The sequence below is a fragment of the Arthrobacter agilis genome (genome assembly GCF_006494655.1).
Lineage (GTDB): Bacteria > Actinomycetota > Actinomycetes > Actinomycetales > Micrococcaceae > Arthrobacter_D > Arthrobacter_D agilis.
Genome location: NZ_VHIM01000009.1, coordinates 112,795 through 166,094 on the forward strand (window position 1 = coordinate 112,795; position 53,300 = coordinate 166,094).

Consider the following 53,300-nt stretch of genomic DNA (forward strand, 5'->3'; position numbering starts at 1 on the left):
GAAGGCTCGGTGGCCGGTGTGAGACTGTTGGCAGGACGCCCCCTGTGGCAGGGTCCGGCCCAGTGGACACAATCCATCATTGTTCCACAATCGCGGCCCCAACCGCTAATGGGCGGGGCGCGTGAGCCTGCCGTCGACGACGTCGAATCCGGCTCCGCGGAGCGCCGCGAGATCCGCTTTCGTCAGCGCTGTCGCGTCGACGTCCGCGAGGAGATCCGGCCGCCGGTCTGCGGTGCGCCGGAACTGCTCCACCCGCCGCCACTGGGCGATCTTCGCGTGGTTTCCGCTGAGCAGGACCTCCGGGACGTCGCGGCCGCGCCAGGACGACGGCTTGGTGTAGACGGGGTATTCCAGGAGCCCGTCGGAGTGCGATTCCTCCACGAGGGACTCCGGGTTGCCGACCACGCCGGGAATGAGCCGGCCCACCGCCTCGACCATGGCCAGCACGGCGACCTCGCCGCCGTTCAGCACATAGTCGCCGAGCGAGACGGGCCGGACGTCGAAACCGTCCCGGGCCCACTCGATGGCACGCTCGTCGATGCCCTCGTACCGGCCGCAGGCGAAGACCAGGTGATCGAGGGACGCCATGTCGTGGGCCATGGCCTGATCGAACACCGCGCCGGCCGGCGACGGTACGACCAGAGTGGGGCGGTCGGGAGACGGCGCGTCCGCCAGCACGGCATCCAGCGCCTGTGCCCACGGCTCCGGCTTCATGACCATGCCCGCGCCACCACCGTAGGGTGTGTCATCCACGGTGCGGTGCCGGTCGGTGGTGAACGTGCGCAGATCGTGCACACGTACATCGAGGACGCCGTCCTGCCGCGCCTTGCCGATCAGTGACAGCTCGAGCGCGGCGAGGTACTCCGGGAAGATGGAGACGACGTCGATGCGCACTAGTCGCGCGCCTGGCCTTCGGCCGTGACGCGCGCGGTGTCGGGGGCGTCCCCGGGAGCGGCCTCGCCCGGGAGGTCCGGAGCGGCGTCGTCGCCGTCGTCCGGGGCCTGGTTGGAACCGGGCGTGTTGAGGTCGAAGAGTCCCGCCGGCGGGACGATGACGACGAAGCCCTCGTCGGGGTTCACCTCGGGAACGATGGAGCCGACGAAGGGTACGAACGCCTCGTGTCCGCCCGTGAGTTCGACGACCAGGAGGTCCTGCACCGCCATCGTGCGCAGGGCGGTCACCCTCCCGACGGGCGCACCGTCCACCCGGGCCTCGAGCCCCACGAGCTCGTGCTCGTACCAGGAGTCGTCGTCATCATCCTCGGTGCCGGTGGTGTCGATGAAGAGCTGGGCGCCGCGCAGCGTCTCCGCAGCGTTGCGGTCGGCCACCTGCTCGAACGCGACGATCAGGATGTCCTTGTTCCAGCGGGCCTTCGCGACGGTCAGCTCCGGCACCTTCGCGCCTTCGACCCGGAACGTCTCCCCTGCGTCGAAGCGGTCCTCGGGGGCGTCCGTGAAGAGCTGGACCGTGACCTCACCCTTGATGCCGTGGGGCTTCCCGATCCTGGCGACGAGTACATCCATGGTGGTGCTCCTGCTGTTGGGCCGATGCGGCGGTGGAAGAGGGTGGAACATGAGATCGGCCCCACCGCCAGGTCCTGGTGGTGGGGCCGATCTCGGCGTTCCTGCACTGCTCGGGGCGTCAGCCTCGGCGACGGTCGGTGTCGACGACGTCCACGCGGACCGGTTCGCCGTCCGCGAGGGCGGCGACCACCGTGCGCAGTGCACGGGCGGTGCGGCCCTGACGTCCGATCACGCGACCCAGGTCCTCCTGGTGCACGCGAACCTCCAGAGTCTCGCCGCGACGGTTGTTCTTCGCGGAGACCCGGACGTCGTCCGGGTTGTCGACGATACCGCGGACGAGGTGCTCCAGGGCGTCGGCGAGCAACTTACTCTGCCTCGGTGGCTTCCGTGGCGGTGTCGTCGGCCTTCTTCGCCTTCGGCGTGATGGCCTCGGGGACGATCACGGAACCCTTCTCGGGGGCGACGAAGGATTCCTTGGGCGCCTTGGTCCTCAGGGTGCCTTCCTGGCCCTTGAGTCCCTTGAACTTCTGCCAGTCACCCGTGATCTTGAGGAGCACGGAGACCTGCTCGGTCGGCTGGGCGCCGACGCCGAGCCAGTACTGGGCCCGATCGGAGTCGATCTCGATGAACGAGGGCTCCTCGGTGGGGTTGTACTTGCCGATCTCTTCGAGGGCACGGCCATCACGCTTGGAGCGTGCATCCATGACGACGACACGGTAGAACGGTGCGCGGATCTTGCCCATGCGCTTGAGGCGAATCTTTACGGCCACTTGTGTGGTCACTCCTTGTTAACGAAAAGGGGCGAACCCGTCATCCTGCTCCCGTGGGGCGGGCCATTCATGGGGGTTCAAAGGACACAATGCGCGCAGAGAGAGGGGCTGCACGGATCGAGTACGGCTCTATTGTGCCAGATGGCTCCGGCTTTAGGCGATTCCGTCGGCGCCCGGCCCCGTCGTGACCCTCAGCTGGTTCTTCCACGGGTCCTCGAAGCGCAGTTCCTCCCCCGTGTGCCGGCTCTCGATGCCTGCGACGGACAGACGGTCGGCGAGCGCCGCCACCTCGTCGGCGCCCGGCACGCGGATGAGGACCTCCCCGAGCCCGAGGGTGTCCCGGCGCGGGCCGGCCCCCCTGCTGTTCCAGACGTTCATCGCCATGTGGTGGTGGTACCCGCCCGCGGAGACGAAGAGTGCCTGGTCGTGCCACCCGGCGGTGCGCTCGAAGCCGAGCGCCTCCACGTAGAACCGGTGCGCGGTCCCGACGTCTCCGACCTGGAGATGGACGTGCCCGACGGCGGCACCCCTCGACTCGGCCTGCGTCATCGCGTCCTCGGTCAGGTGCTGCTCGAGGTAGTCCCTGGGCGGAAGGGGCAGGCTGTCCATGACCACGGTGCGTGCGCCGCCGTCGCCGGGGGTCCATGCCCAGCTCTCCCTCGGCCGGTCGACGTAGAGCTCGATCCCGTTGCCCTCCGGGTCGGTGAAGTAGAACGCCTCGCTGACGAGGTGGTCCGCGCTGCCGACGTAGGTACTCAGGGGGTGCTTGCCCGCCGAGGCGACGGCGGCGGCGAGGTCGGCGGGCTCCTCGAAGAGGAGCGCGGTGTGGAACAGGCCGGCCTGGCCGGGCGGCGGCAGCCGCAGGTGCCCTGCCGATTCGAGGCGGAGGACCGCGCTGCCGCGTCGACCCAGAACGACGGCGTCCGTACCGTCCTCGAGCACCGCGAGCCCGAGCGCGGTGCGGTAGTAGGTGGACATGGCGGCGAGATCGCCGACCCTGAGGGTCAGGGTGCCCATGGTCGTGTCGGTGGGCAGCAGGTCCTGCGTCTGCATGGGGAGCTCCTTGAAGTAGGTGTACTCCGTCCAACTACTTGAAGCTTCAAGTTATTCCGCGCAGCGTCCAGCCACGACCCCACCCCGCAGGACGACGGCGTGCGGGGCCGCCAGGGTGCCGACGTCGAGCCGTGGATCCTCTGCACAGACGACGGCGTCCGCGCTCGCGCCCTCCTCGATACCGGGGAAGCCGAGCCAGGTACGCGCTGACCAGCAGGCTGCGTCGAGTGCTGCCACCGGTCCGAGTCCCGCCGTCGCGAGAGCGGCGATCTCGTCCGGGAGCCTGCCGTGCGCTATCACGCTGCCGGCATCCGTTCCCGCGAAGACGGGGACGCCGGCGTCGAAGGCCCGGCGGACCATCGCGTGGCGCCCGCCCCACAGCGCGCGCATGTGCGCCGCGTAGTCGGGGTACTTCCCGGCAGCGCCGGCCGCGATGGCGGGGAAGGTGTCGATGTTGATCAGCGTGGGGACGATCGCGACACCCTGCTCGACGAAACGCGGGATGTGCCGCGGCAGCATGCCCGTCGCATGCTCGATGCAGTCGATCCCCGCGTCCAGCATGGCGTCCAGTGTGTCCGCCGCGAAGCAGTGGGCCGTGACGCGGGCGCCCTCGGCGTGGGCGGCGGCCACGGCGTCGCTGAGTGCGGCCGGCGGGAATGCCGGCATCAGGTCGCCGACGGAGCGGTCGATCCAGTCGCCCACGATCTTGACCCAGCCGTCACCGCGGCGGGCCTGCTCCGCCACCGCCGCGGCCAGACCCTCCGGCTCCACCTCGACGGCGTAGTCCCGGAAGTACCGACCGGTTCTGGCCACATGACGCCCGGCGCGTACGAGCCGCGGCAGGTCGTCCCGCTGCTGGATCCACCGGGTGTCGTTGACCACCCCGGCGTCACGGATGAGCAGCGTGCCCGCATCGCGGTCCTGCAGGGCCTGCTCCTCGGCGAGACTGTCCGGCACGAGGCCGCGCCGGTCCAGCCCCACGTGACAGTGCGCATCGACGAGCCCGGGCAGCACCCAGCCCTCGATCACCCGGCCGGGACTGCCTGCAGGCCTCGCGAAGGTGAACCGTCCGGCCTGGAGGTACACGTCACGCACGGTCAGCGTCGGCGAGAGCAGGACGGTTCCGGTGAGGTGGGTGTAGCCGCCGTCGTCGACACTCATGCTGTCCCGTCGCCGTCCGGGTTCATGCCACGGACTCCGCGGTGCCTGTCCGCAGGAAGGCGCGGATGAGCGCGTCCCCCTCCCGGGAATCGTGCGGGCGGTGCCCTCCGGGTGCCTGCCGATGGACCGCGCCCGTGCCGGCGAGGTAGTCGGCGACCTCCTCGTACAGCGGCTCCCAGCCGCCCGTCAGGACGAAGGTCGGGACACCGGGGACGATCGACAGCGGCGCCTCCCACGGTGGACTGTGCAGCCTCAGTCGCGCGGCGCTGCGCCTGGCTTCGGCGGTCGTCGGAGGCTGCGCGTCCGCCGAGAAGGCACGGCGCACGAATTCCTGGAGGAACTCGTCGTCCGACATCGTGGTCCGGTCGGCGAACAGTGGCGTCATGAGGGCGATGTGCGCGGCGGTCGCCGGGAGTTCCGCCGTCAGGGAGAAGCACGCGGGTTCCACCAGCGTCAGCGTGCGGACCAGGTCGGGCCGCTCCACCGCGAGCATCATTGCGGCGACCGCCCCCTGGGAGTGCGCGACGACGTGGCCGCCGCCGCCCAGCGCCTCGGCGACGATTGCCTGGTCGCGGGCGTGGTCCGTCGGCTCCGGTTCCCCGGTCGTGGAGAAGCCGTGCCGTCGGACGTAGAGGCAGGCCAACTCGAGTGACAGCCCGTGCTGCCGGGGCCACGCCGCCGCTCCGAAGGACCCTGCACCGTGGACGAACACCACGCGTTCCGCCGGCATCAGCGTGCGGCGCGCCTGCTAGGCGCGGATGAGGCGGTCATGGCCGTGCTACTTCCCGAGGAATTTCTCGAAGCCCTTGGGGAGATTCATCGCGGAAGGATCGAAGTCCTGCTGTCCGCCGCCGAAGGCAGCGCCCGTCGGGGCCGCTGCGCGGGCCGCGGCACGCCGCGTCTCCGCCTCCTGCGCCTCGAGCGCGGCCTTCGCCGGGTTACCCGAGCGGGGCTTCTTCTTGCCCTTGGCCGCCGCGGCCTTCGTCTTCCGCGGCCCGCCGAAGCCGCCCGGGCCGGCCATTCCGGGCATGCCCGGGATCCCGCCGCCGGACGCCATCTTCTTCATCATCTTCTGCGCCTGCGAGAACCGCTCGAGGAGCCCGTTCACCTCGGACACGTGGACGCCCGAACCTCGGGCGATCCGTGCCCGGCGTGAGCCGTTGATGATCTTCGGGGCCACGCGCTCGTGCTGCGTCATGGAGCGGACGATCGCCTCGATGCGATCGATCTCGCGCTCGTCGAAGTTCTCGAGCTGCTCGCGCATGTTGGCCGCGCCGGGCATCATCATGAGCATCTTCTTCATGGAGCCCATGTTGCGGATCTGCTGCATCTGCGCGAGGAAGTCGTCGAGGGTGAAGTCCTCCTGGTCGGCGAACTTCTTCGCCATCCGGGCCGCTTCGTCCTTGTCCCAGGACTTCTCGGCCTGCTCGATCAGGGTGAGGATGTCGCCCATGTCGAGGATCCGCGAGGCCATGCGGTCAGGGTGGAAGAGTTCGAAGTCGTTGAGCCCCTCGCCCGTGGAGGCGAACATGACGGGCTTGCCGGTGACCGAGGCGACCGAGAGGGCCGCGCCGCCGCGGGCGTCGCCGTCGAGCTTGGTCAGGACGACGCCCGTGAAGTTCACGCCCTCGTTGAAGGCGAGCGCGGTGTTGACGGCGTCCTGGCCGATCATGGCGTCGATGACGAAGAGGACCTCGTCCGGGCTGATGGCCTCGCGGATGTCGGCGGCCTGCTGCATGAGCTCGGCGTCGACGCCAAGGCGGCCGGCCGTGTCGACGATCACGACGTCGTGCAGGCGGGTGCGCGCCTCGGCGATGCCCTGCCGTGCCACGGCGACGGGATCGCCGGTGGCCGCCTCGAACTCGGAGCTGACGCCGGGATGCGGTGCGTAGACGGGAACGCCTGCGCGTTCACCGTTGACCTGGAGCTGGCGGACCGCGTTGGGTCGCTGCAGGTCGCAGGCCACCAGGAGCGGGCTGTGACCCTGGCCCTTGAGCCACTTCGAGAGCTTGCCGGCGAGCGTCGTCTTTCCGGCGCCCTGGAGGCCGGCGAGCATGATGACAGTCGGCGGGTTCTTCGCGAGCCGGATGCGCCGGGTCTCCCCGCCGAGGATCCCGACGAGTTCCTCGTTGACGATCTTGACGATCTGCTGGCCCGGGTTGAGGGCCTGCGAGACCTCCAGCCCGAGGGCGCGCTCCTTGATGGCGGAGGTGAAGGCGCGGACCACGGGAACGGCGACGTCGGCGTCGAGCAGGGCCCGTCTGATCTCGCGGACCGTGGCGTCGATATCCGCCTCGGTGAGGCGCCCCTTGCCACGGAGGTTCTTGAAGGTCGCAGTCAGCCGGTCGGAGAGTGAATTGAACACGTGCCGTGAACTACTTTCATCGGGGAGTAAGAAGGCTCAGCTCCCAAGGGTATCAACTGGGCATGGCGGACGAGCTACCGCACGACCGGCCGCTCCGGGCAAACGGGCAGGACACGCGCAGGGATACATGGCAAGGTGAAACCGTGGACACTCATTCGCTCGCAGAACACGACAGCATCCCCGCCGAGGCCGACGAGCGCGTACGGACGCTGCTCATCCTCGGGGCGTCCGGCGACCTCACCGGCCGCCTGCTGCTCCCAGGCCTCGCGCGGCTCATCCGACTCGGCCGGGCGGACGGGCTGCGCCTCGTCGGCGCGGGGTCGGACGAGTGGACCGACGAGCAGTGGCGCGCGCGCCTCGACGACTCCTTCGCCGTCGCGCTGGGCAAGGCGGACGACGCCGGGAAAGCTGCCCTGCAGCAGGTGCGGGATGCCAGCACCTACCATGTGCTCGACGTGACCAAGGACGGCCTGGCCGACCTGGTCCACACCCTCACGGGCCCGGTCGCCATCTACTTCGCGCTGCCCCCGGCCATCAGTCAGCGCGCCTGCAGCGCGCTCGGTCCGGACTCGCTGCCCAAGAACACGCGGCTGGTCATGGAGAAGCCCTTCGGCACCGATCAGGCCAGCGCGCACAGCCTCAACGAGAAGCTCGCGAAGCTGGTCCCCGAACAGAACATCCACCGGGTGGACCACTTCCTCGGCAAGGCGACCGTGTTCAACATCCTGGGACTGCGCTTCGCGAACCGCATCCTCGAGCCGGTGTGGAACAACCTGCACATCGAGAAGGTCGAGGTGATCTTCGACGAGGACCTCGCGCTGGAGAACAGAGCACGCTACTACGACGGCGCGGGAGCGCTCCGCGACATGATCCAGAGCCACCTGCTCCACGTCATGGCCCTGCTGGCCCTCAACGCGCCGTCGACCCTGCACGAGCGCGACCTGCGGGACCACATCGGCTCGGTGCTCCGTGCCAGCTCCGTGGATCTCGACGACCCGTCCAGCAGCCGACGCGCCCGCTACACCGCCGGGACGATCGGGGACCGGCAGATCCCCGACTACACGGCCGAGCCGGGCGTCGACACGTCGAAGAACACGGAGACGCTCGCGGAGGTCACCGTGTCCATCAACAACGAGCGCTGGTCGGGCGTGCCGTTCGTCCTGCGCTCGGGCAAGGCCCTGGGTATCAAGCGCAAGGAGGCGGTCATCACGTTCCGACCGGTGAGCCACCTTCCCGTGGGATTCAGCGGTCAGGACGCGCCGACGAAGCTCCGCATCGGCTTCGGCCCGGACACCCTCCAGCTCGAGCTCGATGTCAACGGACCCGGTGACATCTTCTCCCTCGACCGCGCCACCCTCAGCGCCAACCTCAACGAGACGGACCTCCTCCCCTACGGCGAAGTGCTCGACGGCGTCCTCGCGGGAGACCCGACGCTCTCGGTGCGCGGTGACACGGCGGAGGACTGCTGGCGCATCGTGGAGCCCGTCCTCACGGCGTGGTCAGCGGGCCGGGTGCCGCTGGAGGAGTACGAGGCCGGGTCCGCCGGGCCCGCCGACTGGCCCTCCTCGCACGGTCGGGCCTGACACCTCCGGCGAGGCGGGTGCCTGCCCGCTCGGATCGCCACGCGGACTACGCCCCGGCCGAGCGATGATGCGGCGGCGGACGGGATCGGCCGGCGCCAGGAAGGCGCCGGTCAACCCCGGACGGCAGGAAGCCCGGCCGGGTGTCCCGGCCGGGCTTCCTGTGTCCTACAGTGCTGCGTCCTGCGGTGCTGCAGTCCTGCGATGGAAAGAGGCTCCCCTACAGCGCGGCGTCCCCGCGCTCACCGGTCCGCACACGCACGGCTTCCTCGACCGGGATGACCCAGACCTTGCCGTCACCCGCCCTGCCCGTGTTGGCGGTGGAGACCAGCACGTCGACGATGTCGGTGACCCAGGCATCCGCGACGAGGACCTCGACGCGGGCCTTCTGCAGGAGGTCCACCGTGTACTCCGCGCCGCGGTAGACCTCGGTGTGGCCCCGCTGCCTTCCGTAGCCGCTGGCCTGGCTCACCGTGAGCCCCTGCACACCGTAGTTCTCGAGGGCCCCGCGGACGCCGTCGAGCTTGTCCGGCCGGACGATCGCTGTCACCAGTTTCATGAATGTACGCCCTCCGTGACGTTGTCCTGTGTGGTCTTCTGCTGCGCCGGCAGGGGTTCCGCCGGCTTCTGCTGCGTGAACATCTGCTCGGCGAAGGGGTGGAAGGACCCACCCACGCCCAGTCCGCCGAACTCGTAGGCGGTCTCCGCGTGCTCCGAGAGATCGACCCCGGACACCTCGCTGTCGCTGCTGATGCGGAACCCGATGGTCTTGTGGATGGCGAGGCCGATCACGGCTGTCATGACGGCGCTGAGCGCGATCGCGATGGCCGCGGCGACGATCTGCGCGACGAGCTGGTCGGCGCCGCCCCCGTAGAAGAGTCCGCCACCCTCGCCGTCGACCGGCAACATGATGAACCCGATGGCGAGCGTGCCGAGGATACCGGCGACGAGGTGGACGGCGACGACGTCGAGCGAATCATCGAAGCCCAGGCGGTACTTGAGGCCGACCGCGAGGGCGCAGACGGCACCGGCGACGAGCCCCAGGCCGATCGCCCCGACGGGGCTGACGTTGGCGCAGGCCGGTGTGATCGCGACGAGCCCGGCAACGATGCCCGACGCCGCGCCCAGCGAGGTGGGGCGGCCGTCGCGGATGCGCTCGGTCATGAGCCAGCCGACCATCGCGGCAGCAGGAGCGGCCATCGTGTTGACCCAGATGAGGCCGGCTTCCTCGGCCGAGCCGGCGGCGCCGCCGTTGAACCCGAACCAGCCGAACCAGAGCAGGGCGGCACCGAGCATGACGAAGGGGATGTTGTGCGGGCGCTGAGCCGGGTCCTTGCCGAAGCCCTGGCGCTTGCCGAGGATGATCGCGAGCACGAGTGCTGCGACGCCGGCGCTGATGTGGACCACCGTGCCGCCGGCGAAGTCGATCGCCTCACCCACGGCACCTCCGACGGCGCCGTCCGCGCTGAGGAGTCCCCCGCCCCAGACCATGAAGGCGAGCGGGCAGTACACGGCCGTCACCCAGATCGGGACGAAGATGGTCCACGCCCCGAACTTGGCGCGGTCGGCGATCGCACCGCTGATCAGGGCGACCGTGATGATGGCGAAGGTCGCTCCGTACCCGGCGCCGATGAGGTCCTCGGTACCGATGAGACCGGACATGCCGAAGGATGCGAAGGGGTTGCCGAAGACCTGGCCGATCCCCTCCCCGCCCGTCATCGAGTAGCCCCAGAGAACCCACACGATGCCCACGAGGCCGACGGCGATGAAGCTCATCATCATCATGTTCAGCGCGGACTTGGCACGGGTCATCCCGCCGTAGAAGAAGGCGAGGCCGGGGGTCATGAGAAGTACGAGGGCAGCTGAGATCATCACCCAGACGTGGCCTGCTGTCAGATCCATCAAACACGATCCTTCCAAAGGGGCGGGGACTTCCCGCTCCTCAAGAATGCTGTTCTCGTGTTTCCTTCCCGGGGGCTTCACATTGCGCGGACGTTACAACAGTCTCACCGAGGTAAAAGCTCCGTGACCGTGATGTTTCCGGCAGATTTCGGCGGGCCGGACGAATGGTTGCGAAATGGGCCGTGCGTCAGTTCAGGAGGGCGTCCACGAAGCCCTCGGCGTCGAACGGCGCGAGATCGTCCGCGCCCTCCCCCAGCCCGATCAGCTTCACGGGCACGCCCAGGCTCCGCTGGATCGCGACCACGATGCCGCCCTTCGCGGTGCCGTCGAGCTTCGTGAGGACGATCCCGGTGATGTTCACGACCTCCGCGAAGACGCGTGCCTGGGTGAGCCCGTTCTGGCCGGTCGTGGCGTCGAGGACCAGGAGCACCTCGTCGACGGTGCCCTGTTTCTCCACGACGCGCTTGACCTTGCCCAGCTCGTCCATGAGGCCCACCTTGTTCTGCAGCCGGCCGGCCGTGTCGATCAGGACCACGTCGACCTCCTGGTCGATCCCCGCCTTCACGGCCTCGAAGGCCACCGACGCGGGGTCGGCGCCGTCGACGTCGGACTTGACCGTGGGAACGCCCACCCGGGCTCCCCAGGTGGCGAGCTGCTCGGCGGCGGCGGCGCGGAACGTGTCCGCGGCACCGAGGATCACGTCCTTGTCATCGGCGACGAGCACCCGGGCGAGCTTGCCGACCGTCGTCGTCTTGCCGACGCCGTTGACGCCGACGACCATGACGATCGCGGGCCGGTCCGCGTGACGCGCGGTTGCCAGCGAGCGGTCCATCGACGCGTCGACGAGCTTGACCAGTTCCTCGCGCAGCATGTCCTTGACCTCGGCCGGGTTGCGGCTGCCCGCCACCTTCACCCGCTCGCGCAGCGCGTCGACGAGTTCCATGGTCGGTTCGGTGCCGAGATCGGCCATGAGGAGGGTCTCCTCGACCTCGTCCCAGACGTCCTCATCGATCCGGTCGCGTGACAGGAGGGCCAGCAGTCCCTTGCCCAGCGCGTTGTTCGACCGCACGAGCCGGGCACGGAGGCGCGCGAGGCGTCCCTGCACGGGGTCCACCGTGTCGAGGCTCGGGACGGCAGGGGTCTCCTCGAGGCCACTGAGGTCATCCGGGACCAGGACATCGGTGGTCACTCCGTCCGGGCTGTCCAGGACGTCGATGGACGTGGCGCCGTGGGCGCCACCCGACGGCTGGTCATCGGCGTCGCGGGACGAGGGATACAGTCCGGGCGGCGTCCTCCGGCCCCGCACCAGGAGCACGGCGAGGGAGCCGACGACGGCGAGCGCGAGGACGACGAAGATGACGGGCAGGAGGAGATCATTCACGGATCCACCTTCTCATACGGGCCGGGACCGAAGGATTGAGTGCCGCGGCGGGAGCGGTGGCACAATTCGAGAACCATGGCCGGCACTCCTCGCGCACGCAGACCCTTCCTTCCCGGCGTCCCACGCCTCCCGCGGCGCACCCCGCCCGGAGCCGATCCGGCGCCCGTCAGGGAACCCATCCCGCGGGAGATCAGGGTCCTCATCGCCGCGGCCTTCGTGATCGCCATCGGCTTCGGCCTGGTGGCTCCGATCCTGCCGCAGTTCGCGCAGAGCTTCGACGTCGGAGTGACCGCCTCGGCGGTGATCGTCAGCGCCTTCGCCTTCACCCGGCTGGTGTTCGCGCCCGCCGGCGGGCGGCTGGTCGAGCGGCTCGGGGAACGTCCGGTGTACATCGTGGGGCTCCTGATCGTCGCGCTGTCCACGGCCGCCTGCGCCTTCGCCGGGGACTACTGGCAGCTCCTCGTCTTCCGGGCGCTCGGCGGTATCGGCTCCACCATGTTCACGGTCTCGGCGATGGGCCTGATCGTGCGCCTTGCCCCTCCTGCCATCCGCGGCAGGGTGTCGGGGGCCTACGCCACCGCGTTCCTCCTCGGGAGCATCGGCGGGCCGATCGTCGGCGGCCTGCTGGCGCGGTTCGGCCTTCGGGTTCCCTTCCTCGTCTACGCCGTCGCCCTGCTGATCGCCTCGGCGGTGGTCTTCTTCCAGTTGAAGGACACCTCCCTCGCGGATCGCCGGGCCGCCCGCGCCAAGCCACCCCTGACGGTGCGGGAGGCGGTGAGGGATTCCGGGTACCGAGCGTCCCTCGCGTCGAGCTTCGCGAACGGGTGGTCCTCGTTCGGGGTCCGGATGGCGCTCGTCCCCCTCTTCGCCGACGTCGTGCTGGGCGCGGGGACCGAGATCGCGGGGATCTCGCTCGCGTTCTTCGCCGGCGGTACCGCGCTGGCCCTCACGGCGTCGGGCCGGCTCGCGGACTCGCTCGGCAGGCGGCCGCTCGTGATCACGGGGCTGATCGTCAACGGGGCTGCCATGGTGGCGCTCGGGTTCTCGGGGAACGTCGTCGTGTTCCTCGCTCTGTGCGTCGTGGCCGGGGTGGGGACCGGGCTGCTGAACCCGGCGCAGCAGGCAGCGGTGGCCGACGTGATCGGCAACGACCGCAGCGGAGGGAAGGTCCTCGCGACGTTCCAGATGAGCTCGGACTTCGGTGCCATCCTGGGTCCCGTCCTCGCGGGACTCATCATCGACCAGCTCCCCTTCGGCTCCTTCGCTCTCGCGTTCGCGGCGACGGGCGTGCTGACGGGCCTCGCGGCCCTCGTTTGGGCGACGTCCCGGGAGACCCTGCCCGCGCCGGCCGGCACCACCCGCTAGTCCTACACGCCGCTCGTCCTACGGGCCGCTGACGCTCTCCACATCCTCCGCGAGACGCTGGCTGATGACGGTCGAGACGCCGTCGCCCCGCATCGTCACGCCGTACAGGGCGTCCGCGACCTCCATGGTCCGCTTCTGGTGCGTGATGATGATGAGCTGGCTGGACTCGCGGAGCTCCCGGAAGATGGTGATGAGCCGGCCGAGATTCGTGTCGTCGAGGGCCGCCTCCACCTCGTCCATGACGTAGAACGGTGACGGGCGCGCCTTGAAGATCGCCACGAGCAGCGCCACGGCCGTGAGTGACCGCTCGCCGCCGGAGAGGAGCGAGAGCCGTTTGATCCGCTTGCCCGCGGGCCGTGCCTCGACCTCGATGCCGGTGGCGAGCATGTCCTCCGGGTCGGTCAGGACGAGGCGCCCCTCGCCCCCCGGGAAAAGGGTCGCGAAGACGCGTTCGAACTGCTCCGCGGTGTCGCGGTAGGCGGCGGTGAACACCTGCTCCACGCGTTCGTCCACCTCGCGGATGATGTCGAGGAGATCCTTCCTCGTGGCCTTCAGATCCGCCAGCTGCGTGCTGAGGAACTGGTGCCGCTCCTCCAGCGCCGCGAACTCCTCGAGGGCGAGCGGGTTGACCTTCCCCAGCGCTGCCAGATCGCGTTCGGCCCGCCTGAACCTCTTCTCCTGCTGCTCCCGCACGAACGGGACGCCCTGCGGTACCGGGTTGCCGTCGTCGTCGACCGGCGTACGGAGGGCCGCCCACCTGTCCTCGCTCACGGCGTCCTCCGGCACCGGCTGGTGCGGACCGAACTCCTCGACGAGGTGGTCCGGGGTGAGTCCGAGCTCCTCGACCGATCGGTTCTCCAGCGCCTCGATCGTCAGCCGCTGCTGTGTCCTGGCCAGCTCGTCCTGGTGCGCGGAGTCGGTGAGCCGGGCCACCTCCACCCCGAGCTCGGCGTTCCTGGCACGGACGGCCTGGAGCTCCGCGTCCTGCTGTTCCCGCAGGCGCTCGGCCTCGTCCCGGCGGGACGCCGCGAGCGCCACGGAACGCGCTGCCTGCGCACCCGCCCGTCGGGCCGCCTCGGCGACCGCGGCAGCCTTCGACGCCTGGACCTGACGGAGACGAGCCTTCTCAGCGGCCTGCTGCCGAGCCCGGCGCTCGGACTCGGCGGCTCTGTCGAGCGACGCCGCCCGATTGGCGAGGGCCGTCAGCTGCTCCTCGCGGCTCCGGAGCGCGAGCCGCGCCTCGAGTTCGGCCTGCCGTGCGGCGACGGCGTCGCGGTGGAGGGCGTCCCGCCGCTCCGTGGACGGGTCCGCCTCCACGGGTTGCTGCTGCAGGTCCTCGAGCCGCCGGGCCGCGTCCTGCAGCCGGAGCTCCTCGCCGGCGAGATGGGCCTCCGCGGCCTCCGCGAGTTTCGTGAGCCGCTCGGCATCTCCCGACGCCGAGCGGAGTTCGGCGTTGAGCCGCCCGAGCCGCTCGGCGACCGCCGCCATCCTCGCGTCCGATTCGTTCAGGCGCTCCAGTGCCTCGTCCACCCGCTGCTGCGCGGAGTCGCGGGCGGCTCTCGTCGAGGAGAGGACGAACCGGAGCCGTTCCGTCTCGGCCACGGCCACGGCGAGCCGCTCCTCGGTCTCCTCCGCGGCCGCCCGCAGTTCGAGGTAGCCGGCCGCGCTGGGGGTCCCGCCGCGGGCGACGACGCGGGACAGGACGTCCCCGTCCAGGGTGACGGCGATCTCGGCACGGCCGTCCTCGATGACGCTCCGGGCCCGCTCGAGGTCCGCGACGGCGACTGCGCCGTGGAGGAGGTGCGCGAGGACGGGCTGCACGGCGGAGGCCCCGGCCACCACATCGAGCAGCGGGGTCCCCTCCGCACGGACGGTACCGGTGGTCATCCGCCCCTGCGCTTCCGGCTCCCGGCTCCCGGCGGCGGTCCCGGGCGCGACGACGAGGGAGACCTGGCCGGCGTCGGCCTGTTTCATCGCCTCCAGGGCGAGCACCGCCGCGGAGAGACTCTCGACGGCGACGGCGTCGGCCGCGCCGGCGAGGACGGCGGCCACCGCCTTCTCGAAACCGGTGGCGACCTGCAGGATCTCGGCGAGCGGACGGGAGACGCCGTCGAGCCCTGCCGCGAGCAGTGCGCTCGAGCCGTCACGCCGCTGCAGGCCCTCCTGCTGGGCGTCGAGGCGGGCAGCCAGGGCGCCGCGCTCACGCTCGGCGGCCTGCTCCTGCCGCACCAGGGCCTCGAGATCGCCCGTGAACCCGGCGAGGATACCCGCGGCCTCCTCGTAGTCGGCGTCCAGGCCCTCCTCACCTTCCTCGTCGCCGGCCACCTGACCCTCGAGGACCGTGAACTCGCGCTGGGCGGCGCGCCGTCGGTCCTCCGCCTCGGTGATGGACACCCGCAGCCGCCCGAGCTCGGCGACCGCCGACTCGACGCGCGACCGCGCTGCCCCCACGGTTCCCGCGAGCCGCGCATCGCCCTCGCGGCGATCGGCCGCAATACGGAGCAGGCGGGCCAGCCGCGCATCCTCGGCGGCCGCGGCATCCTCGGCCTCCCGCCGGTGTGCCAGGGTCGATTCCAGTGCGGTTCCGAGCGTGAGAATCTCCTGCTCGAGCTCGGAGACCTCGGAGCGTACGCGTGCTGCCTGACGCTCCAGCTGGTCCGGATCACGCCCGCGATCGGGCTCGACGCCGCCCTGCCCGAGAAGATGACCCCGATCGTCCGCCCGGGCAGCGAGCGCTGTCAGTTTCTCGCGGACGCTCGACAGCGCATACCAGGTCTCGCGCGCCCGATTGAGGGCGGGTACGGCGGCGGCCGCCGCCTGCTCGAGCGCGGCCTGGCGCTCCCGCCCTGCCGTGAGGGCCCGTTCCACCTCGTCGCGCCGGGCCTGGAGCGCCGACTCGGCGGCGACGTCGCGCTCGAACCCGGCGCGCAGGGTCACCAGTTCGTCGGCCAGCAGCCGCGACCGGGCGTCGCGGACGGCGAACTGCACCTGTTGCGCGCGCCGGGCGACGTCCGCCTGCTTCCCGAGCGGCGTGAGCTGGCGGCGCAGTTCGCCCGTGAGATCGGAGAGCCGTGCCAGGTTGGCCTGCATGGCATCGAGCTTCCGGACCGTCTTCTCCCGACGCCGGCGGTGCTTCAGGATCCCCGCCGCCTCCTCGATGAAGCCCCGCCGATCCTCCGGGGTGGCGTGCAGCACCTTGTCCAGTTGCCCTTGGCCGACGATGACGTGCATCTCGCGTCCCAGCCCGGAATCCGACAGCAGCTCCTGGATGTCGAGCAGCCTGCAGTTCTTGCCGTTGATCGCGTACTCGGACCCGCCCGCGCGGAACAGTGTCCGCGAGATGGTGACCTCGGAGTACTCGATGGGGAGCGCGCCGTCCGCGTTGTCGATCGTGAGGGAGACGTGGGCCCGCCCGAGGGGCGGCCGGCCGGACGTCCCGGCGAAGATGACGTCCTCCATCTTGCCGCCGCGAAGGGTTTTGGCTCCCTGCTCCCCCATGACCCAGGCCAGGGCGTCGACGACGTTGGACTTCCCGGAGCCGTTGGGGCCGACGACGGCGGTGACGCCGGGCTCGAACTCGAAGGTGGTCGCCGAGGCGAAAGACTTGAACCCTCGCACGGTTAGACTCTTCAGATGCACGGTGTCAGGATCTCCAGGTCGTTTGGGACCTCCCTAATCTACTGGAACGTACCGACCGTCCGGCGTATTGGGCCCGCAAGACCGAGTATGAGGGCGAATCCAGGGTGACCCACCCCGGCATTACGAAGTAGGCTTACAAAAGTTTCAGCAGTATTCAGAGGCGTCCAGGCCGATCCATCCGTGGGTCCTTTCCGGCCATCCACCGGCGCTGACCAGTTGACGAGGCAGGAAATTTGACCGGTAACGCGACGTTTCGACATGACAACACGGCCTTGCTCGCCGTCACGAGTGTGGAGGCGCCGGTAGTCGTCAGTTCCGCAGAGTTCGACGAACGGCTGGCACCCAGCCTCAAGAGGCTCCGGCTCTCGAAGCGACTGCTCGAGCGCGTGGCCGGCGTCACCGAGCGGCGCTGGTGGTCGCCGGGATCCGACTTCGACGACGCGGCGATCGAGGCGGGCGCGAAGGCGATGGCCGAGGCCGGGATCGAGCCGGGCGACGTGGGCCTCCTGATCAACACCTCGGTGACGCGCCGGAATCTCGAACCGTCGGTGGCCGTGAAGATCCACCACTCGCTCGGTCTGCCGTCCTCCGCCATGAACTTCGATCTGGCGAACGCCTGCCTCGGATTCGTCAACGGCATGACACTGGCCGCCAACATGATCGACTCGGGCCAGATCAAGTACGCGCTGATCGTCGCGGGCGAGGACGCGCAGCGCACCCAGGAGGCGACCTTCAACCGCCTCAACCGTGAGGACTCCACGCGTGAGGACTTCCTCGCCGAGTTCGCGACCCTCACCCTCGGTTCGGGAGCCGCCGCAGCCGTCATCGGCCCCGCGGACCTGCACCCCGGTTCGCACCGCATCCTGGGCGGGGTGTCCCGTGCCGGGACACAGCACCATGAGCTGTGCATCGGCGGGATCGACGGGATGTACACCGACACCAAGGGGCTGCTCGACGGCGGTCTCGAACTCGTGGTCACCGCGTGGCACGAGGCCCAGACGGACGGATGGAACTGGGACGGCATGGATCGCTATGTCACCCACCAGGTCTCCAATTCCTACACGAACGCCATCATCAAGGCCGTGGATCTCGAGCGGGAGCGCGTGCCCATCACCTTCCCGCACTGGGGCAACGTGGGGCCGGCGTCGCTGCCGATGACCCTGGCGCAGGAGGCGCAGTCACTCAGCCCGGGTGACAGGGTGCTCTGCCTCGGCGTGGGCTCGGGACTGAACACCTCGATGATGGAGATTGCGTGGTAGCACTCCCCGGCGTCGATCCCTCGTGGTCGGCGTATCTCGATGTGCCCTCGACCAGTACCGCGGACGCCCCGGGAACCAGCCACCGCTGGCACTACCTCGACAATGGCGCCGGAGCGGACGGCACTCCCGTCAAGGGGACCCTCCTGTGCGTGCACGGCAATCCCACGTGGTCCTTCCTCTGGCGGACCTATCTGGCCGCCGGCCTTCCCGAGGGCTGGCGCGTCGTCGCCGTGGACCAGCTGGACATGGGCTACTCGGCGAGGACGGGCGTGTTCCGACGCCTCGAGCACCGCATCACCGACCTCGGGGACTTCGTGGCGGCCCTCGGCCTGCACGGTCCCGTGGTCACGGTCGGGCATGACTGGGGCGGCGTCGTCAGCCTCGGTTACGCCCACCGGAACCGCGAGGACCTCGCGGGCGTCATCCTGACGAACACCGCGATCCACCAGGAGCCGGACCGCCCCATTCCCGCGCCCCTGCGGCTCGCGCTGGCTCCGGGCGTGCACGGACTCGGCACCCGGACGACCACCGCGTTCCTCGATGTCACCCTCGCCCTGGCACGACCGGCCCTGCAGCCGGAGGTGCGAGCCGCCTTCCGCGCGCCCTACGGCAGCGCCGCCGACCGCGGGGGAATCGCGAACTTCGTGTCCGACATCCCCGCCGACCCGTCCCACCCGAGCTACGCCGTCCTGACCTCGACGGCGGAGGGCATCCGGTCGCTCGACGTCCCCGTGCTCATGATGTGGGGGCCGCGCGACCCCATCTTCTCTGACCCCTATCTCGAGGATCTGGCCCGACGGCTCCCCCATGCCGACATCCACCGCTTCGAGCGGGCGAGCCACCTGGTGCAGGAGGACGCCGACACGGCTGCCACCGCGATGGAGTGGCTCACCGCCCGCGCCGTCGCCGTCGCGCCGCCCGTCGACGGTCCCCGTGCCGATCCGGAAGCCGGCGCGCCTGACACGACCGGCGAGGACGCCCCCTACTCCCCGCTCGGACAGCGCCTCCGCGAGCTGGCGGCAGGACCGGGGAGTTCCGCCACAGCCGTCGCCGAGATGACGGCGGACGGGCCCCGGACCCTGTCCTGGAAGGAACTCGACGACGACGTCTCCGCCGTGGCAGCGGGCCTGGCAGCGCTGGGGTACGGTCCCGGGAGCCGCGTGAGTCTGCTCGTCCCCCCGGGGCTCGACCTCACCGTCCTCATCTACGCGTTCCTGCGGGGCGGCGCGGTGATCGTGGTCGCCGACGCCGGCCTCGGCGCGCGCGGGCTGAGCCGCGCCGTCCGGAGTGCAGCGCCCGACGTCGTCATCGGCATCGAGCGGGCCCTCCTCGCCGCACGGGCCTTCGGCTGGCCGGGCAAGCGGATCAGCGCCACGACCCTGCCCGCCGCACGACGCCGCGCCCTCCGTGTCGACGCATCGCTCGGCGACCTGCGCGCCGCCCGCGCCGATGCCGGCCTCGCGGAACACGCCGCACCGGACGACGACGCCGCCATCCTCTTCACCTCGGGCTCCACCGGGCCCGCGAAGGGCGTGGTGTACACGAACCGCCGCCTCTCGGCCATGCGGGACGCCGTCGAGTCCACCCTCGGTCTGGGGCCCGGCGCCTCACTGGTGGCCGGGTTCGCGCCGTTCGCCCTGCTGGGGCCGGCGCTCGGAGCCACCTCGGTCACTCCGGACATGGATGTCACCGCGCCGGGCACCCTCACGGCCCAGGCCCTCGCGGATGCCGCGGCCGCCGTCGAGGCCACCGTGGTCTTCGCGTCACCCGCGGCCCTCCGGAACGTCCTGGCGACGTCGGACGAGCTCTCGTCGGCAGGGCGGTCAGCCCTCGGGCGGATCTCCCTCATGCTCTCCGCCGGGGCACCGATCCCTCTCGCCCTACTCGAATCGGTGCAGGACCTCGTTCCTGCGGCCGCACTCCACACGCCGTACGGCATGACCGAATCACTGCTCGTGGCCGATATCGAGCTCGACGGCGTGCGGCGAGCGGCTGCCGCCGCCGCGGCGGGCCAGCAGGGCGCCGGCAACGGGGTCTGCGTGGGACTGCCCGTGCACCGCGCCCGTGTGGCCGTGAGTCCCCTGAGCATCAGCGGGCCGGGTGGGGATGCGGTCTGCGAGGCGACGGGTGCGCCCACGACCCAGCCCGGGGTCACGGGTGAGATCCTCGTCGAGGCGCCCCACGTCAAGGACCGCTACTTCCGTCTCTGGCGGACGCAGCAGGACGCCGCAAGAACCACTCCGTGGCACCGGACCGGCGATATCGGGCACTTCGATGCCGAGGGTCGGCTGTGGGTCGAGGGCCGGCTCGGGCACGTCATCACGAGTGCCGAGGGCATCGTGACGCCGGTGGGCCTCGAGCACGCCCTCCAGGAGCTCGACGACGTCCGGCTGGCCGCCGTCGTCGGCGTCGGACCCGTCGGAACCCAGGCTGTTGTCGCCGTGGTCGAGACCGCCCAGCCCGAGGGGAGGGGCCGCCGCGGGCGGCTCGCCGACGCCGGCCTCGCTGCCGGCGCTCGTGCCGTGGCCCGGGACTGCGGGATCGATCTTGCTGCGGTGATCGCGGTGCCCGCCCTCCCCGTCGACATCCGCCACAACGCGAAGATCGACCGTGCCGCGGTCGGCGCCTGGGCCGCGGTCTTCCTCAGCGGCGGGAGGGCCGGCTCGCTGTGACCGTCCTCGTCACGGGCGCGAGCGGGATGCTCGGCCGCGCCGTCGCCGAGAACCTGATCGACGCCGGCGACGAGGTGCGGTGCTTCCAGCGCCGCCCCTCCGGTGTACCGGGTGCAACTGACGTGCTCGGCAGCATCGAGGACCCGGCAGCCATCGCGCGCGCCGTCGACGGCTGCTCCGCCGTCATCCACCTCGCGGCCAAGGTCTCCTTCACCGGAGCGCCGGCCGAGTTCGAGCGCGTCAACGTGGACGGTACGCGACACCTGCTCGAGGCCGCCCGCCGCGCCGGCGTGACGGACGTCGTCCAGGTGTCCTCTCCCTCCGTCGCGCACACCGGGACGTCCCTCGTCGGCGCGTCCGCCGGCACGGCGGACCCGGGGAGGGCGCGCGGGGACTACGCGCGGACCAAGGCCGCGGCCGAACTCCTGGCCCTCGGCGCCTCGGACCCTGCTTTCCGCGTGGCCGCGGTCCGCCCGCACATCGTCTGGGGTCCTGGAGACACCCAGCTGGTGGAGCGCGTCATCGATCGCGCCCGTGCCGGTCGCCTGCCCCTTCTCGGCGGTGGCAGGGCGCTGATCGACACGACCTATGTCGACAACGCCGCCTCCGCCATCGTCGCCTGCCTGCGCAGGATGGATGCGGCCCAGGGACAGGCACTCGTGGTGACCAATGGTGAACCCCGTCCCATCGCGGACCTGCTCGCGGGCATGTGCCGGGCGGGCGGAGTGACTCCCCCGTCCTGGTCCGTCCCGGGAGCCGTGGCCAGAAGAGCCGGCGCCGTGATCGATCAGGCGTGGACGCGGGCCGGACGCCGCGACGAGCCGCCCATGACGCAGTTCCTCGCCGAGCAGCTCTCGACGGCGCACTGGTTCGACCAGCGGCGCACGCGCGCGGTGCTCGACTGGCACCCCACCGTGACGATCGACGAGGGTTTCCGGCGCCTCGCCGACCACTACCGGACCTGAGCGTCGACTGAAGGCCCGTAGCGCGAGATCCTGCTCCGCGTTGCGAGGATTATTGGCTCAGGACGCGGAGAAGGACGGGATGCCGGGCATCCCGTCCTTCTGTCGGTTCTGCTGTGCTGTCCGTCTGTCCGTCTCCCCTGCGACCGGATCGGGCCGTCGGAGAGTGGCGCGGGGACTAGCGGGTGTAGTAGCCGTCGACTGACATGGAGTTGACCGAGTGCACCTGCGTACCCTGCGAGGGGTTGAGGGCGCTGACCATCTGGCCGTTGCCGAGGTAGATGCCGACGTGGCTTCCACCGTTCTGGCTCACAAGGTCGCCCGGCTGGGGGTTGCTGGTGGGACGCATGGAAGCGAACTGCGACCACGTGGTACGGGGCAGGTTGATGCCGTGCTGCGCGTAGACCCACTGCACGAAGCCGGAGCAGTCCCAGCCACCGAAGGCGGTGCCGCCGTAGACGTAGCCCGATCCGACACCCTGCATAGCCGTCCCGGCGATACCGGACATCGACGAGCTCTGGCGAACGACGGGCTGCCCTGTCGACTGCAGGCTGAAGGCCGAGTCGGCAGCAGCAGCAGGTGCCGCAACCGGAGCGGTGGCTGCAGGGGTGTACGTTGCGGCCGGGGTGTACGTGGCGGCCGGTGCATACGTTGCGGCCGGTGCATACGTGGATGCTGCGGGGGCAGCCCACTGAGTGGTGGCGGCTGCTGGCACGCCCCACTGGTCGGTGGTGTAGGTGCGAGTTCCGTTCGCATCCCACTCGGTGACGGTGTAGACACCGGTGGTTGCGGCCTGCGTGCTGACGGGAGCTGCAGTGATCTCGCCGGATGCGCTGGCGGGAAGTGCTGCGCCGAGCAGCAAACCCGATGCCGCGACGACCACGGCTGCGGGCTTGCCGGCCACGGAGGCGCCGGCGGTGACGGCACGGGATGCGGTGACGAGGGGATTCGTGCGGGTGGGGACTGCGCGGTGGCGCGCGTTCGTGCTCTTGGACATGTTGCTGCCTTTCCCAATGCCTGCGAAGTTAGCTGTCGGGTTCGGATGGGACATCCGGACGCGTATCGCATTGACCACCGCCCCAGCTGTGGTCCACGCGCGTCTTTACCCCTAGGACTCCGGAGAGAGCCCGCTTTCGGTTCCCCCGCCCCTGTCGATATGTGTAGCGAACGGTCCGTCCTCATCGACAGGGTTAGGCAGAGTGAGGAGGGCGCCCCTCCGTTGTGGAACGGGCGCGGGGTCTACGGTACGCGCTACCCGCCGAGTTGTCACGTTTGGGTCACGGACACCGAGCCGGGCACGCCGAACGTCCCGTCTCAGGGTCGGGCGTTGCGGGGCTTCGGCTGGCAGTGCGGGCAGAGGAAGGACGATCTGTTCATGAACGACTCCCGCCGGATCAGGGTGCTCCGCCCCTCCGCGAGGCAGCGTCGGCAGGGCCGGCCCGCGCGTCCGTAGGCTTCGAGATCCCGCGCGAAATAGCCGGATGCGCCGTTCACGTTCACGTACAGGGAATCGAAACTGGTACCGCCTGCCGCGAGTGCGCGGGCCATGACCCCGGTAGCGGCATCGACGATACGCCGCGTGTCGGGGCGGCGCATGGTGTCGGTGGGACGCGCGTAGTGGAATCTCGCGGCCCAGAGGGCTTCATCCGCGTAGATGTTGCCGATGCCCGAGATGAGGCCCTGATCGAGGAGCGCCCGCTTGAGTCCCGTGCGCCGTGAGGTGAGCCGCTCGTGGAACTGCGACAGGGAGAAGGCAGGATCGAGGGGATCCCTGGCGATATGCGCGGCCTGGTGGGGAATCAGCGGGGTGGCTCGTCCGCCGGTACCGCCTGCCGCGCCGTCGGCCGTGGGCTCGAGGTCGGCGACGAACATCCCGCCGAAGATCCGCTGGTCCACGAAGCGGAGATCGGTCGGGAGGGCGTTGCCGCCGTCCATTGCCGGGGAGAGTCGCAGGCGGACCTTCAGGTGCTTCTCGTCGGGTGCCTCGGAATCCTCGATCAGCAGCTGTCCGCTCATGCCCAGATGGGCCATGAGGGCGACACTCGGGGGCAGCGTCGGCGCCGACGGCTCGGCGAGCGTCAGCCAGAGGAATTTCCCGCGGCGCACCACATCCGTCACGAGGGCACCGCCCACCGTGCCGACGAAGTCCTCCACGCCGTGCACGTGGCGCCGGAGGGAGCGTGCATCGATGATCTCCACGGACTCGATGACCCGGCCCACCACCCAGCGCTCCAGCCCGCGCCGGACCACTTCGACCTCCGGCAGTTCGGGCACTCAGGCCCCGTCGGCCGTCGGACCGGCCGCGATCGCCGATGAGTCCGCATCCCCGGCTTCGGCGAGGAGCTTCGAGGACGCCGCTGCCGCAGCCTGCTCGGCCTCCTTCTTGGAGTGGCCACCCCCGGAGCCGTAAGCGACTCCCCCGATCACGAGACGGGCGGTGAAGGTGCGGGCGTGGTCCGGCCCGGTGCCGTCCACCTGGTAGTCGATCAGACCGAGCCGCCGCGCGGCAGCGGTCTCCTGGATGCGGGTCTTCCAGTCGGTGCCTTCTCCGAGCACCTCGGAATCGCGCAGGAGCGGACCGATCAGGCGCATCACCATCGCCCGCGCGGGTTCGATCCCGTGGCTCAGGTATGCGGCTCCAATCACCGCTTCCATGGTGTCCGCCAGGATGGACGCCTTGTCCCGCCCGTTGGTCAGTTTCTCGCCCTGGCCGAGCAGCACGTAACTGCCGAGGTCCAGGGAGCGCGCCACCCCCGCAAGGGCCCGCGTGCTCACGACGGCAGACCGCCGCTTGGCGAGCTCGCCCTCCGACAGGTCCGGGTTGTCCCGGTAGAGCGCGTCCGTGACCGAGAGGCCCAGCACGGAGTCCCCGAGGAACTCGAGGCGCTCGTTCGTCGGGATTCCGCCCTTCTCATACGCGTAGGACCGGTGCGTGAGGGCAAGACGAAGCGTCCCGGCGTCGATGTCGACGCCGAGACGCTTGGTCAGGTCTTCTGTATTCTTCACAACCGCATCAGCTGATCCTGCAGCGGACATCCGACCGCCGATGCAGAAACATCGGCGGAGCGTCGTCCGGTGTCAGACGTCGGCTACCTTGCGGCCCTTGTACTCCAGGAACAGCGGCGTACCGGCGGAGTCGGTGACGACCTTGGCCTGGTGCGCGAGGCTGTAGGTGACCCGGCCGTTCTCGAGGGTCTTGACCAGCTTGGGGGCGGTTGCCTTCCACTGGGACCGGCGTGCACGGGTATTCGCGCGGGACATCTTCCGCTTCGGGACAGCCACGGCTAACTCTCTTCCTTCTCGTCTGACTCTGACTTGGTTGCCGCGTCGTTCTCAGCGGCGGTGCCCGCCAGCCCGGCGAGGGCTGACCAGCGAGGGTCCAAAACTTCGTGGTGGTGGTCAGGATCATCGTTGAGTTGCGCTCCGCATTCGGAGCACAGGCCCTGACAATCCTCCTGGCACACCGGCTGGAACGGCAGTGAAGTCACCACCGCATCCCTCAGCACGGGTTCCAGATCGACCGATTCGCTCTCCACCCTGTGCTGATCTTCGTCCTCCTCCACCGACAGCGACTCCGAGTCGCTGTAGAAAAAGAGTTCCTGGAGGTCCACCTCGCGGTCGAACCGCAGTGGCTCCAGGCATCGGCCGCACTCGCCCGTCACCTCGACGCCGGCCGTACCCGAGACGAGGATTCCCTCGTGCACGGATTCGAACCGCAGATCGAGTTCCATGTCGGAACCCTCCCGCACGCCGATCAGGGCTACTCCGAAGTCCTTGGGTGCCGGTACATGTTCCTCGACTGTCCGCATGCTTCCCGGACTGCGTCCGAGATCCTTGACGCTGAACGTCAAGGGCGAACTGAGATCGCTTTTAATGGTGACTCCTGTAGAACATATGACCGACGTACCATCGTAGCCTGACCGGACGGGCATGCCCAAAACGGGCGCGCCCCGCCTACGCTCGAACGGTGACCAGTCCCGCCCTTCCTCCCCGGCCCCCCGGATCGGCGCGCGATACGCGGCGGCGGATGCGGATCGCGCTGCGTGTGTGTGCCGCGCTCCTCGCGCTGTGGCTGATCCTCGCCTACGAGGCGTTCTACAACCCGCCGCTTCCGTCGACGGGACGCGCGGACGCCGTCGTCGTCCTCGGGGGTGCGGCGGACGAGCGTCTCGAGGTGGGACGCGCCCTGGTCGATCGCGGGGCTGCTCCTCGCCTTGTGCTGTCCTCGACCGGGCTTCCGGGCAATGCCCGGGCGGACGCGGTGTGCGCGGAGGACCTTCCCGACGTCACCTGTTTCCGGCCCGACCCGCTCACCACGCGCGGGGAGGCCCGGTCCATCGGCGATCTGGCACGGGACCAGGGCTGGGACGACATCATCGTGGTGACCTCGACCTACCACGTCACGCGCTCGCACCTGAATATCTCGCAGTGTTCGAAGGCCGAGGTCACGATGGCCGCATCGGAACCCTCGTTGGACCCGGGCCAGTGGCTGGCGAGGTTCATCGAGGAGAGCGCCGCCCTGACCGCGAGCTGGCTGCGTCCCGTGTGCGCCAACCGGGTGTGAGGACGCAGCCCGACCGGCCGGGCCACTAACCGTTCTCCGCCAGGCGCTGCAGGACGATCGCCGGCACGAACGGGCCGATATCGCCGCCGAGGGACGCGACCTCCTTCAGCAGGGTCGACGAGACGTGCGCGTACTCGGACCCCGTCGGCAGGAAGACCGTCTCCACATCGGCCAGGTGGCGGTTCATGGTGGACATCGGCAGCTCGTAGTCGAAGTCGAGGCTCGACCTCAGTCCCTTGACCAGGGCCGACGCCCCGTGGTCCCGGCAGAACCCTGCCACCAGACCGCCGTCCATCGGGAGGACCCGGACACCGGGAAGGTGCGCCAGGCCCTGCCGGCAGAGGTCCAGCCGCTCGTCGGTACCGAAGCGGTACGTCTTCGCGGGATTGGTCGAGACGGCCACGATCACCTCGTCGAACAACCGCGCGGCGCGGCCGATGATCTCGATGTGTCCGTTGTGGAGGGGATCGAAGGATCCGGGGCAGACGGCGCGGCTCATCCCCCTACCGTACCGAGCCCCCGCTACGCAGGGTGCACACCGGCACCCGCCCGCGCCGGGCCCTTCACCGCCCCGCCAGCCGGAAGACGGGATACTGGTGCCATGACGACCGACCCACACGCCACGCAGGCAGCACCCGGTGGGCCACGTCCCTGGGCACGGACGGCGCGCGGCGCGAATCTGCTCGGCAGCGACGGCCGGCTCGGCATCACCATCTTCGAGGAGGTGACCGCACTCGCGCAGCACCACGCGGCCATCAACCTGGGGCAGGGTTTCCCGGACGAGGACGGGCCCCGCGAGATCCTCGACGCGGCACGGGCGGCGATCGCCGACGGCGCCAACCAGTACGCGCCCGGCCAGGGCCTCGCGGTCCTGCGCGACGCCATCGCCGCACACCAGGAACGCTTCTACGGCCTCGCCGTCGACCCGCAGACCGAGGTGATCGTCAGCACGGGGGCCACGGAGTCGATCGCCGCCGCCATCCTCGCCTTCGCCGGACCGGGCGACGAAGTGCTGACCTTCGAGCCCTTCTACGACTCCTACGGGGCCGTGATCGGCCTCTCGGGCGCAACCCACACCACGGCCCCGCTGTCGGCGCCGGATTTCCAGCCTGACGCCGCCACGCTCGAGGCCGCCTTCACCGACCGGACGAGGATCGTCGTCGTCAACAATCCGCACAACCCGACCGGAAGCGTCTTCCGGCGGGAGGCCCTCGAGCTGATCGTCCGGCTCGCCGAGCGGCACGGCGCCATCATCGTGACCGACGAGGTCTACGAGCACCTCCGCTTCGGGGCCGCGCATGTCCCGGTCGCGACGCTGCCCGGGGCGGCTGCCCGTACGCTGACGATCTCCTCGGCAGGGAAGACCTTCTCCGTGACGGGGTGGAAGATCGGGTGGCTGAGCGGACCCGCGGACCTCGTGGCGCAGGTGCGCACCGTCAAGACCTTCCTCACCTACACCTCCGGCACCCCGTTCCAGGGCGCCGTGGCGGTGGGTCTCGGCCTGCCCGACGAGTTCTACGACTCCATCGCGTCCACCCTCCGGCGCAAGCGTGACCTGCTCGGCGAAGGCCTGCGGGCAGCCGGCTTCGAGGTGTTCGAGCCGGAGGGCACGTTCTTCACGATGGTCGACGCCGCGCCGCTGGGGATCGACGATGCGACGGCGCTCGCCCGTCGCCTGCCCTCGCTGATCGGTGTGGCCGCGATCCCCGTGGCGATGTTCTGCCACGAGGACGGCGCGGAGCGGACGCGGTCGATGCTGCGCTTCGCCTTCTGCAAGAGATTCGACGTCATCGAGGAGGGCGCCCGGCGCCTGGCCACCCTCCGGGAGCACGTGTGAGCGGCGTGGGCGGAGAGAGCGGGATACCCGGTGGACCGCCGGCCGACGGCGCTCTGGAGGACACCGACGTGCCCACGCGATGGCTCCCCGTCACGGGGGCGTACGCCGAGATCGACGAGGACGCACACATCGAGGGGGCCCTCATCCTCAGCATCGGCGGCGCGCAGCAGTCGCATGTCGACGTGCTGCACCCCGGCCGGGTCTTCTACGAGTATCTGCAGCGCATCGCGCACGTGCTCGATCTCCTGGGTTCTCCCGGGGCCCCCCTGCGTGTCCTGCATCTCGGTGCCGGAGCCCTGACGCTGGTCCGCTATGTCCAGGCGACGCGTCCGGGCTCGGCGCAGGTCTCCGTCGACCTCGACGCCGAGCTCATGGACTTCGTCCTCTCCGAGATGCCCCTCGCCGAGGGCACATCGTGCGAGGTGGTGGTCGGTGACGTCGCGGACGTGGTGCTCGAGCTGGCGGACGGGTCCTTCGACGCCGTCGTGCTGGACATCTTCGCCGGAGCCGACGCACCGGCGCACCTGACCTCGCCCGATGTCGCCGCCCACCTCCTGCGCCTCTGCGCACCGGACGGCGTGGTGCTGGTCAATGTCGGCGACGATCCGCCGCTCGCCTTCGCCCGTGCGCAAAGCCGGCAGCTGGCCTCCCTCGCGGCGTCCACCGCGGTCCTCACCGAGGCCGGCATGGTCGACGGCGCCTGCGCGGGGAACGTCGTCGTCGTGGGCCGCCGCGCACCGTGGCCGGAGCCGTGGACCCGCTCCCTGCGCGCGGCGGGACCGCATCCCGCGGCGGTCCTCACGGGCGCCGCCCGAGAGCTGTTCGAGGACGGGCCGCGGCCGGAGAACGGCTAGGACCGCAGGCAGGGGGCCGGCACGTGCAGCTGCCGGAACGGCAGCGGTGCGCCCTGTCAAGCAGGATCGCAGCCGGCAGCGGCACGGCGCGCCCGATAGTCTGGGAGAGCTTGAGCAGCCGGGCCTGGAGAACCTTCCCACCATCGGGAGATCACACCATGCGGCACACGCTGAGCATCACCGTCAAGCTGGACCTCGACTTCAGGTGGGCGCGTATCGACGTCCACGGCTGCCTCACGCAGGGCAGCTGCCGGGCCCTCGTACCGATCGTCGACCGCTGCTTCCGTATCCTGCAGAAGCCCGACGTCGTCATCGACCTGAGCGGGGCGCAGCACATCGAGAACGAGGGCGTGAACACCCTGCGCGGCCTGGGTATCGTAGGGCCGACCTCCCACCCCGTGCTCCGGGAACGCACCGGCACGTGTTCGCTCGTCATCCCCGACGATCTGCCGGAGTGCCCCTCGCTCCGCACCAATCCCCGCGCCCACGGCAGCCACCGATTCGTGGCCTGACGCCGGCCGACGCAGCACATCCGCAGCCGGCCCATCCGCCGGCAGCCCCACACCGAATCATGTCCTGCCGGTCGGGCCGGTGACGGCTGTAGGCTGGGATGCGCGCCGTTCGTCGCGGGACGACCGACCCGGTGGCATCCGGTGCGGACCCGGACGAGGACGCATCGGACATGCGAGGGAAGGAGGCTGCTGTGACGGAACCGGCCCTCCCCTATCTCCGTTCCCTCGTCCTCGTGTCCCTGATCCTGTCGGTCTCCTCGGCCTCGCACGTCCTCGCCGCAGGCCACCTCCCCGCCCCCGGCGTGATCCTCCTGCTCGGCGTCCTGCTGCTGCTCCCCCTGCTGCTACTCGCACGGCGCACCGTCTCCTTCAGCAGAGCACTGGTCGCGATGGGCGCCGGCCAGGCCCTGCTGCACACCGTGTTCTCCCTGACGGCCGTCCCCGCCGTCTGCCAGAGCTCCTCGGCGATGCCCGGCCACCACGCCGCCTTCGAGCTGGCCTGCTCGCCCGTCACGCAGGATTCGATGGCCGGGTCCACGGGTGGTCTCCTGATGCTCCTGCTGCACGCCGTGGCGACGATCGTCCTCGCGGCCGCGCTGGCACGGAGCGACCAGGCCCTCACCCTGCTGCGGGCGTGGCTCCGGCCGCTCCTCGACCTTCCGGGCGTCATCCCGCTGCCGGCGACACCGCACCGATCGACGGTGCTCGCCGTGCCGACGCCGGTGACGCCCTCGTCCGTTCATGCCGCCGTGCCCACGCTGCGGGGTCCGCCCTCGCCCGTGACCACGACCGCCTGAACCTCACCCCGCCGAGGGGCACGGGGGCGGGTGGTCGACGACGCACCATCACCCCCATCAGCACGCGCCCGCCGTGGACCGCATGAAACCGGACCACCGGGCGCACCGTGAAAGGCACAGCCATGACATCGAACACACCCCGGCGGACTCGCCGCATCGCCACCACCTCCACCATCGCCCTGACCACCGCCGGATTCATGGCCCTCGGTCTCGGCGCGGCCAGCGCCCATGTGTCAGTAGCGCCCGCCTCGACCACGGAGGACGGCTACTCGCAGCTCACCTTCAGCGTCCCCAACGAGTCCGAGACGGCGGACACGAACAAGCTCGAGGTACAGCTCCCCACCGAGCAGCCGTTCACCTCGGTGCGAGTCAAGCCGGTCGAGGGCTGGACGGCGGAAGTCGTCACGGGTGAACTGCCCGAGCCCGTGACGACCGCGGATGGAGCCACGCTGACCGAGGCTCCCCTCTCCGTCGTCTGGACGGCCGACGCCGGAGCGGAGATCTCGCAGCAGGAGTACCAGACCTTCTCCATCTCCGTCGGTCGCCTGCCCGAAGCCGGGTCGACGGTCCTGCTGCCCGCCACGCAGTCGTACACCGACGGCGAGGTGGTGGAGTGGGCCGACGAGGCGACCGGGGACGGCGAGGAACCCGACAAGCCCGCCCCCTCGTTCGTGACCACCGCCGCGGAAGAGGGTGCGGACGGCCATGGCGCCTCCCACGCCGCGGGCGGCGCGACGGAAACCGCAGAGGCCAGCGGGTCGACGGATTCCACGGAGTCGATCGAGGCCGTGCAGGCCGCGACCAGTTCGGACACCGGTTCGACGTCGGCCGTGGGCTGGGCGGGTCTCGTCGCAGGTCTCCTCGGCCTGGCGGCCGGGATCGTGGCCCTGGCGCGGACGCGCCGCAAGGCCTGACCCGGTGAGGAGGGCGCGGCGCCGGGCTGCTGTCCGGCGCCGCGTCCTTGCGTCAGGCTGCGGCGGGCTCTAGGAACCAGAGGCGCGTCTCGCCGTACTTCTTGTCCGAGAACCGTTCGAGCCACGTCGGCCAGACCGGCTCGGGTGATCGCGTCGACCGTTCCACCACCACCACGGCACCGTCCGCCAGGCGGTTCTGAAGGGCTGCGAGGACCGCCACCACGCCGCCCTCGTCCACCGTGTACGGGGGGTCCATGAGGACGAGGTCCCACGCCGCCCCGACCGCCGCACGGTCGAGGTAGGTCTCCACCTTCGCGCGGTGCACGCGTACGGCGGTCCAGCCGAGTACCCGGTTCACCAGGTCCGCATTCTTCTGTGCCACGAGCGCGGCGCGATCGGCGGACTCCACGAGGTCGACGGTCGCGGCCCCGCGGCTGGCGCTCTCGACCCCGAGCGATCCCGACCCGGCGTACAGATCCAGGACATGCGCGCCGTGCAGCACCCCGTAGGACTCGAGGCGGGAGAACAACGCCTCCTTCACGCGGTCCGTCGTGGGCCGGGTGCCGGTCCCCTCCACGCTTGCGAGGGTCGAGCCGCCTGCGGCTCCGGCGATGATGCGCGTCATACTCCGACTCTATCGCCCGACGGCTGCACCCCCGGGCCCCGTGTCGCGAGGTCCCGGCGCGGGGAGCGGATAGATCGCGACGTCCTCAGGGCGCACCACCAGAACCACCTCGGTGCCGGGCAGGATCCCGAGGGACACGACGTCGGCGGGAGCCAGATCCGCGGCCATCCCGGCCGCATGCACGCGCACCACGTCACCTCGGTGCTCGACGTCGTCGACCCGTGCGGTCAGCCTGCTCGCCCCGATCGGGTGCGGCCCGTCGGCACCGGAGACGGCGTCGTCGTCGTCGTCCAGCCACGATCCGGCCGACCCACGTGACCCGTTCGGCGTGATGCCCGCCGCCGCCCGGGTGACGGCCACCGCGGCGGGGCGGACCGCGAGCCCCAGTTCGTCGCCCGGGAGGTGTGGTCCCTCCCACGGCACCACCAGCCCGTTGGAGCCCTCGAAGCCCGCAGGCGTCCGCCGGCCCCGGACCAGGTTCAGCCCTGCGAGCCGCGCGCCGAAGCCCGTGACGGGCCGGGTCAGGACATCGCCGGTGGGTCCCGCCTCGACCACCCGCCCACCGTCGAGGACCAGCACGTGGTCCGCGAGCAGGAAGGCGTCGAGCGGGTCGTGGGTCACGACGATGGCCGTCCGTTCCGCCAGGACATCGCGGAGAAGGGCGCGGACGGCGGGTGCCACGGTGACGTCGAGGGCGGCGAGCGGCTCGTCGAGCAGCAGCAGCGAGGGCTCCGCGGCGAGCGCCCGCGCGACGGCGACCCGTTGGGCCTGCCCGCCCGACAACCGGCCGGGACGGCGCTGGGCCAGCTCGGCCACCCCGACGCGGTCCAGCCACGTCGTCGCCGTGGCATGCGCCTGCGCACGGGGCATTCCCCGGCTGCGGGGACCGAACGCCACGTTCTCGAGGGCGGTCAGGTGAGGGAACAGCAGGGCCTCCTGCGCGAGGAGGGAGACACCGCGGCGCCGGGGCTCCGTCAGGACCCGCCGCCCTGCGCCGACGTCGAAGAGGACGCCGTCGCCCAGCGTGGCACGCCCCGCGGACGGCGCGAGCAGCCCCGCCACCAGGTTCAGCAGCGTGGATTTGCCGGCGCCGTTCGGTCCCAGCACCGCCAGTGTCTGCCCGTGCGCGAGCGCGAAGGCGACGTCGAAGTGCCGCTCGGGCAGGGTGGCCTCGAAGGAGAAATCCATCAGGCGGCCCGCCCGGAGGCGGGCTGCTGCGCGCGGGAGTCGGGCGTGAGTGCCCGGCCCGGCGTCGCCCCTCGGCCCGGATCGAGACTCCCGAGCGGCCGCACGCGGTGCGCTACCCCCACGACGACGACGGCGACCACCACGAGGACGAGGGACAGGGCTACCGCGGCGTCCGGGTCCGTCTCACGCTGCAGGTAGATCTCGAGGGGCAACGTCCGCGTGGTGCCCTGGAGGCTTCCCGCGAACGTGAGGGTGGCACCGAACTCGCCCAGCGCGCGGGCGAAGGAGAGGACGGCGCCGGAGACGAGGGCCGGGAGGACCAGCGGCAGCGTGATCCGCCGGAGGACGGTCCAGCGCCCCGCGCCGAGTGTGGCACCGACCGCCTCGTAGCGCGTTCCCACGGAGCGCAGCGCCCCCTCGAGGCTGAGGACCAGGAACGGGAGGGCCACGAAGGTCTGGGACAGCACCACGGCCGTCGTCGAGAAAGCGATGTCGATGCCCGCCATCGAGAGGCTGCTCCCGAGCAGGCCGCGCCGCCCGAAGGTGTAGAGCAGGGCTATGCCACCGACCACGGGCGGCAGGACCAGCGGGAGCAGCACGAGAGAACGGACGAGCCGCTGGCCGCGGAAGGAGGTCCGGGCGAGGACCAGGGCCATGGGCACACCGAACAGGACGCAGAGCGCGGTCGCGGACAGGGACGTCCTCAGGCTGAGCAGCAGCGCGGCCCGGGCGCTCTCGGAGGTCACGAGCGGGACGAAGCGCGGCCAGTCGACACGGAGCGCCATCGCGACCAGGGGCAGGACCACGAACAGTGCGCCGACCGCGGCGACCGCGATGACCCACCGGGGCAGGGCGGCGGTGTTCACGGGACGCACGGCCCGCCGGGTGTCCGCCCGGCTCCCGGCGAGGTCAGGGTGCACCGAAGCCCGCAGCCTGCAGCACGGAGCTGCCCTCGGGGCCGAGCACGAAGTCGACGAAGGCCTCGGCCGTCACCGCCTCGGTGCTCCCGGCCAGGCGAGCGGCGGGGTACGTGTTGACCGCCGCGCCGGACTCGGCGATGTCGATGCCGCGCACGGCGTCCCCCGCCGCCCGGACGTCCGTCACGTACACCAGACCGGCATCGGCCTCGCCCGAGGCCACCTTGCCCAGGACATCCGTGACCGACGACTCCTCGCTCACCGGCGTGAGGTCCACCCCGGCTGCTTCCACCACCGCTGCGGCCGCTGCTCCGCAGGGTACCCGGACGGCACAGACCACGGTCTTCGTGCCGGGCAGGGCGGCATCCTCGAGGGACGCGATCCCTGCGGGGTTGTCCGCCGGGACCGCGAGCTGGAGGGTGTTCGTGGCGAAGTCGGCGGCAGGTGCCGCCAGCAACCCCTCGTCCGCCACCCGCTGCATGCTCCGGGCGTCGGCCGAGGCGAGGACATCGGCCGGAGCGCCCTCGACGATCTGCGTGACGAGATCCGAGGAGCCGGCGAACGTGAGCGACACCTCCGCGCCCGGGTGAGCGTCCTGGAACCGGTCGGCGAGCTCGGTGAAGGTGCCCTGGAGCGATGCGGCGGCGAACACCGTGATGCTGCCGTCGATCGCCGGGGCGCCGGCAGCCGCCGATCCCTCGGTCCCGCTGTCCTCGGTCCCGCTGTCGTCGGTCCCCCTGCTCCCGGAGCAGCCGGTCAGGAGGAGGGCGACGGCGGCGGTCGCGACGAGGGTGCGGGCGCGCCGGTGCCCGCGACGGAGCGGGCTGCGAGAAGCGCGCCTGCGGGACGTCCCGGACCCGTCCATCCTCAGGCCTTCCCGGCCGGCGTCTCGATGATGACCGTGGTGGCCTTGACCACGGCGATGGCGATGGAGCCCTTCTCCAGCCCGAGATCGCGGACGGCCTCGCTGCTCATCAGGGACACGACACGATGAGGTCCGCACTGCACCTCCACCTGCGCCATCACGGTGTCCTGGAGGACGTCCGTGACGATCCCGACGAAGCGGTTGCGGGCGGACCTGCCGATGTCCGAGGGGTCTCCGGGCAGCACGGCGTTCCTGTGCGCGAGGGTGGCGAGCTCGAGGGAGTCCACCACCGATCTGCCCGCCGTGTCCTTGGTGCTGCCCAGCACTCCGCCGTCGATCCAGCGGCGCACCGTGTCGTCGCTGACGCCGAGAAAGCGCGCTGCCTCGCTGATCCGTATCTGCACCATGAAAAGGATGCTACCTCCTCACCTGCGGAGAAAGAGGCTCAGCCCTTCTCGAGGAATGCTTCCTTCTCCGGGTTGAGGTAGAGGTCGATCGCCTGGGAGAGGCCGGGGTAATGCGCCAGGTCCGGGTCCTCCCCCACGATCTCCTGTGCGTCGGTGCGTGCCTTCTCGATGACCTTCCCGTGCTGGGTGATCCTGAGGAACCGCAGGGCGGAGCGGCCGCCGGACTGGGAGGCGCCGAGGATGTTCCCCTCCCGCCGCAGCTCCAGGTCCTTCTGCGAGAGTTCGAAGCCGTCGGTCGTCGAGGCGACCGCCGACAGCCGCTCTCGGCTCGGGTGGCCGGGCTCGAGTTTCGTGACCAACAGACAGGTTCCGGCATGCCCGCCCCGGCCGATCCGGCCACGCAACTGGTGCAGCTGCGAGATGCCGAAGCGGTCGGCGTCCATGATCACCATGAGGGTCGCATTGGGGACGTCGACGCCGACCTCGATCACGGTGGTCGCGATGAGCAGCTGCACGCTGCCCTCCGCGAAGCGCGCCATGACGTCGGCCTTCTCCTGGGGATCCACGCGCCCGTGCAGCATGCCCAGCGCCACACCGTCGAGCTGCGGGACCTCCCCGAGCGCGTCGAGGAGTCCGACCACGCTCGTCAGCTCCTGCGGTCCGGCGTCCTTCCGGTCCTGCTGAGGCTCGCCGTACAGGGCCTCCGCGGCGTCGTCGTCGACCTTGCCGTCGTCGCCGATCTTGGGGCACACCACGTACACCTGCCGACCGGCGTCGATCTCTTCGCGTGCCCGGGCCCAGATGCGGTCGACCCAGGCAGGATGCTCCGTGAGCCCCACCTCGTGGGTGGTGATGGGGCTCCTGCCCGCGGGCAGTTCCGAGAGGGTGGACGTTTCGAGGTCCCCGAAGACCGTCATGGCCACCGTCCGCGGGATCGGTGTGGCCGTCATGACGAGCACGTGCGGCGAGGTCCGCGCCTTCGTGCGGAGGGAGTCCCGCTGCTCGACGCCGAAGCGGTGCTGTTCGTCCACCACGATCAGTCCGAGATCGAAGAACTGCACGTTGTCCGAGAGCAGGGCGTGCGTGCCGATGATGATGCCCGCGTCGCCGGAAGCCGCTTCCAGCAGGGATTTCCGCCGCTGCGCGGTGTTCATCGATCCGGTGAGGAGCACCACCCGGGTGCCGTCCGCGGCACCACCGAGCATGCCGCCCTCGGCGAGCGGCCCGAGCGTACGGGTGATCGACTGGAGATGCTGCGCCGCCAGCACCTCGGTGGGAGCGAGCAGGGCGGCCTGCCCGCCGGCGTCGATGACCTGCAGCATGGCGCGGAGGGCCACGAGGGTCTTGCCCGAGCCGACCTCACCCTGCAGCAGCCTGTTCATGGGGTGGTCGCGCGCGAGGTCCTCCGCCAGCGTGTGCCCGACGTCGAGCTGTCCCTGGGTGAGGGTGAAGGGCAGCCGCGCGTCGAACTGCTCGAGCAGCCCCCCTGCGCGCGGGGGCCTGGCGGTGGCGTCCTCGCGGGCGGCCAGTGCCCGACGCCGGGCCAGCGCCGACTGCAGCACGAACGCCTCCTGGTAGCGGAAGCGGTGCTGCGCGCGGTAGGCGTCCTCCACCCGGTGCGGACGGTGCAGGAGCTCGTACGCCGTGGCGAGGCTCATCAGCGCATCGCGCCGGACGATCGACGCGGGCACGGGGTCGTCGAGCTCGGCCAGCTGCAGGGTGTCGAGGACGATGCCGACGGCTTTGGCGATCTGCTCGCTCCCGAGCTTCTCCACGGCGGGGTAGACCGGAATGGGCCTGCTCACGTCCTCCGGATCGGTGTCCCCCTCCTCCAGCGGCGCGTAGCGCGGATTCGTGAGCGAGAGTTTGCCCCGGTACACCGTGACCTTGCCCGAGAACACGGCGCGGACGCCGGGCTTGAGGTCCCGCTCGGCTCCGTACCCGTTGAAGAAGGTGAGATTCATGCCGCCGAGCCCGCCCTCGGTGTCGTCCGTGATGACGACCTCCAGCAGCATGCCCTTGCGCGTGCGCATCCTGCGCGAGTTCGCCGACTGCACCCGGGCGATCAGGGTGACTTCCTCGTCCACGGGAACGTCCGCGATGGGCGTCAGCTCACCGCGCTCGAGGTAGGTGCGCGGGTAATGGTGCAGCAGTCCCCCGACGGTCGTGATGCCGAAGTGCTTCTCCAGCTGCTTCGCGACCGCACCCAGATGCCGGTCCAGCGGTGCGTCGAGATCCGACGCCGTGGCGGGCCGGGCGCGCTCAGGAGTCACCGGCCTCGACTCCAGCAGAGGAGGTCGCGAGCTGCGTGACCATCACGTTGACCGGGTTTCCCGCCTCGTGGATCAGGGCGAGGGCGGGCGCCGCGTCCGGCACATGGACGTGCACCCGCCAGCGATACCCCTCCTCGACCTCGGTGACCGCACTCATGATCACGGAATCGCCGAGCTCGTCCAGGTGCAGGCGCAGGGTCGCGGCGTCCAGCGGGCTGAGGTTGATGGTGCACATGACCTCGACGCCCTCGGCGTCGCCTCCGTTGTGGATATGGGGTGCCTGGATGTCGTAGCCGTGCAGGCCGTCGAGCAGTTCGTCCTGCAGTTCCTCGCCGAGAGCCGCCGCCCGCAGGGCGTCCAGGATGAGCAGGAAGCCGACGCCGCCGGCATCCACCACCTGCGCGTCGGTCAGCGGGCCTAGCTGGCTCTCGGTGTGAACCACGGCCTGCAGTGCATCCTGGACCGCCGCCCTGAGGGTCAGGGCGAGCGTCGAGTTGCTGTCGTCCTGCGCGTGCCCGGCGGCGGTCTCGGCCGCGCCCCGCGCGCTCGCCTCGAGGACGGAGAGCATGGTGCCCGGCACGGGGTCGCTGAGCGCCGACCAGCTGCGGATCTGGGCCCGCTGCAGGGAGGACGCGAGCAGGGAGCAGGTGAGCCTGCTGGCCCCGTGCAGGGGCTCGGCGAACGCCGCGAGGAACACGGCGAAGAGCGTCCCCGAGTTCCCCAGGGCCTCTTCCATCGCCGCCCGACCGGCGATGCTGAGCAGCTCACCCAGGTCGGCCGTCTCGGCATCGTGTGCGGCGCGGGCGGCGGAGCGGACCGTCAGGTACAGGTTGGTGCCCGTGTCGCCGTCCGCCACCGGGAAGATGTTGATGGCGTTCAGCCGGTCGCTGTGGTTGCCGAGAGACTCTTCGGCCTTGCCCAGCCATCGCTTCATCGCGACAGCGTTGGCCGTGACCTTAGTGTGCAAAATGATCCCATCCCCTGAGAGCTGTTGCCTGCGATGCCAGTGTCACCTGCGGCCGGCCCGGCAGCACCGAGCCTACCGCAGTGAACCCGGGTGGCAGCTGAACATCCTGCGGGAACGTCGCGAGGAGGCCGTGGTCCTCTCCCCCACCGAGCACCCACGCGAGCGGGTCCACCCGCAGCAGTTCGGCGGTCGGGGCCAGCGGGTGCGCGTGCTCCTGCAGGAGGTCAGGGTCGAGGTCGAGGCTGACACCGCTGGCGGTGGCGATCCGTCCGGCGTCGCGCAGCAGCCCGTCGGAGATGTCAAGCATCGCACTCGCGCCGGCGTCGGCAGCGGCTGGTCCGGCGGCGAGGGGCGGGCAGGGTCGGAGCTGAGCCGCGATCAGCTCCTCACCCAGCGCGCCGAAGTCGGAGACCGGACGTCCGTCCTCGAGAATTGCTAGGCCGGCGGCGGCTCGGCCGAGCGGTCCCGTCACGGCGACCACATCTCCCGCCCGGGCACGTGAGCGCAAAACGGGTTCCCGGCCCTCGAGGGAGCCGGTAACGGCCGCTGTGATGACCAGCTGCGCTCCCGCACCGAGGTCCCCGCCGACCACGGAGCAGCCTGCCGCCCCGAGACCGCGGATCGCGGCGACGAACCCGCGGGCACAGTCCTCGACCCAGTCGAGCGGTGTCTGCGGTGGGAGGGTCAGGCTCACCACCAGGGACGTCGCTGCGGCCCCCATCGCATTGATGTCGCTCAGATTCTGTGCCGCGGACTTCCAGCCGACGTCGTATCCGGTGGTGCGGAGGCCGTTCGGCCGGAGCAACCGGAAGTCGTGGTCCTCGACGAGGGTGTCCATGCTGATCACCGTTCTGCCATCAGGAGAAGCGACGACGGCGGCGTCGTCTCCCGGGCCCAGCAGGGAGGCGGCGGCCTGCTGGAACATCGGTAGGATTCTCGAGAGCACGGCGCTTTCCGACACATCGCCGACGAGCGTGCCGGCAGCCCGCCTGCCAGGCGATGGAGGGTGCGGGGTTGCGATTGGACCCGGCATCCGGGAGGGGTGGAGCACAGGATCAGAGTTCGCCATACATCCACGGTACGTCGAGGCCCTGACGATCACGCCGTCGATTAACAGGTGCTCACCGCCCGCACAGTCTGCGTCCAGCGCCTCGTCGGGTTCGTCAGCTCCCCACCGCCTATACTCGGTCTTTGCCTAGTCGCCGCGTCGGGGGATGCCTTGAAAACTGTCATGCTCGTCTTCGGAACCCGTCCGGAGGCCATCAAGATCGCACCGGTCATCACCGCCCTCAGGCGGACGGCCACGCTGGACGTCCGCGTGACCGTGACCGGCCAGCACCGGGCGATGCTCGACCAGGTGAACACCCTTTTCGGCATCCGGCCGGACCACGATCTCGACATCCTCGAGCACGGCCAGGAACTGCACTCCATCATGACCAGGACGATCGACGGCCTGAGCCCCCTCCTTCGGGACGAGCCGCCCGCCGCGGTCCTCGTACAGGGTGACACCACCACGTCCACAGCAGCGGCGATCGCTGCGTTCTACCGGCAGATCCCCGTCGTGCACCTCGAGGCGGGCCTCCGCTCGGGGAATCTCCAGTCCCCGTTCCCCGAGGAGGCGAACCGAAAGATCACGTCGCAGATCGCCGCACTGCACCTCGCTCCCACCAGCACCAGCCGGCAGCAATCTCCTCGACGAGAAGATTGCTGCCGCGGATATCGCGATCACGGGGAACACCGTCATCGATGCCCTGCTGCAGGTGGTCCGGGACCATCATCCGTTCTCGGATCCGCGGCTGGAGACGCTGGCGGGCAGCGGCCGCCGGATCCTCCTGGTCACCACCCACCGGAGGGAGAACCAGGGAGCCGCGATGCGCGGGATGGCACGTGCGATCGCACGGATAGCAGCGAACGAGCCGGACCTCACGGTGGTGCTGCCCCTGCACATGAATCCGGTGGTGCGGGAGGCCATCGTCCCTGCTCTCAGGGACAGGGAGAACGTGATCCTCACGGAGCCGCTCGCCTACGGGGAATTCGCCCGCCTGCTGTCGCTGGCCGCCGTCGTGCTGACAGATTCCGGCGGTGTGCAGGAGGAAGCCCCGAGCCTCGGGAAGCCCGTGCTCGTGATGCGCGAGAACACGGAACGGCCGGAAGCCGTCACGGCGGGGACCGTCGCCCTTGTGGGAGCGGATGAGGAGGCGATCGTCCACAGCGTGACCGCGCTGCTCCACGACGACGACTACTACTCGTCCATGGCCACAGCAGTCAATCCCTACGGCGACGGGAAGGCCGCTGAGCGCGTGGCGGCGGCGGTCGAGCAGCTGCTCGGCGTCGGCGCGCGCCTTCCCGACTTCACGCCGAACCCGTGAACCCGCGGAGCCCATCCCTCCCCTAGGCTTGATACCGGACAGATCGTGCCGCTCCGACGGCGGCCCTGACCGCATCGACTCCTGAAGGATGTTTCTCCTGATCTACCCCGGCACCCCCGCCCGTCCCGTGTCGCGCCGCAGGCTCCTGCAACTGTCCCTGGCAGCTGCCACCGTGGCAGCCGTCGCACCGCTCACCGGCTGTACCACCGGCAACCCGACAGACTCGCCGCGGTCCCCAGGAGCACATCCGACCACGCGCGACCGGTCGGTGGGGCTGGGAGCGAGATTGTCCGAGGACCTGCCCTACCGGGTGCTGGAGAACGGCGACGGGTTGGAGCGGGTTGTCCGCGAGGATCTCGCGGTCCGGCCGGACGGGTCCCGGTCGGAACCACTGGCCCTGGCCGCCTTCGGGCACATCACCGACCCGCATGTCCTCGACGCGACGAATCCCGGTCGGCTCTCCTTCCTCTGGCAGTACCTCGACTTCGAGGACGGCTACCCGACGTCCGGACGGTTCAGGCCCCAGGACGTCCTGACCGTTCACGTCCTCGACGCAACCGTGCGGGCGTTCAATGCGCTCGGCAAGGGACCCGAGAGCGGACGGCCACTCGATGCCCTGGTGATCAGCGGCGACCTCACCAACTCCTTCTGCACCAGCGAGCTGGACGCAGTGGTCTCAGCCCTCGACGGCGGGCGCGCGACCTCGAACCCGGTGGGGCGGTACGAAGGGATCCAGGACCACGGCCGTTCTCCCCGCGACCTCTTCGCAGACGTCTGGCACCCCGAGCCCGAGCCCGACGACGCCGATTCCGACAACTGGAAAACGCAGTTCGGCTATCCGACCGTCGCAGGGCTCCTGGACGCGGCGAGCACTCCCATCGATGCCCCCGGCGCCGCAGTCGCGTTCTACGTGGGGTTCGGCAACCACGATGAAACCGGGCGGTACGGGGGCTCGCGTATTTCTCCCTGGGAGCAGTTCGTCGACCTGGTGCGGACGGGCCCGCGCCTCCCGGTGGACCTGCCTCGCGGCATGAAGGAGTCGGATTTCTGGGAGCAGGCTAAGGGCAACCAGGAGGATCGCAAGCGGCTGCTGGCCGACCTGCCGTCCCGCACGGTCACGGCGTCCAGCGAGCGCGACGTGTTCGACAAAGCGACCTTCCGGACTGCGCTCATGCGCCCCGGCTCCCTTCCCGAGCAGCCGACCACGGAGGACGCGCTCTACTACTCCTTCGATCTCTCCGACAAGGTGCGCGGCATCATGCTCAACACCGCCAGCCCGGACGGCGGCACCCGCGGAGTCCTAGACCGAAAGCAGGCATCCTGGCTGGTCGAACAGCTCACGGCAGCGTCGAGTTCGTATCGCGATGACGACGGCGAAACAGTGACGGCGGACGTGGAGGATCGGCTTGTGGTGCTTGTCAGCCACCACCCCCTCCGGTCCTTCGAGGATGACGCGACGACGGCGGACGACGGCGGGGAGTCCCTGGCACGGGACGAGGTCCTCTCGATCCTCTCGCGGTTCCCGAATCTCGTCCTGTGGCTGAACGGCCACGAGCACCGACACCGGGTCGAAGCACATCCGAGGTCCGACGGGTCCGGCGGGATATGGGAGATCACCACGGCATCGCTCATCGACTTCCCGCAGCAGTCGCGCGTGATCGAGCTTGTGGACAACACGGACGGCACACTGTCGATCCTCGCAACGCTGATCGATCATTCCTCCGCGGAGGACGTCCGGCACGACGGACCGCAGAGCCCGACGTCGCTCGCCGCCCTCAGCCTGGAACTGGCCGCCAACCGGCCCGGTCTGGACCCGAGGCCGGTCATGGGCGCGGCCGAGGACCAGAATGTCGAGCTCCTGATCACCGCACCGTTTTGAAAATTAAGACGTAGGGTCACCCCTCCCTGCACTTCCGCCGAGTACAGCCTCCTGTACTATCGCTGGCGGGGGTGCCGCAGTGTGGTGGTGCGACTCTCAAAGTCTCATGATGGCTTCACATCGATCATGTTCCCTATCCACACGGCGCAACAATCGACAGGACATATTATGACGGTGCAGGTAGTTATCCTCGCTGCGGGTATGGGAACACGTCTCGCACGCCCCCATCCCAAGCCCCTCACAGAGCTGAATGACGGACGAACCATCATGCAGCAGCAGGTGCAGAACCTCACCTCCGAGTTCAAGAAGAAGCTGCGCCTGTCGATCGTCGTCGGGTTCAAGCTCGAGATGATCCTCGAGCACGTTCCCACCGCATCCTTCGTCTACAACGAGGCGTTCGATCAGACGAACACCTCCAAGAGTCTCCTCAAGGCCCTGAGGAATTCGACGAAGGGTGGCGTCCTCTGGATGAACGGGGACGTCGTGTTCGCACCCGAGATCGTCAAGTACCTCCGGCCGTTCATCGAACAGGATCTCTCCTTTGTCTCGGTGGACATGTCCTCGGTCAGTGACGAGGAGGTCAAGTACACCGTTGACGACAACGGCCATATCGACCAGCTCTCCAAGTCCGTCGAAAACGCCCTGGGCGAGGCGGTGGGCATCAACTACATCTCCTCCAAGGACAAGAAGAAGCTCATCAAGCGTCTGGCTCAGGTCGGGGAGCAGGACTATTTCGAGCGGGGCATCGAGCTCACCATCGCCAAGGACGGCATCCAGTACACGCCCGTGGACATCAGCAACTTCTATGCCGTGGAAGTGGATTTCGCGGATGATCTGGAACGCGCCAACCAGGAGCTCGACGCACGCGTCACTGCGGACGCCTGATCCACCTTCAGAAGGACAAGCACTTATGGCACGTTGGACCACCGCAGACGACGCAGTGTCCGGAATCCGTCGGGTAGCAAAACGGCAACTCCGGACGGCGTGGCAGAAGCTCCCGGCGGAACAGCGGAAGAAGATACGGCAATCGCTGCATCCTGCGGACAGCGCGAAGGTCGAGCGAGCGGCGTCAGCCCTCGCCTCCGCCCGACCGCTGTCTGTTGCGCCTGTCCAGAAGCCTGCGATCACCATCTATGTGATCGTCGAGGACAGGGGGCAGGATCTTGCCGCCACACTGCAGAGCGCCCTGCGGCAAAAATCCGTACCGCTCGCGGTCGTGGTGATCGACACGACCGACGATGCGGCAATTGCGCAGACCGCCGCGTCCTACTCCGGCAGGGACGGGCGCATCAGCGTCGTGGCGTCCCCGGGACAGAGTGCCGTCGCAGCGCGTCAGACGGCAGTCGACAACGCAAAGACCCGTTGGATCCTGTCATTGACAGCCGGTGACCTCCTGGCCGCCGGAGCGGTTGCGGCCGCAGTCAATTCCCTCAAGGCGTCGGGGTCGGACCTTGCCGTCGGCACGGTCGGCGTGAGCAAGGGAACCAAGTTCGCCACACCGGCAGCGCAGAGCGCGTTGCACGGAAAAGCGGCCTCCACCACCACGCTGCAGCACTCTCCGGATCTGGCCGGTGACACCTACCTCAGTAACAAGGTCTTCTCGCGGCAGTTCTGGCTCGAGCAGCTGACATGGGTGGATGCCGAAGGTGACCTGTGGCAGGCCGAAGTGGTCCGCACGGCCTACCTGCGGGCCACGACCATTGATCTTCTCCCGGGGAAGACGAGCGACGTCGTGGGGGACGCCGGCGATGCGCTCACACGTGAACAGCTGTGCAGCCCAAGGATCCTCGACGAGTACCTGCAGCGCATGACGCGTGTGATGACCGGGGCAACCGACTCCGTCTCCCCGGACGTCGCGGAACGGCTCCTCACGCGGATTCTCGGCACCGACCTGTTTCCGTTCATCGAGGTCGTCCCCCGTACCGACCAGGCCTACTGGTCCAGCCTCGTGCGTGGAACACAGGAACTCGCGGCCCTTGCCCCCGTCGCGTGGGACAGCATCCGCCTCCATAACCGCCTCCTCCTCGCGGCGGTACTCGACGACAATCGAGCCGACGTCGCCACGATCTGCAGCTCCCGCAGCGACCTCGGGTCCTCCTTCGCCACGGCAACCGACCACGGGACGCTCCTCGCGCGGCCCCCCTACCTCGACGACCTGACCCGACGCCCGTCCGAGGCCCTGCTCACCTGCCAGGACATCGACCTCCGGGTCACCAGCAAGATCACGGGACTCACCTGGGACGCCGACGGGCGCCTGAGGATCAGCGGTCACGCCTACATCCCTTCGATCGATCCGGAGACCGGTGGTCTCGTCATCGAGGCGCTCCTTGTCGACCCCGACGGGATCGAAGTTCGCCCCCTCGTTGTCGGACGGCACCGGGACCCCGCCATCGACTGGGACGCAAACGACAACTGGGCGAGCTATGCCGACAGCGGATTCACGATCGACATCGATCCCGCGGACCTCCTCGCCGAGGACACGACCACGCCGGCGTGGTCCCTGCGGTTGCGACTCACCGCACAGGGGCGCATCGTGGAATCCGCTGCCACCCGTCGGGAGACCGCCGGTGCCGCAGGGACAGTGCCCATCGCCCCGATGAACGGCAACCGCCGTGTAGCCCTGGAGTTCAAGCCCGGCGTTGGCCTCACCCTGGTGCGGGTCGCGCCCATGTACTCCGCAGTGGACGTGCAACTCGACGGTCGCGCACTGACCATCACGGTGGAAGCCCATTCCGCACCCCTCGCCTCGAAGATCACGGTGGAGTGCTCGAAACTCGCCATCCGGAAAACCGCCGTCTGCGTTGACGTCCGCGGGAACGTGGCCGACTACCGGCTCGTGATCCCCCGCCTCGCCGCCGACGCCTCCCCCCGCACGGAGCATCAATGGGACCTACGACTCGACAGCGGCTTCAAGACGCCTCAGCCCATCGCCTGGCGGCAGGACAGCACTGACTTCGAGGAGCAGACGGACCGGTCCCGCCGTTTGAGGCTCAAGCTCACCGGCTACGGTTTCCTCGCGCTGGAGGAGCGGCGGTATCGAGTTGAGGCCGACGACCTCGCTGTCAGCGATGACGGTCACTACCTGACGGTTCTCGGTACAGCGGATTTCACGAGCATCCATGCGCCGCGCATCGTTCTCTCGAGCGGCAAATCCGTGATCGAAGCCGACCAGGTCTCGCTGAACGTGACCCGCAATCAGGGAAGCAACCGGTTCTCCGTGCGTTTTCCTCTGGTGACCGCTCCGTGGGAGGGCCCGGACCAGATGCCGGAGGTCGGGGCATACAGCGTCCGCTACATCCCGCAGAAGACCGAGGACAACGCAGGATACTGGATACCCGCTGCTCCGGCCCTCCAGACCGATCTCCCCTCGCGGGTGCTCCGCGACACGCTCGAGGTCGGTGTCAGCAGGACTGCCGCCGCCGGCGCGCTCACGGTCCACTTCCGTCCGCCGTTGAAGCCGGACGAGCTGGGACGGTACAACCAGCAGGCACTTCGCACTGAGATCGCCGAGGCGCAGCTGCCGCTACGGGACGCCGTCCTTTTCATGTGTTTCGGGGGCCGTCGGGCAACGGACAGCACGCGGCGCATCCTCGAGGAATTCCAGCGACGAGGATCGGCCGGCGACATGTATTGGGCCATCGCTGACTTCTCGGTTCCCGTGCCCGACGGCACGCAGCCCGTGATCATCGGGTCCCGCCTCTGGTACCAACTACTCGCCGAGGCGAAACTCCTGGTCAACAACAACAACTTCCCGTTCTACTTCAGGAAGCGCGAGGGCCAGACCTACATCCAGACCTGGCACGGCACGCCGCTCAAGAAGCTCGGGAACGACGTCGCCCGCACGAACTTCTCGCTGTCCTACTGGAATCTCATGCATCGCGAGGCCGCCTACTGGGATGCGCTCCTTGCACAGAACCCGTACGCCGCTGATGTCCTCGCCTCCTGTTTCGGCTTCACGGGCCACGTGATCGCGGAGGGCTATCCTCGCAACGATTCGCTCAAGGCCCCCGATGCCGAGAGCCGACGTGAGGCCGTTCGGGCCCTCCTCGGTATCCCGGAAGGCCGGAAGGCCATCCTGTATGCGCCCACCTGGCGCGACGACGCCAAGAACACCTCGAAGCAGTACGAGATGGTGACCTATCTGGACTTCGAGGCCGCCCAGGAACAGTTGGGCGACGACTACGTCATCCTCTTGAGAGGGCACCACAACATCGCGGGCCAGCGGCAGACTGCAGGGAACCGGTTCGTCATCGACGTGACAGAGTACCCCGAGGTGAACGACCTCTACCTGGCTGCGGATGTGCTGATCAACGATTACTCATCGGTGATGTTCGATTTCTGTGTCACCGGCAAGCCGATCATCTTCCTGACCCCTGACATCGCCCAGTACCGCGACTCGACCCGCGGCTTCTACTTCGACCTCGAAGCGCAGGCTCCCGGACCACTACTCATGACAACACCTGAAGTGGTGCACGCCATCAAGAACGTGACCTCCATCCAGATGCGATACGCGGAACGCTACCGCGCCTTCGTGGAGACGTACGCGCCGATGTGCGACGGGTCTGCGACCCAGCGGGTGGTCGACGCGCTTCCGCTCGGTTCCGTCAGCATGGCGAACGCCGTGTGACGGTCGGGCAATCCCCTTCAATGCCTGGGCAAGGAACTTCAATCCGCCCATTGGCTTCCCACTCTTAGCAGGAGAGCTATGTCTACCGGGATTCCCTCCCCCCACGTACCGATGGAAACCGCCCCGGTCGACGATCGAAAGACCCTCTCTCAAGCGCCGCTGGCTACCCACGCAATGCGCGACGCCAGCTCAGCAAACGAGCAGTTCCTCCTGGGACACGCGTTGTTGCACTCGGGGGATCTCGAGGAAGCGGCTCAACACGTCTCGACCGCCCTCGAGCTGGACCCGAGTTCCGCGCGATGGCATTATCGGCTCGGTTACATCAGGGAACGGCAGAACTTCCCCTCCGTCGCGCGCGAGCACTACCGGGACGCGCTCCGCCTCCAGCCCGGACACGAGCGCTGGGAACATCGCCTCCGCGCAGTAGAGGCAGCGGCGGAGCGCCAGCGCGCCGCAGAGCGAGCGGAGACCGACGACGTGCGTGCTGTGTACGCCGACCGGCGGCGCGTACTGCACGAGCGAAAAGCTCCGAAGTGGCAGGAGATCGACGTGCTGTCCGCGGGGAAGCCTTTCTACCGGGACGACCCGGAATGGCTGACCGCCCTCGCCGAGGCATTGTTCTTCATGAATCGGTACCCAGCGGCAGCAGAGAATTTTGCTGCCGCAGCACAGTTGGTCCCCAAGGACGCCCGGCTTCACTTCCAGGCTGGTTGGGCACACCACCTGGCCGGCTCCGAGCATCTCGTTCAGCACCATTACGCGCGTGCGATCGCCGCGGACACCGAGCTGGAGGCGTCAAGGCTCGGAGTAGGCGCATTCTTCCAGAAGAAGGGTGAATGGCGGCTCGCCGCAACACACTACGCTGCCGCTTTCCGCCACAATCCTGGCGATGCTGAGATCGCCTACCGCTGGGGCTTCGCGTTGCAGCGATGCTACGACTGGCAGGGCGGCGCCGACATCATCGGGAAAGCCATCGCCCTGGATCCCACGCACGCCCAGTGGCACTACCGACTCGGTTTCTCGCTCGAACGGGCTGGTCATTGGGGCGTTGCCGCTGACGCCTATTCCTACGCGCTGAACCTCTCGAGCCCACGCAACGAGTACTGGGCGTACAGGCTGGGCAGTGTGCTCGCTCGGGCGCATCGGTATGAGGAAGCATGCGTCGCCTTTCTCGGCCCCGACAAGAGCGAATCAAGCGTCCCTTCTGCTGAACCGACGGCCATCAGACCGAGCGAATACTTGCAAAGCATCTTCGCTGCCGGCCTAGCTGCGGCGCGATGCGCTCAGACGTCGCTACAATGCGCCGATCTAGCCAAACGTGCGCAGGACCATGGCGCCCTGGATGTGGCAGCGGCCGCCTACGAAGCGGCCGTCTCGCGCTCGGAGAAGCACCAGCCACGGCTGTTCTTCTCCCTCGGCTCGGTTCTCTTTCGACTCGGCCGCTTCGAAGAGGCCACTGCGGCCTTCCGTGAAACTCGTCTTCTCAAACGGCCACATGGAGTCAACACTGCGGCCTATTTCAAGAATCCGACGCTGAAGCAGTCGATGATCTATGTCGAATACATGGAGACGCTGCCCATCAGGGAGGACGTCATTCTTTACGAAAGCAGCCAGGGCAACTCGATCGGCTGCAACCCACTGAATATCTTCCGCGGTCTGCTGCACGACGAGCGCTTCACCAACGTTACCCATGTATGGGTAATCAATGATCGGTCCAAGATTCCAGACGAACTTCGCGGCCTTGCCAACGTCATCTTCGCAGCACGCGACAGCGACCTCTACTTGCGCTACCTGGCGTCGGCTGGGCGATTGATCAACAACAACACGTTCCCGCCGTATTTCAGTCGCCGTCCTGAGCAGCAGTACCTCAATACCTGGCATGGAACACCGATGAAGTCACTGGGTCGGGACATCAAGGACGGCTTCATGGACTACCGGAATGCGACCCGGAACTTCCTGCACAGCACGCACATCCTTGCGCCGAACGAATTCACTGCCGAAATTCTGATGGATAAGTACGAGATATCCGGGATCTTCGACGGCCAGCTTGCGGTTACGGGATATCCGAGAGTCGATGCGACGGTCAAACTGCCGACCGATGCGCGCGCGTTGCTACGGGACCGGCTGGGAATCGACCCCTCAGAGAAGGTGGCACTGTATGCCCCTACATGGCGAGGGTCTCTGGCGGATCGAAAGCTCGACAACGACCGGCTGATGGTCGACATAAAGACCATGGCTTCTCTCGACGCGCGGCTGCTGTTCCGGGGTCACCCCGTCACGGAAGCGCTGCTCGATGATGCTGGCATCGCGGAGCATCTTGTGCCGGCCGATATCGACACCAACGATCTCCTGTCGATCGTCGATGTCCTCATCACGGACTACTCCAGTATCGCCTTCGACTTCATGGCCACCGGGCGCCCGATCATCTACTACGCTTACGATCTCGAGGAGTACGAGCAGAGCCGCGGCCTGTGTTTGGACATTGCTACCCTGCCAGGTCAGCTGTGCTCCAATACGACTGAACTCCGCGACGGGCTGGCGCACGCCCTAAAGCAGCGAGGAGGAACGTCGAGCGGGTCGGACGAGTACGTCGGCCTTGAGCACGGCGAGTCGACAGCCCGGGCGATCGACTTCTTCTTCTTCGGGGCGTCCACGTGGACACTTCCGCGGAAGAAGGATGCCCGCAAGACCATGCTCATGTACCAGGGCTCCTTCATTCCGAATGGTATTACCTCCTCGTATCTCAACCTGACATCGCACCTTGATCCCGAAGACACTCAGGTCTTCGTGGCGATCGAACCGTCGTCCGTCTCCTCGGACGAACGCCGACTGGAGAAGTTCGGCCAGAACCCTGAGCACGTACGCGTTCTGCCTCGGGTGGGAGCGCAACTGATCGGCGCTGAGGAGCGCTGGATCGTCGACAAGTTCAATGCGCAAGGCGACCTGCAGACCGACGAGCAGTGGGACATCTACCATGCAGCATTCGCCCGCGAATACCGGCGCATGTTCGGCACAGCGCACTTCGACGCTCTGGTCTGCTTCGAGGGCTACGCTCGCTTCTGGGCCGCTCTCTTCGCTGCTGGTCCGTCGAAAGCAAGCACCAAGTCGATCTTCCTGCACAATGACATGCACAGCGAATGGCTGCACCGCTTCCGATATCTCGAATCAATGTTCCGGCTCTATCCTCGGTACGACTCGCTGATCTCAGTGACAGAGAGCGTAGCCGAAGAAAACAAGCGACAACTGTCGAGCAGGTTCTCCATCGACCCCGAAAAGTTCCACTTCAGCAACAACTTGGTCAATGCCGATGCGACTGTCGCCCTGTCCCAAGAACCAGTGCCAGAAGACATCGAGGAGTGGATCGGCGATTGCCCGGCGGTCTTTGTCACGGCAGGGCGGCTGTCGCCCGAAAAAGATCATGCAAAGCTACTTCAGAGCTTCGCGCTACTCGTCGCGGATCATCCAGAGGCGAAACTGATCATTCTCGGTGACGGCCCCCTGAGGAATCGACTGGAAAGGCAGATCGAGCAATTGGGACTGAAACCGGCGGTGTTTCTGGCGGGCCTCCGACTCAATCCTTTTCCCGTGATCAGAAGGGGTGACTGCTTTGTCTTTTCGTCGAACTACGAAGGACAGGGTCTCGCCGTGTTGGAAGCACTCATCCTCGGAAAACCCGTGATCTCGACCGACGTGGTCGGGCCCCGGAGTATCCTGGAGGACGGATACGGGCTCCTCGTGGACAACTCGGTCGAGAGCTTGAAGAACGGTATGGCGAAATTTCTCGATGATTGGCCGACGTACACCCCGTTCGACTACTCGACCTATGAGAAAGAAGCTCTTCAGACTTTCGAGAGGATCACCCTTGGCTCATCCGCTTTCAGGAGCGTCTGATCGGGTGGTACTGACCCTCTCAGCCGATACGTAGGCGCGGCACCAGCGGCGAACTCCGTCTGCACGGTACGCAGCAGGAGGAGGATTCGACCCCTCCTGGTCCCAACGCAACGACGTCCAAACCACCCTCGATGCGAACGCGAAGTATCGAGACGGTGAAGCGCCCGTATCGCCTACAAGACAACGCATCAATAGCATCGAACCTCAGTAAGGAATTCAATGGAACCGCCATATCATCTGCCGGATGGTCGCTACACAATGCTCAACGCATCCATCAGGCTCACCTATGGCGGGGCTACCAGGTCTCAGCTTCTGAGAGCTCGCCTGTTCTCGGAGAATACGGGCCTACCCATCGAACTGGCCACCTTCGACGCCTATCCGGAGTACGACACGGAGCGGAAGCTGCTCACATCGAAGGGTCTCCTCCCTCCTCAGGTTCACTTGAGGAACATGTACGAGGAACTTGCAGTGAGCTCCGACCTCGGGCGATTCTCGGACGGAACGGACAAGGAAATCCCGTCGTGGTTTCGAGAGAGCTTGAGCCGGGACTTCGCCGTCGAGTACGCGAAGGACGGCAGACCATGGCGCCGAGCCATCGACGTCAATGGGGATCGGCGATCCTTCTACTTCCAGTACCTACGAAGCGACGGCTCCGTCTACGCCACAGTCGATCGACGGGTTGGAGGCTCGGACTGGGACAGGCAGAACCGCGGCGTGGTTCTGACCGACCCGGCCGGAACCCCGGTCGCCGTTCTCAGCAGCGTCCCGGAATTGATCAACAGCTGGATCAGGGTGATGGGAGAGCGCGAGAAGAGGCACTTCCTCCTCTTCGATTCCAAGGAATCCGGGCGCCTCATTGCCGAGCAGCCACGCGAGGACAATCAATTCCTCCTCCTCACCGCGCACACTCCTCACCTCCAGCCCCCGCGTCACTGGAACTCGCCGGCAGCGACTGCGGACTGGCACGAGACCATCTCCGGTTTGCACCACTGGGATGCCTTCATTGTCCTCAGCGACGCCCACCGCGCAGACCTGGAGTTGGCCGAAGGCAAGCTGAACAACATCTTCGTCCTTCCCCATCCGATAGCCGATAGCAGTCCTTTGAACTCCGAGGACAGGGACCCGAACCTGGCCCTGATCGTTTGTCGCCTTGAGAAGCAGAAGCGAGTCCAGGACGCCCTACATGCTTTCCGGCGTGTCGTGGACGAGGTCCCGGAAGCACGGCTGGAGATCTACGGTGAAGGCAGCAAACGCGCTGAGTGGGAGGAATTGACCCGCTCACTCGGTCTGTCCGATTCGGTGAAGTTCCTCGGTTATGACCCGAACCCCGGTCGGCAGTACCGGCGAGCGTCCGCCTTCCTTATGACGAGCCTGTTCGAAGCGCAACCCTTGTCCCTCCTAGAGGCGATCTCCCACGGCAGCCCAATCGTTGCTTACGACATCAAGTACGGGCCCGCACAAATGGTGCGCCATGGGAGTAACGGGTACCTGACGCGAGAAGGGGATATCGAGGACTTCGCGCGCAAGACGACATCGGTGCTGAGAGATCCCTCGTTGTCCTCCCAGATGTCGCGGGCCTCCTTCGAAATGGCCGAAAACTTCCAACTACCGCGCTTTTTCGCAGCTTGGAACGACCTTCTCGAGACGATCTGCCAGCAGAAGGAGGGCCGGCTGGAACTCGAGCAGGTTAGTGCGGCGCTCGACAACGGTTTCCTTCCTTCAGGACGTAGTTTCAGCAGCCTGACCACCGTCGAGATGCCCGACGCTTTGCACATCACAGGACGGGTAGCCGTCCGGACCCGACCACCGAGTATCCACGACAGTGCTCAGCCGACCATTCAACTTCGTGTTCAACACCCGCACAACCCCAACGTCCTCTACCTCGAGACAGCTGATTCACAGCGCTTGGGTGACGAAGATCGCAACTTGACAGCACTGTTGAAGAAAAGTGACCTGGAAGAGCTTTTTGCCGACCACACCACGGGCTTCGAATTGTGGTGTGAGACGACACTCAACAATGCGCATTCGTTGTTCCGATGCGATCCCACTAGCGCTAATCCGGCTCATCGTAAATAAGAGTGCAGTTGGGGTCTGAAGCCGCCTGATTCGAGGAGGCTGCGGGCGATGTAGTGGGTGAGGTTTCGGAAGCCGAGGGCTGATCCGCGGAGGTGCTCGAGCCGTC

At 68.7% G+C, this 53,300-nt stretch carries 42 protein-coding genes, 1 pseudogene and 1 riboswitch; of the genes and pseudogenes, 17 read left to right on the plus strand and 26 right to left on the minus strand.

What is annotated here, in order from left to right; genetic code table 11:
- Positions 1-105 precede the first annotated feature (105 nt).
- From trmD to ffh, 8 genes are all read right to left on the minus strand, one after another.
- The gene (gene trmD / locus FJV46_RS13930; RefSeq protein WP_087026664.1) at positions 106-894 is read right to left on the minus strand and encodes a tRNA (guanosine(37)-N1)-methyltransferase TrmD; all 789 of its coding nucleotides are present in this window, start codon (positions 892-894) and stop codon (positions 106-108) included.
- Positions 894-1,523, minus strand: a complete 630-nt coding sequence (gene rimM, locus FJV46_RS13935; RefSeq protein ID WP_087026667.1) for a ribosome maturation factor RimM — start codon at positions 1,521-1,523, stop codon at positions 894-896. The genes trmD and rimM overlap by 1 nt, the downstream gene beginning before the upstream one ends.
- Before the next feature lie 118 nt (positions 1,524-1,641).
- A complete protein-coding gene (locus FJV46_RS13940) occupies positions 1,642-1,887 on the minus strand; it encodes an RNA-binding protein (RefSeq protein ID WP_055773313.1) in 246 nt (81 codons plus the stop codon).
- Position 1,888: 1 nt separating this feature from the next.
- Positions 1,889-2,293 carry a 30S ribosomal protein S16 gene (gene rpsP / locus FJV46_RS13945; RefSeq protein ID WP_087026670.1) on the minus strand — a complete coding sequence of 135 codons (405 nt, stop codon included), beginning with the start codon at positions 2,291-2,293 and terminating at the stop codon, positions 1,889-1,891.
- A gap of 153 nt (positions 2,294-2,446) precedes the next feature.
- Positions 2,447-3,346: a VOC family protein gene (locus FJV46_RS13950; RefSeq protein ID WP_087026672.1), complete on the minus strand. Its 900-nt coding sequence runs from the start codon at positions 3,344-3,346 to the stop codon at positions 2,447-2,449.
- A 51-nt stretch (positions 3,347-3,397) separates the two neighbouring features.
- Complete coding sequence (locus FJV46_RS13955) at positions 3,398-4,507, minus strand: amidohydrolase family protein (RefSeq protein ID WP_087026675.1); 1,110 nt, start codon at positions 4,505-4,507, stop codon at positions 3,398-3,400.
- Between the two features lie 22 nt (positions 4,508-4,529).
- Entirely contained in the window at positions 4,530-5,237 is a 708-nt protein-coding gene (locus tag FJV46_RS13960) for an alpha/beta fold hydrolase (RefSeq protein ID WP_087026677.1), read from the minus strand.
- 48 nt (positions 5,238-5,285) lie between these two features.
- Complete coding sequence (gene ffh / locus FJV46_RS13965) at positions 5,286-6,872, minus strand: signal recognition particle protein (RefSeq protein ID WP_087026680.1); 1,587 nt, start codon at positions 6,870-6,872, stop codon at positions 5,286-5,288.
- Positions 6,873-7,015: 143 nt separating this feature from the next.
- On the opposite strand from ffh, the gene FJV46_RS13970 reads away from it, so the two are divergent.
- Positions 7,016-8,455, plus strand: coding sequence for a glucose-6-phosphate dehydrogenase (locus FJV46_RS13970; RefSeq protein ID WP_232008398.1), 1,440 nt, complete (start codon positions 7,016-7,018; stop codon positions 8,453-8,455).
- A gap of 217 nt (positions 8,456-8,672) precedes the next feature.
- Here FJV46_RS13970 and FJV46_RS13975 read toward each other — a convergent pair whose 3' ends face one another.
- From FJV46_RS13975 to ftsY, 3 genes are all read right to left on the minus strand, one after another.
- Positions 8,673-9,011, minus strand: a complete 339-nt coding sequence (locus FJV46_RS13975) for a P-II family nitrogen regulator (protein WP_055773303.1) — start codon at positions 9,009-9,011, stop codon at positions 8,673-8,675.
- Positions 9,008-10,354: an ammonium transporter gene (locus tag FJV46_RS13980; protein ID WP_087026686.1), complete on the minus strand. Its 1,347-nt coding sequence runs from the start codon at positions 10,352-10,354 to the stop codon at positions 9,008-9,010. The genes FJV46_RS13975 and FJV46_RS13980 overlap by 4 nt, the downstream gene beginning before the upstream one ends.
- A gap of 187 nt (positions 10,355-10,541) precedes the next feature.
- Positions 10,542-11,735, minus strand: coding sequence for a signal recognition particle-docking protein FtsY (ftsY, locus tag FJV46_RS13985; RefSeq protein WP_087026689.1), 1,194 nt, complete (start codon positions 11,733-11,735; stop codon positions 10,542-10,544).
- Positions 11,736-11,810: 75 nt separating this feature from the next.
- On the opposite strand from ftsY, the gene FJV46_RS13990 reads away from it, so the two are divergent.
- On the plus strand, positions 11,811-13,100 hold the full coding sequence (locus FJV46_RS13990; RefSeq protein WP_087026691.1) for an MFS transporter: 1,290 nt from the start codon (positions 11,811-11,813) through the stop codon (positions 13,098-13,100).
- Positions 13,101-13,118: 18 nt separating this feature from the next.
- On the opposite strand, the gene smc is transcribed toward FJV46_RS13990, so the two are convergent.
- Positions 13,119-16,739, minus strand: a complete 3,621-nt coding sequence (gene smc / locus FJV46_RS13995) for a chromosome segregation protein SMC (protein WP_087026694.1) — start codon at positions 16,737-16,739, stop codon at positions 13,119-13,121.
- A gap of 233 nt (positions 16,740-16,972) precedes the next feature.
- Here smc and FJV46_RS14000 point away from each other — a divergent pair, with 233 nt between their 5' ends.
- Genes FJV46_RS14000 through FJV46_RS14010 form a run of 3 tightly spaced genes read left to right on the plus strand, consistent with a single transcriptional unit; the run spans position 16,973 to position 21,635 of the window.
- Entirely contained in the window at positions 16,973-17,998 is a 1,026-nt protein-coding gene (locus FJV46_RS14000) for a 3-oxoacyl-ACP synthase III (protein ID WP_087026697.1), read from the plus strand.
- Entirely contained in the window at positions 17,992-20,670 is a 2,679-nt protein-coding gene (locus FJV46_RS14005) for an alpha/beta fold hydrolase (RefSeq protein WP_087026699.1), read from the plus strand. The genes FJV46_RS14000 and FJV46_RS14005 overlap by 7 nt, the downstream gene beginning before the upstream one ends.
- Complete coding sequence (locus FJV46_RS14010) at positions 20,667-21,635, plus strand: NAD-dependent epimerase/dehydratase family protein (RefSeq protein WP_087026702.1); 969 nt, start codon at positions 20,667-20,669, stop codon at positions 21,633-21,635. The genes FJV46_RS14005 and FJV46_RS14010 overlap by 4 nt, the downstream gene beginning before the upstream one ends.
- A gap of 175 nt (positions 21,636-21,810) precedes the next feature.
- Here the strand turns inward: FJV46_RS14010 and FJV46_RS14015 are convergent, their stop codons facing one another.
- The 5 genes from FJV46_RS14015 to FJV46_RS14035 all read right to left on the minus strand — a co-directional run bounded on the left by FJV46_RS14015 (position 21,811) and on the right by FJV46_RS14035 (position 25,483).
- Complete coding sequence (locus FJV46_RS14015) at positions 21,811-22,629, minus strand: C40 family peptidase (RefSeq protein WP_087026704.1); 819 nt, start codon at positions 22,627-22,629, stop codon at positions 21,811-21,813.
- Positions 22,630-22,631: 2 nt separating this feature from the next.
- Positions 22,632-22,808, minus strand: a riboswitch (cyclic di-AMP (ydaO/yuaA leader).
- A gap of 138 nt (positions 22,809-22,946) precedes the next feature.
- Positions 22,947-23,906: a bifunctional DNA-formamidopyrimidine glycosylase/DNA-(apurinic or apyrimidinic site) lyase gene (mutM, locus tag FJV46_RS14020; protein WP_087026707.1), complete on the minus strand. Its 960-nt coding sequence runs from the start codon at positions 23,904-23,906 to the stop codon at positions 22,947-22,949.
- Positions 23,907-24,638 carry a ribonuclease III gene (gene rnc / locus FJV46_RS14025; RefSeq protein ID WP_087026710.1) on the minus strand — a complete coding sequence of 244 codons (732 nt, stop codon included), beginning with the start codon at positions 24,636-24,638 and terminating at the stop codon, positions 23,907-23,909.
- Between the two features lie 72 nt (positions 24,639-24,710).
- Positions 24,711-24,914 (minus strand): 50S ribosomal protein L32, encoded by a 204-nt coding sequence (gene rpmF, locus FJV46_RS14030; RefSeq protein ID WP_043445822.1) that lies wholly within the window; start codon positions 24,912-24,914, stop codon positions 24,711-24,713.
- Between the two features lie 2 nt (positions 24,915-24,916).
- A complete protein-coding gene (locus FJV46_RS14035; RefSeq protein ID WP_087026712.1) occupies positions 24,917-25,483 on the minus strand; it encodes a YceD family protein in 567 nt (188 codons plus the stop codon).
- Positions 25,484-25,599: 116 nt separating this feature from the next.
- Here FJV46_RS14035 and FJV46_RS14040 point away from each other — a divergent pair, with 116 nt between their 5' ends.
- Positions 25,600-26,196, plus strand: a complete 597-nt coding sequence (locus tag FJV46_RS14040; RefSeq protein ID WP_126130601.1) for a YdcF family protein — start codon at positions 25,600-25,602, stop codon at positions 26,194-26,196.
- Between the two features lie 25 nt (positions 26,197-26,221).
- Here FJV46_RS14040 and coaD read toward each other — a convergent pair whose 3' ends face one another.
- Positions 26,222-26,695, minus strand: a complete 474-nt coding sequence (gene coaD, locus FJV46_RS14045; RefSeq protein ID WP_087026718.1) for a pantetheine-phosphate adenylyltransferase — start codon at positions 26,693-26,695, stop codon at positions 26,222-26,224.
- Positions 26,696-26,797: 102 nt separating this feature from the next.
- On the opposite strand from coaD, the gene FJV46_RS14050 reads away from it, so the two are divergent.
- The 5 genes from FJV46_RS14050 (at position 26,798) to FJV46_RS14070 (ending at position 31,110) form a co-directional block, all read left to right on the plus strand.
- The gene (locus FJV46_RS14050) at positions 26,798-28,033 is read left to right on the plus strand and encodes an aminotransferase class I/II-fold pyridoxal phosphate-dependent enzyme (protein WP_087026720.1); all 1,236 of its coding nucleotides are present in this window, start codon (positions 26,798-26,800) and stop codon (positions 28,031-28,033) included.
- 68 nt (positions 28,034-28,101) lie between these two features.
- On the plus strand, positions 28,102-28,887 hold the full coding sequence (locus FJV46_RS14055; protein WP_087026795.1) for a spermidine synthase: 786 nt from the start codon (positions 28,102-28,104) through the stop codon (positions 28,885-28,887).
- 158 nt (positions 28,888-29,045) lie between these two features.
- Positions 29,046-29,399 (plus strand): hypothetical protein, encoded by a 354-nt coding sequence (locus FJV46_RS14060; RefSeq protein ID WP_087026723.1) that lies wholly within the window; start codon positions 29,046-29,048, stop codon positions 29,397-29,399.
- 191 nt (positions 29,400-29,590) lie between these two features.
- Positions 29,591-30,196 (plus strand): hypothetical protein, encoded by a 606-nt coding sequence (locus FJV46_RS14065; protein ID WP_126130602.1) that lies wholly within the window; start codon positions 29,591-29,593, stop codon positions 30,194-30,196.
- Positions 30,197-30,318: 122 nt separating this feature from the next.
- The gene (locus FJV46_RS14070) at positions 30,319-31,110 is read left to right on the plus strand and encodes a YcnI family copper-binding membrane protein (RefSeq protein WP_087026729.1); all 792 of its coding nucleotides are present in this window, start codon (positions 30,319-30,321) and stop codon (positions 31,108-31,110) included.
- A gap of 52 nt (positions 31,111-31,162) precedes the next feature.
- On the opposite strand, the gene rsmD is transcribed toward FJV46_RS14070, so the two are convergent.
- From rsmD to thiL, 8 genes are read right to left on the minus strand one after another with little or no spacing between them, the layout of a single operon-like run.
- Positions 31,163-31,735, minus strand: a complete 573-nt coding sequence (gene rsmD, locus FJV46_RS14075; protein ID WP_087026732.1) for a 16S rRNA (guanine(966)-N(2))-methyltransferase RsmD — start codon at positions 31,733-31,735, stop codon at positions 31,163-31,165.
- A 9-nt stretch (positions 31,736-31,744) separates the two neighbouring features.
- Complete coding sequence (locus FJV46_RS14080) at positions 31,745-32,923, minus strand: sulfate/molybdate ABC transporter ATP-binding protein (protein ID WP_087026734.1); 1,179 nt, start codon at positions 32,921-32,923, stop codon at positions 31,745-31,747.
- Positions 32,923-33,843 carry an ABC transporter permease gene (locus FJV46_RS14085; protein ID WP_239961457.1) on the minus strand — a complete coding sequence of 307 codons (921 nt, stop codon included), beginning with the start codon at positions 33,841-33,843 and terminating at the stop codon, positions 32,923-32,925. Before FJV46_RS14085 ends, FJV46_RS14080 begins: the two co-directional genes overlap by 1 nt.
- Complete coding sequence (modA, locus tag FJV46_RS14090) at positions 33,833-34,705, minus strand: molybdate ABC transporter substrate-binding protein (RefSeq protein WP_087026737.1); 873 nt, start codon at positions 34,703-34,705, stop codon at positions 33,833-33,835. Before modA ends, FJV46_RS14085 begins: the two co-directional genes overlap by 11 nt.
- Positions 34,706-34,707: 2 nt before the next feature.
- Positions 34,708-35,112, minus strand: a complete 405-nt coding sequence (locus FJV46_RS14095) for a TOBE domain-containing protein (RefSeq protein ID WP_087026739.1) — start codon at positions 35,110-35,112, stop codon at positions 34,708-34,710.
- A gap of 38 nt (positions 35,113-35,150) precedes the next feature.
- On the minus strand, positions 35,151-37,385 hold the full coding sequence (locus tag FJV46_RS14100; protein WP_087026742.1) for an ATP-dependent DNA helicase RecG: 2,235 nt from the start codon (positions 37,383-37,385) through the stop codon (positions 35,151-35,153).
- On the minus strand, positions 37,375-38,319 hold the full coding sequence (locus FJV46_RS14105) for a DAK2 domain-containing protein (RefSeq protein WP_087026745.1): 945 nt from the start codon (positions 38,317-38,319) through the stop codon (positions 37,375-37,377). Before FJV46_RS14105 ends, FJV46_RS14100 begins: the two co-directional genes overlap by 11 nt.
- A 22-nt stretch (positions 38,320-38,341) precedes the next feature.
- A complete protein-coding gene (thiL, locus tag FJV46_RS14110) occupies positions 38,342-39,277 on the minus strand; it encodes a thiamine-phosphate kinase (protein WP_232008399.1) in 936 nt (311 codons plus the stop codon).
- 306 nt (positions 39,278-39,583) lie between these two features.
- On the opposite strand from thiL, the pseudogene wecB reads away from it, so the two are divergent.
- From wecB to FJV46_RS14140, 6 genes and pseudogenes are all read left to right on the plus strand, one after another.
- Positions 39,584-40,721, plus strand: a pseudogene (wecB, locus tag FJV46_RS14115) (non-hydrolyzing UDP-N-acetylglucosamine 2-epimerase).
- 88 nt (positions 40,722-40,809) lie between these two features.
- Entirely contained in the window at positions 40,810-42,600 is a 1,791-nt protein-coding gene (locus tag FJV46_RS14120; RefSeq protein ID WP_087026748.1) for a metallophosphoesterase family protein, read from the plus strand.
- A gap of 168 nt (positions 42,601-42,768) precedes the next feature.
- Positions 42,769-43,485, plus strand: a complete 717-nt coding sequence (locus FJV46_RS14125; protein ID WP_087026751.1) for a phosphocholine cytidylyltransferase family protein — start codon at positions 42,769-42,771, stop codon at positions 43,483-43,485.
- A gap of 25 nt (positions 43,486-43,510) precedes the next feature.
- Complete coding sequence (locus FJV46_RS14130; protein ID WP_158250112.1) at positions 43,511-47,227, plus strand: bifunctional glycosyltransferase/CDP-glycerol:glycerophosphate glycerophosphotransferase; 3,717 nt, start codon at positions 43,511-43,513, stop codon at positions 47,225-47,227.
- A gap of 78 nt (positions 47,228-47,305) precedes the next feature.
- The gene (locus FJV46_RS14135; RefSeq protein WP_087026757.1) at positions 47,306-51,118 is read left to right on the plus strand and encodes a CDP-glycerol glycerophosphotransferase family protein; all 3,813 of its coding nucleotides are present in this window, start codon (positions 47,306-47,308) and stop codon (positions 51,116-51,118) included.
- 219 nt (positions 51,119-51,337) lie between these two features.
- Positions 51,338-53,194: a glycosyltransferase gene (locus tag FJV46_RS14140; RefSeq protein ID WP_087026759.1), complete on the plus strand. Its 1,857-nt coding sequence runs from the start codon at positions 51,338-51,340 to the stop codon at positions 53,192-53,194.
- Positions 53,195-53,300: the final 106 nt, after the last annotated feature.

Excerpts from the sequence above, each read along its gene's own strand:
- rimM (WP_087026667.1), bottom strand. The coding sequence starts at position 1,523 with ATGGATGTACTCGTCGCCAGGATCGGGAAGCCCCACGGCATCAAGGGT.
- FJV46_RS13950 (WP_087026672.1), bottom strand. The coding sequence starts at position 3,346 with ATGCAGACGCAGGACCTGCTGCCCACCGACACGACCATGGGCACCCTG.
- FJV46_RS13955 (WP_087026675.1), bottom strand. The coding sequence starts at position 4,507 with ATGAGTGTCGACGACGGCGGCTACACCCACCTCACCGGAACCGTCCTG.
- FJV46_RS13960 (WP_087026677.1), bottom strand. The coding sequence starts at position 5,237 with ATGCCGGCGGAACGCGTGGTGTTCGTCCACGGTGCAGGGTCCTTCGGA.
- FJV46_RS13975 (WP_055773303.1), bottom strand. The coding sequence starts at position 9,011 with ATGAAACTGGTGACAGCGATCGTCCGGCCGGACAAGCTCGACGGCGTC.
- FJV46_RS13980 (WP_087026686.1), bottom strand. The coding sequence starts at position 10,354 with ATGGATCTGACAGCAGGCCACGTCTGGGTGATGATCTCAGCTGCCCTC.
- FJV46_RS13990 (WP_087026691.1), top strand. The coding sequence starts at position 11,811 with ATGGCCGGCACTCCTCGCGCACGCAGACCCTTCCTTCCCGGCGTCCCA.
- FJV46_RS14015 (WP_087026704.1), bottom strand. The coding sequence starts at position 22,629 with ATGTCCAAGAGCACGAACGCGCGCCACCGCGCAGTCCCCACCCGCACG.
- coaD (WP_087026718.1), bottom strand. The coding sequence starts at position 26,695 with ATGAGCCGCGCCGTCTGCCCCGGATCCTTCGATCCCCTCCACAACGGA.
- FJV46_RS14050 (WP_087026720.1), top strand. The coding sequence starts at position 26,798 with ATGACGACCGACCCACACGCCACGCAGGCAGCACCCGGTGGGCCACGT.
- FJV46_RS14060 (WP_087026723.1), top strand. The coding sequence starts at position 29,046 with ATGCGGCACACGCTGAGCATCACCGTCAAGCTGGACCTCGACTTCAGG.
- FJV46_RS14070 (WP_087026729.1), top strand. The coding sequence starts at position 30,319 with ATGACATCGAACACACCCCGGCGGACTCGCCGCATCGCCACCACCTCC.
- rsmD (WP_087026732.1), bottom strand. The coding sequence starts at position 31,735 with ATGACGCGCATCATCGCCGGAGCCGCAGGCGGCTCGACCCTCGCAAGC.
- FJV46_RS14080 (WP_087026734.1), bottom strand. The coding sequence starts at position 32,923 with ATGGATTTCTCCTTCGAGGCCACCCTGCCCGAGCGGCACTTCGACGTC.
- modA (WP_087026737.1), bottom strand. The coding sequence starts at position 34,705 with ATGGACGGGTCCGGGACGTCCCGCAGGCGCGCTTCTCGCAGCCCGCTC.
- FJV46_RS14095 (WP_087026739.1), bottom strand. The coding sequence starts at position 35,112 with ATGGTGCAGATACGGATCAGCGAGGCAGCGCGCTTTCTCGGCGTCAGC.
- FJV46_RS14105 (WP_087026745.1), bottom strand. The coding sequence starts at position 38,319 with ATGAAGCGATGGCTGGGCAAGGCCGAAGAGTCTCTCGGCAACCACAGC.
- thiL (WP_232008399.1), bottom strand. The coding sequence starts at position 39,277 with ATGTTCCAGCAGGCCGCCGCCTCCCTGCTGGGCCCGGGAGACGACGCC.
- FJV46_RS14120 (WP_087026748.1), top strand. The coding sequence starts at position 40,810 with ATGTTTCTCCTGATCTACCCCGGCACCCCCGCCCGTCCCGTGTCGCGC.
- FJV46_RS14125 (WP_087026751.1), top strand. The coding sequence starts at position 42,769 with ATGACGGTGCAGGTAGTTATCCTCGCTGCGGGTATGGGAACACGTCTC.
- FJV46_RS14130 (WP_158250112.1), top strand. The coding sequence starts at position 43,511 with ATGGCACGTTGGACCACCGCAGACGACGCAGTGTCCGGAATCCGTCGG.
- FJV46_RS14135 (WP_087026757.1), top strand. The coding sequence starts at position 47,306 with ATGTCTACCGGGATTCCCTCCCCCCACGTACCGATGGAAACCGCCCCG.
- FJV46_RS14140 (WP_087026759.1), top strand. The coding sequence starts at position 51,338 with ATGGAACCGCCATATCATCTGCCGGATGGTCGCTACACAATGCTCAAC.